Here is a 52936-nt window from a genome sequence, read left to right as displayed (position 1 = left end):
CCGTGGGGTGATGGTGCATGAGCGGATTGCGCGTCATACCGGCCTGGCGGCACGGACAGGAGCGGCTGTACGTCTGCCTCGCGGACGGCAGAAGCCTCGCGTGGTACGAGAGGGAGTCGTCCCGCGTGAACCTCCTCAGCGAGGAGCACAGGGAGGCCGTCCTGCGCGCCCTCGCCCCCTTCCTGACCGGCGGCTTCTCGGTCGGCCCGCCGCCCGTGCCCACCCCCGCCGAGCTGGCCCGCCTCGCCCTCCACCCGGATGACGACCTGGCCCCCAACCGCCCCGGCGAGGCCCTCCTGATCGCCCTCGACCGCGACCCGGCCCCCGCCCGCCGGTTACGCGCGGATCCGCGGCAGCGCGCGCTCGCCGCCGAGCAGGCCATCGGCGAGGTGCTGGACGGCCTTGAAGGCGGGGGCTGGCACACCCTGCACTCGGTGCCGCTGCCGGGCGGCGCCCGCATGCATCACCTGCTGATCGGCCCCGGCGGCCTGTTCGGCGTGCACACCGTGGCCGCCCGCAAGCAGCGGGTCCGCGTCGCCGACCCGATGATCGCGGTCGGCCGCGCGGACCCGCGTCCACTCCTGAGGCAGCTGCGCGCCGACGCCGACCGGGCGTCCTTCGCGCTGACGGCCGAGATCCGCCCGGTCCTCGCCCTCTCCGGGGCGGCGGGCCTGGACGTCACGGCGCCGCCGCGCGACGTGCGGATCGTGCGCGACGCCGAGGTGTCCGCCGTCGCGGCCACCGGCGGCGTACTGAAACCGGCCGATGTGGAGGCGCTGCACGCGATGGCCCGCGACCGGCATACGTGGCTGCGGATCTAGGCCCCTTCCGGCGGTTCTCTCAGCGCTCCGTCACAGGTTGTCGCCCCAGCCGCCCTGGATCATGGTCTGGAACGCCCAGGCGCCGCCCCGCTTCAGCAGGATGTCGGCGTAGCGCAGCTGCTGCGTCTCGCCGTTCGCGGTCATCACCGAGTCGGTGAAGACCACGGCCATGGCGGGGGAGAGGAAGACGGGCGTGCGCGTGGACTCGAAGGTGATGTCCTCGCTCCCGTCCCCCATCACGTGCGTCATGGTCGCGACGAACTGCTCCCGGTCCCACTGCGCGGAGCGCCCGTCGCCCGCGGAGTCGTCGCTGACCAGGTTGAGCGGGAAGACGGCCAGGTCGGCCATGCGCTCCACGTCGCGCCGCGCGCTGTGTGCGTCGTACTCGGCGAACCAGGCGGCCAGGCTCGCGCGGTCCTCGTCGGTCGGGACGTATCCGGTCTCGGGCAGAACGGTCATGCAGACTCCTGATCAAGTTTGACTACTGGGGTGCGCAGAGAAAGTTATGCTCGATCAGGGCCGTAGTCAAACTTGATTAGACGTGATGCCGGTCACGTCTGCGTCCCAGAGGCGCTTCCCGGCACCTCAGCGGAACCGCACGACCACCGCGGTCGCATGCCGGGTCGTGTTCTGCCGCACCTCCACCGTGACGGCCGGCTCGGTCGGCAGCGCGGTGTACGTGACCTCGCCGATCCCGGCGGCGATCGCGGTCCCTTCGCCCCTGGCCTCCGGCAGCGCCGCCCCGGCCGCCGTCCGCAGCGCCGGGCCGAGCGGCGACGACACCACGGGCGTGCCGTCCCCCGGCAGGACGAGCACGAGCGCCTGCGGGCGGGCCCTGCTCCCGGTGAACCCGACGACCACCGCGTCCCGCGTGTCGCTGTGCCGCAGCTTCAGCCATGCCCGGACGCCGCCGCGGTAACTCCCGTCGAGACGCTTGATCACCAGCCCCTCGATGCCGGTGGCGGGCAGGGTCTCGTACCAGGTCAGGGCCAGCGCGCGGTCGGTCGTCATCGGCACGGCCTGGAGCGGCGGGCCGAGCGGTTCGAGGAGGCGTACGAGGCGTGCGCGCCGCTCCTCGTAGGGCAGGGCGCGGCAGTCCTCGCCCCGGTCGGCGAGCAGATCGAAGGCGGCGTACGAGGCGGGCAGCGTGCGCGCGAGATGCGTGGCGTGCGCGCGTGTGCCGGCGGCGCGGCGCTGGACGGCGGCGAAGTCGATGCGGCCGCCGGCCCAGACGACCACCTCGCCGTCGAGCACGGTCCCCTCCGGCAGCTGTTGCGCGGCATCGGCGAGATCGGGGAACGCGGTGGTGACGAGCCGCCCGGAACGGGCCTGCAACCGCACACGACGGCCATCGGCGAAGACGATCAGACGGTGACCGTCGAACTTCGGCTCGTACGCCCAGCCATCGCCCTGCGGCAGCGCGGTGACGGACTCGGCGAGCGCGGCCCGCAGGGGCGGGGTGATCATGCGCCGGCCTCGCGGGGGAGCGGGCGGGCCCGGTCCGGATCGGTGAGCGGCTCCAGCAGATCCCCGTACTCCGCAAGACGGTCCGCGATGTCGCCCGCCAGGAAGACGAGATCGGCCGGGTCGCCGCAGGCCTCGACCTCCTCCCAGGTCACGGGGGTGGAGACGGTCGGTTCCTCGCGGGCGCGCAGGGTGTAGGGGGTGGCGGTCGTCTTCGACGCGGCGTTCTGGCTGAAGTCGACGAAGACCTTGCCGGGGCGCAGGCTGCGCGTCATCCGGTGGACGACCAGGGCGGGCAGCTCGGCCTCGGCCTCCCTGGCGAGCTCTTTCGCGTAGGCGGTGACCTGCTCGGAGGGTGTCGGCTCCAGGGGGCAGAGCAGATGCAGCCCTTTGGAGCCGGAGGTCTTCGCATGGACCTCCAGACCGTCCGCCTCCAGGCGCTCACGCAACCAGAGGCCCGCCCGGCAGCACTCGACGACGGTGGCGGGCGCGCCCGGATCGAGGTCCAGGACGAGCCGGTCGGCCATGGCGGGGGCATCCGCCTGCCACTGCGGGGTGTGGAACTCGGTCACGAGATTGGCCGCCCACATCAGGGAGGCCAGATCGTCCACGACGATCTGCCGCATGTCTCCCTCCGAACGCGGTACGTCGGCGGTGTGCACCCAGGTGGGGGTGCCCGGCGGCACGTTCTTGGCGAAGAACCGCTGGCCGCCCGGTCCGTCCGGGAAGCGCAGGAAGGAGACGGGCCGGTTGCGCAGATGGGTGAGGAGGGCCTCGGCGGTACTGGCGTAGTAGTGCAGCATCTCGCCCTTGGTGAAGCCGGACGCGCTGTAGAGGACCTTGTCGAGATTGCTGAGGGCCAGCCGCCGCCCCTCCACCTCGGTGATCGGCGTCATACGATGAGAATCCCACGAATACGGACGAATCACCGTAAATCTGAGCTCGGCTGCTGAGAGGTGCCTGACGTGCGATCCCTATGGAACGGTGCGATCTCCTTCGGCTTGGTCAGCATTCCGGTCAAGCTCATGAACGCCACCGAGAACCACGCGGTGTCCTTCCGGCAGATCCATGTGGAGGACGGGGGCCGGATCCGCTACCGGAAGGTGTGCGAGCTGGAGGAGCGGGAGGTGACGTCCGCCGAGATAGGCAAGGGGTACGAGGACGCGGACGGCTCGATCATCCCGATCACGGACGAGGATCTGGCGGCGCTGCCGATTCCGACGGCCAAGACCATCGAGATCGTCGCCTTCGTGCCTCATGACAGGATCGACCCGATGCAGATGGACACGGCGTACTACTTGTCGGCCAACGGAGTCCCCGCGACGAAGCCGTACACGCTGCTGCGGGAGGCGCTGAAACGGAGCGGCAAGGTGGCGGTCGCCAGGTTCGCGCTGCGGGGGCGGGAGCGCCTGGGGATGCTGCGGGTGGTGGACGACGTGATCGCGATGCACGGGCTGCTGTGGCCGGACGAGATCCGCACGTCGGAGGGCGTGGCCCCGGATTCCGGGGTGAGGGTGCGGGACGCGGAACTGGATCTGGCGGACGCCCTGATGGACACCCTGGGGGAGGTCGACCTGTCCTCCCTGCACGACGACTACCGCGCGGCGCTCGAGGAGCTTGTCACCGCCAAGGCAGAGGGCACGGGCCCCGCGGAACCGGCACCGGACGCGTCGGATGCGGACGGCGGCAAGGTGATCGACCTGATGGCCGCACTGGAGAACAGCGTCCGCGCGGCGAAGAAGGGCGGGACGGGCGAGAGCGGGTCGGGTGAGAGCAGGACGGGCGGAGGCGTGGCGAAGGTGACGCCGCTGGAGGGCAGGACGAAGAAGGCAGCGGCAAAGAAGTCGTCGGCAAAGAAGTCCCCGGCGAAGAAGACGACCGCGAAGAAGACGACGACCGCGAAGAAAACAACCGCCAAGAAGACGGCACCCGCCAAGAAGACGGCACCCGCGAAGAAGAGAACCTCCTCGGCCTAGCCCACGTGGGGTCCCGGGGCTCGCCGTACCCCCCGTGCCCGGCCACCCTGAAGGAATGACTCAGGACAAGGGCAAGAACGACACCTACCGCCCGGTGGTCTTCAGGGACCGCTCGGCGGGCTACGCCTTCCTCACCCGCTCCACCGCGGAGAGCAACGAAACCATCGAGTGGGACGACGGCGAGACATACCCCCTGGTGGACGTGGAGATCTCCTCCGAGAGCCACCCCTTCTACACGGGCAGGGCCCGCGTGGTGGACTCCGAAGGCCAGGTGGCCAAGTTCGAACGCCGCTTCGGCGACCAGACACCGCCCCCGCCTTCCCCCGGGTGACGAATCCCGCCGGGCCGCCGCCGGGCCACGCCGGGCCAGGCGACACCACGCCACGCCACACCGCGCCACGCCGCGCGGACGACAAGAGTGGCAGGAGTACCCCGGCGGCCCGACGATGTCCGTAGAACCTTGATCACGAGAAGGCGGCGCGCATGACGGACGGCATGACCGACGGCACGACCGATCTACGGGCGCTGGCGGCCGAGGCGTACATCTACGGCTACCCGTTGGTGCGCAACCTCGACGAAGTTGACCGCTTCTCCCGCAACGGCATGGGCTCGGTGCCTCCCGTGCCGTCCAACGAGTTCAGCCACGGGACGAAGCTCGCGGACCCCGGGGACTCCTCCGCGGACGCCGACCACGACACCGTCTACTCGATCGCGCACCTGGACCTGTCCGGCGGAGCCCTGCTCCTGACCGTGCCGGACACCGGCGGTCGCTACTACGTCCTTCAGTTCGTGGACGCGTGGACCAACAACTTCGCGTACGTGGGCCGCCGCGCGACCGGCACCGGCGAGGCCAGCTACCTGCTCACGCCGCCCGGCTGGGACGAGGAGGTCCCGCCGGGCGCCACCCGGATCTCCGCGCCGACCACGGTGGCGATGATCGTCGGGCGGTGGGCCTGCGCGGGACCGGACGACATGGCGGCGGTGCAAGCACTCCAGGAGGACACACACCTGGAGCCGTACTGGACGGCCTCCGAGGAGCCCCGGGGCCTGCCGACCCACACATACGTCTCCGACGGCGAGCCGGAGCTGCTCTTCTACGAGAAGCTGCGGGTCAGGATGGCGTCCTTCCCGCCGGCCCCGGCGGAGGCGGCGTACCAGCAACGCTTCGCCCCGCTGGGCCTGTTGGACGCGCAGAGCCCGTACGCACACCCCGAGCCGGAGCTCGCCGAAGCGCTGCGGGCGGGACTCGCCGAAGCCAGGGCGACGATCGAGCAGGCGTCGACCGACGCGGACCACGAACAGCGCAACGCCTGGAAACTCAGCTATCACGACTACGACTACAACGCGGACCACTTCGAGGTGGGCACCCTCAAAGACCCGCAATGGATCCGCAACGACCGCGACGCGGCCCGCCTGCTGCGCGCCACGACCGCCCACACCGCGCTCTGGGGCAAGCACGGCTACGAAGCGGCGTACGCGATGACCTGGACCGACGCGGAGGGCCGGCCCCTGGAGGGCGACAACGCCTACACCCTGCGCTTCGAGAAGCCCCCGCCGGTGGACGCGTTCTGGTCGCTGACGATGTACGACGCGCAGGACCGCCGCCTGGTCCCCAACGCCATCGACCGCTACTCCATCGGCGACCGCACCCCGGGCCTGACCTACGCCGACGACGGCTCCCTGACCCTCCACCTCCGCCGGCAACGCCCCGCGGACGACAAGACGGCCGCCAACTGGCTGCCCACTCCCAGCGGCCGCTTCCGCCCGCTGCTGCGGATGTACACGCCCGGGGCTGCGGTCTTCAACGGGACGTACGAGCTCCCGCGGATCCAGCGCGGCTAGACGCGGCTCCTCCGCGACTGGAGGGCCGCGCCGGTCCCGTCACCCCGCGATCAACGGGCCCGAGTAATCGCCTTCGAGTTTCCAGGTCCCGTGCACGATGCAACGCTGCTTGGGGATCTTCTTGATGGTGATCTTCGAGTCGCTGCGGTCGAGGACGAGCTGGAGCGCCATTCCCTGTTCGTCGTGCACGTCTATGCGAGGCGAGTCCGACGAGAACTCCTGGACACCGAGGTCCTTGACGGCGGCGACGAGCGACATCGGCACTTCGACCAGCTCATAGACGAGGGTGCCGGGAGCACTCCTGAGCTTGAACGTGCGCAGCATGATCCAGCGCTGGACCGCCGCCAGGAACTCGTCGAACAGCTTCATGGTGCCGTCGTACCGCATCCGTGCCGACCGGCAGTCCTGGATCCAGGCGCCTTCGCTGAGCTTCGAGGTGTGCAGCTCATGGAGCTTGATGTCCTTGGCACTCGTGCTCTTGGCCGAGACCTGCTTGCCGTCCACCCGGAGATCCCAGAAGCGGGTCGTCTTGCTCGGCGCAAGTTCGACGGCCATGCCTTCGACGCCGCATGAGGCCGCGAGCGCGTTCTCGAACGCCAGCCGGTCGAGCGGCGTGGTGTGGGTCCCGTGATGAGCCTGCAAGCGCGCCTTGAATTCGGCGGAGAACGCATGGGAGACGAGATCGCTCTGCGGATTGATGGACGAGTCGATCGGCCGGAGCATCGAGTCGACGATATTCCGGATCTGCCTGAGCTGGGCCTCGTCGCATTTGCCGAGGAGCGCATACGCGTCCGCGGCGTCGGCGGAATCCCGGACTTGTGCGACAACACCGTGCACGACATGCGCCTGGTGTTCGTCGAGCTGGGCTATGCCCGCCGCCAGCTCACTCCGTGCAGCACTATTCATTTCTGCCCTTCGAGGTCAGATCTGTCCTTCGGGGTCAGGCGGCGGCGAATTCCCGAACCTGCGGGGCGGGCGAATCAGCCGCATCGGTCTCCCGGATGTCATCGGGCCGCAGATGAGTCCCCGGCAGGATGAGATCGCTGACACTCGGTCGTTCCCCGGTCAGGATCCAGTGGCACACGGAGGCGAGCTGGTAGCTGACGAGGGGCGGGACGGCGTCACCGATGTGCCGGTACTTGTTGCTGAGGCTGGTGCCGTCGAACTTGTAGGTCCGCGGGAAGCCGTTGAGAATCCCGAGCTCCCGAACCGAGCAGAGGCGGTTCTCCGTGGGGTGGGAGTAGCGCCCGTTCCCCACGTGCGCGCACTCCCGCTTGATCGTGGGAGCGGGCCGGTCCCAGGCCATGCGGCCGTAGACGTCGGGGAAGCTGCCGAAGTCTCCCTTGTCCACGGACTTGACCATGGCGGGCGTCAGGAAGTCGTTCCCGCCCCGGACGTTCAGCAGGTCCCGCCAGGAACCCCCGTCGTGCGGGATCTTCTGGAGCCGCCCGAGCGTGGCCGGGGAATGGAAGCTGGGGGAGGCGTGCGCGTCGTCCGAGGGGTGCGCTTCACCGGCATTGATCGCGGGCACTCCGTCAAGAGCACGCCGTACGGTGGTGGCTTCCGGGGCCAGGGCCCGGCCGGCCCACGCGTCTTCGAGCGTCCGCAGGTCGTATCCGGGGGCGACGGCGATGACGAGCGCCCGCTCGCGCACCTGCGGAAGGCCGAACTTGTTCAGGACGTGATTCTGGGCATGGACCGTATAACCACGCGCCTCAAGATCTTTCTTGAGAACGTCGAAATGATGGGCCCAACGCCCCTGAAGAAGCTCCCGGGCATTCTCCATGACAAGAATCTTGGGCTGGAAAGCGTCGACGAAGACGATGGTGCGGCCGACGAGGCTGTTCCTCTTGTCGTCCTCGAGGTGATTCTTGGCATTGGTGCGGGAGAATCCGGTGCACGGGGGGCAGGCCGAAAGAATGTCGATGGGCGACGTCACGCCCATGGATTTCCGCAGTGCTTCGGGATCGACCGAGCCCAGATCCGTCTCGACCGGGGTGATCCCGATATTGGATTCATAGGTGGTGTTGCAGGCCAGCGAACCCTTGGGGCTGCTCGGCTTTCCCAGCTGGGCGTCGGCCGCTCCGATGACTTCGAAGTGCGGATGAGCATGGAATCCAAAGCTCATTCCGCCGCCCCCGGAGAAGAGGTCGACGACCTTGTAGGTCGTCGGTTCTGGGGTAGTTGGTACGGCATCGTCCTTGATGATGTCGGTTTGACTACCCACAGTGAGCCTCCTGATGATCAGGCGAAAACCCTAGCACCACCGACATCTCGGGAACCCGGCACGGAGAGACAGCAAAAAAGAGCGGGAGCCAGTGAAACTGGCTCCCGCTCTTCCTGTCGGCATCCGCCCTGCTCAGCGCATGATCTGTGCTGGCTTTCGGCGAGTGCCCCCGGCAGGATTCGAACCTGCGCACACGGCTCCGGAGGCCGTTGCTCTATCCCCTGAGCTACGGGGGCGTGTCAGCGCGGGTTGCGCGGCGACGGGTAGAACCCTACCAGCTCCGAACGGCTCCCCATGAACAGGTATTTCCGCACTCCATGGCCGTGGGCGCCGCCGCATCCGTACCCCCCGTCACAGAGGTCACCGACGGCTGGCCGCGCGCTCCGTCGTACGCGCCCCCGCACGGGGCGGAAGTGGGGAAAACCCGGACGCGGCGGTGGGCGCGGACCTACTCTCGAGTTGTGTCAGGCGTGTCCGGCCGCGTGCTTGTTGTGGACGACAACAAGGTCATCCGGCAACTGATCAGGGTCAACCTCGAGCTGGAGGGCTTCGAGGTCGTGACCGCGGCTGATGGTGCCGAATGCCTGGACGTGGTGAATCAGGTCAGACCCGATGTCGTCACCCTCGACGTGGTCATGCCCCGCCTCGACGGGCTGCGGGCCGCCGCGCGGCTGCGCTCCGATCCGCGGACCCGCCATCTGCCCATCGTCATCGTCAGCGCCTGCACTCAGTACGAGGTGGAGAGCGGCCTTGAGGTAGGGGTGGACGCGTTTTTGGCCAAGCCCTTCGAACCCAACGAACTGCTCTGGATCGTACGGCAGTTGATGGAGCGCGGTGACGACGGCGAGAACGGTCGTGGTTCTTTCGGCGGTGAACGCGGAGCCGCCGGCGAGGCCGAACGCGCGGGCCGCCCCGGCGGCTGACCCGACCCGGGCGACCAGAGCCCCCACCCGTCCACATCCCGGACCATCGGGAAACCGGGGCGCGTCCCCACCCCCCTCCTCCCATACGCTTGACCCGTGACCCCCGTCGAGCTCTCCCGTACCGTGCTGCGCGCCATGCGTGGTGCCGTTGCTGACGGGGAGCTCCGTGGCCTTGGTGACCTGGGGGAACCCGGTGGGGAAGGTGTCGCACGGAAGGTCGTCGTCGAGCGGTCCCGGCCCGGCGGGTGCGGGGATTACGCCACCAATGTCGCCCTGCAGATCGCCCGTGCCGCCGGGCGTTCGCCCCGCCAGGTGGCCGAAGTGCTGTCCCCGCGGCTCGCCGGGGAACCCGGCATCGCGGCCATCGACATCACCGGGCCCGGATTTCTCAACATCACCCTCGACCCGGGCCAGGGCGGGCGTGGTGAGGGTGGTGAAGGCGGGCAGGGGAGCAGCGCCGCCGCCGAACTCGTACACGACGTACTCACCCGCGGCGCCCGCTACGGACACGCCCGCCCCGGCTCCCGCGGCCCCCACCAGCTCCACTTCCCCCGCGAAGTCCGCGCCGCCGTCCTCGCCGACTCCCTCCGCCGCATCCTCGTCGCCCGGGGCGCCCTCGTGCGCAGCACCTGCGAGGAGGCCCCCGACGCCGCGTGGGCCGCCGGCCTCGGCGTGCGGGTCGACGCGCACGGGACGCCCCCCGTTCCGCTCAAGACCCTCCGGCCCGTCCCCGCCCCGGCGGACCCCGTCTTCCTCGGCCGTGACGCCGCCCGCTGGGCCCTCCTCAGCCCCGCCGCCCACGACCGGCCCCGCATCAGCGAAGAGCACCTGGTCCAGCGCGCGAGCAACCCCCTCTTCCGCGTGCGGTACGCCCATTCCCGCACCCGCGCCCTCACCCGCAACGCCGCCGCCCTCGGCTTCACCCGTACGGCCGGGGACATAGCCGGGGACACGACAGGGGCGGCGCGTGACCTTCTCGACGCCCTCGACGCCCACCCCCGCGTCCTGGCCGCCGCCGCCGAGCACCAAGCACCCGACCGCCTTGCCCGGCACCTCGTCCACACCGCCGATGCCCTCCTCGCCTTCCAGCCCGCGGTCCTGCCGCTCGGCGACGAGAAACCCTCGGCCGCCCACCGCGCCCGGCTCGCGCTCGCCGAAGCCGCCGGGACGGTGCTCGCAGGCGGCCTGTCCCTGCTCGGCATCAGCGCACCCGAGTACGTGTGACACGTGAAGTCAGACGTGAATGAAGTGAGAGAGACGAACGCGACATGAGCCGTTCCGCACACCCCGCCGGGCCCCGCCACGCCGACGTACTGCCCGAAGGGCACTACACGGCCCCGGCCGCCGACCTGAACTCCCTCGACCCGAAGGTCTGGTCGCAGACCGTCGGCCGCACCGCCGACGGTGTCGTCACCGTCGGCGGGATCGAGGTGACCCGGCTCGCCGAGGAGTTCGGCACCCCCGCCTACTTCCTCGACGAGGCCGACTTCCGCGCCCGCTGCCACGCCTGGCGCGGCGCCTTCGGCTCCGACGCCGACGTCTTCTACGCCGGCAAGGCCTTCCTCTCGCGCGCCGTCGTCCGGTGGCTGCACGAGGAAGGGCTCAACCTCGACGTGTGCAGCGGCGGCGAGCTCGCCACCGCCCTCGCCGCCGGGATGCCCGCCGACCGCATCGCCTTCCACGGCAACAACAAGACCGAGGACGAGATCGAGCGGGCCGTCGCCGCCGGCGTCGGGCGCATCGTCCTGGACTCCTTCCAGGAGATCGTGCGCGTCGCGCACGTCGCCGACCGGCTCGGCGTCCGCCAGCGCGTGCAGATCCGCGTGACCGTCGGCGTCGAGGCCCACACCCATGAGTTCATCGCCACCGCCCACGAGGACCAGAAGTTCGGCATCGCCCTCGCCGGCGGCCAGGCCGCCGAGGCCGTACGCAGGGCCCTCAAGCTCGACGGGCTCGAACTCATCGGCGTACACAGCCACATCGGGTCGCAGATCTTCGACATGGCCGGGTTCGAGGTCTCCGCGCGGCGCGTCGTGCAGCTGCTCGCCGAGATCCGTGACGAGCACGGCGTCGAGCTCCCCGAGATCGACCTCGGCGGCGGCCTCGGCATCGCCTACACCTCCGAGGACGACCCCCGCGAGCCGCACGAGATCGCCAAGGCGCTCGGCGAGATCGTGACGCGCGAGTGCGAGGCCGCCAATCTCCGCACCCCCCGCATCTCCGTCGAGCCCGGCCGCGCCATCGTCGGCCCCACCGCCTTCACCCTCTACGAGGTCGGCACCGTCAAGCCGCTCGAAGGCCTGCGCACGTACGTCTCCGTCGACGGCGGCATGTCCGACAACATCCGTACCGCGCTCTACGACGCCGAGTACAGCGTCGCGCTCGTCTCGCGCGAGTCGGACGCCGAGCCCATGCTCGTCCGCGTCGTCGGCAAGCACTGCGAGAGCGGCGACATCGTGGTGAAGGACGCGTTCCTTCCGGCCGACCTCGCGCCCGGTGATCTCATCGCCGTGCCCGCGACCGGCGCGTACTGCCGCTCCATGGCGAGCAACTACAACCACGCCCTGCGTCCGCCGGTCGTCGCCGTGCGGGACGGACAGGCGCGGGTCATCGTCCGGCGCGAGACGGAGGAGGATCTCCTTCGCCTTGATGTCGGCTGAAGAAACAACTGAGGAAATGACGGCCGGGCAACGGCGTCTGGCAGAGTATCGGCCAGTGAAATAGATGTCTCACGATCCGGACCGTGGACGGAATCCGCGATCCGGTGGGCGAGACTGGTCCCACTGTAGATGTATGAGAAGTGAGGTCGGATGATGCGTACGCGTCCGCTGAAGGTGGCGCTGCTGGGCTGTGGGGTCGTCGGCTCAGAGGTGGCGCGCATCATGACGACGCACGCCGACGACCTCACGGCCCGGATCGGTGCCCCGGTGGAGCTCGCCGGGGTGGCCGTCCGCCGTCCGTCGAAGGTGCGGGACGGAATCGATCCCTCACTCGTCACCACGGACGCGACCGCGCTGGTCAAACGCGGCGACATTGATGTCGTGGTCGAGGTCATCGGCGGCATCGAGCCCGCGAGGACCCTCATCACCACCGCCTTCGAGCACGGCGCATCCGTCGTCTCGGCGAACAAGGCGCTCATCGCCCAGGACGGCGCCGCACTGCACGCCGCCGCCGGGGAGCACGGCCGCGACCTCTATTACGAGGCCGCCGTCGCCGGCGCGATCCCGCTGATCCGGCCGCTGCGCGAGTCCCTCGTCGGCGACAAGGTCAACCGCGTCCTCGGCATCGTGAACGGCACGACCAACTTCATCCTCGACGCCATGGACACCACCGGTGCCGGCTATCAGGAAGCCCTCGACGAGGCCACCGCGCTCGGCTATGCCGAGGCCGACCCGACCGCCGACGTCGAAGGCTTCGACGCCGCCGCCAAGGCCGCGATCCTGGCCGGCATCGCCTTCCACACGCGCGTACGTCTCGACGACGTCTACCGCGAGGGCATGACCGAGGTGACCGGCGCCGACTTCGCGTCCGCGAAGCGCATGGGCTGCACCATCAAGCTGCTCGCCATCTGCGAGCGGGCCGCCGACGGCGGGTCCGTCACCGCGCGCGTGCACCCCGCGATGATTCCGCTCAGTCATCCGCTGGCATCGGTCCGCGAGGCGTACAACGCCGTCTTCGTCGAGGCCGAGGCCGCCGGACAGCTGATGTTCTACGGCCCCGGCGCGGGCGGTTCGCCCACCGCGTCGGCGGTTCTCGGCGACCTCGTCGCCGTCTGCCGCAACAAGCTCGCCGAGGCCACCGGGCCCGGCGAATCCGCGTACACCCAGCTGCCCGTGAGCTCCATGGGCGAGGTCGTCACGCGCTACCACATCAGCCTCGACGTGGCCGACAAGCCGGGTGTCCTCGCCCAGGTCGCGACGGTCTTCGCCGAGCACGGCGTATCGATCGATACGGTCCGTCAGACGGGCAAGGACGGCGAGGCCTCCCTCGTCGTCGTCACCCACCGCGCGCCCGACGCCGCCCTCAGCGGCACCGTCGAGGCACTGCGGAATCTCGACACCGTGCGTGGTGTCGCCAGCATCATGCGGGTTGAAGGAGAGTAACCAGCAATGACCCACCAGTGGCGCGGAATCATCGAGGAGTACCGGGACCGTCTCCCCGTCTCCGACACGACGCCGGTCGTGACGCTCCGCGAGGGCGGCACGCCGCTCGTGCCCGCGCAGGTGCTCTCCGAGCGCACGGGCTGCGAGGTGCATCTCAAGGTCGAGGGTGCCAACCCGACCGGGTCCTTCAAGGACCGCGGCATGACGATGGCGATCACGAAGGCCAAGGAGGAGGGCGCCAAGGCGGTCATCTGCGCCTCCACCGGCAACACGTCGGCCTCGGCCGCCGCCTATGCCGTACGGGCGGGAATGGTCTGCGCGGTCCTCGTGCCGCAGGGCAAGATCGCGCTCGGCAAGATGGGCCAGGCGCTCGTCTACGGCTCGAAGATCCTCCAGGTCGACGGCAACTTCGACGACTGCCTGAACCTCGCCCGCGCCCTCTCCGAGAACTACCCGGTGGCGCTGGTCAATTCGGTGAACCCGTTCCGCATCGAGGGCCAGAAGACGGCCTCGTTCGAGATCGTGGACGCGCTCGGCGACGCCCCCGACATCCACGTCCTGCCGGTGGGCAACGCGGGCAACATCACGGCCTATTGGAAGGGCTACAAGGAGTACGCCGCCGACTCGATCTCGTCGCGTACCCCCCGGATGTGGGGCTTCCAGGCTTCCGGTTCCGCGCCCATCGTGCGCGGTGAGATCGTCAAGGACCCGTCGACCATCGCCACCGCGATTCGCATCGGCAACCCCGCGTCGTGGCAGCACGCCCTCGACGCGCGCGACGAGTCGGACGGCTTCATCGACGAGGTGACGGACCGTGAGATCCTGCGCGCCTACAAGCTGTTGGCGTCCCAGGAGGGTGTCTTCGTCGAGCCGGCGTCGGCCGCTTCCGTCGCCGGTCTGCTGAAGGCCGCCGAGCAGGGCAAGGTCGACAAGGGCCAGCGCATCGTCTGCACGGTGACCGGCAACGGCCTCAAGGACCCGGACTGGGCCGTCGCGGGCGCACCGCAGCCGGTCACGGTCCCGGTCGACTCGGCCGCCGCGGCCGAGCGTCTCGGTCTGGCATAACCTCCCCGGCCGGGGATAACCGCTGTAGTACGACGGGCATGACCGCCGCGGTGCGGCGGGCATAACCGTCTGGAAAACCCGCAACTCCGTACAGGGGGTGCACAGGGGGCTTACGACACGCATCGTGCGCCTCCTGTGCGCCCTATGTCGCCACAGAACCTTCCTTCGATAGGCTGTACCGAACCCGCCCCGCCGCATATGCCGCGGTGCTGCCGCAGAGCGGCCTTCGGGTAGTGCCTCATCACGTGGCAAGTCCTCAAAAGATCGCAGCTCAAGGAGAGTCATCGAGCGATGGCCGGTCCCGCGTTCCGCGCCGCCGCCGTCCGGGTGCGCGTCCCCGCCACCAGCGCCAACCTCGGCCCGGGCTTCGACGCCCTCGGCCTGTCGCTGGGTCTGTACGACGACGTCGTCGTGCGGGTGGCCGACTCCGGACTGAACATCGACATCGCAGGTGAGGGCAGCGACACGCTCCCGCGCGACGAGTCGCATCTGCTGGTCCGTTCCCTGCGCACCGCCTTCGACCTGCTCGGCGGACAGCCGCGCGGGCTCGAAATCGTCTGCGCCAACCGCATTCCGCACGGCCGGGGCCTCGGCTCCTCGTCCGCCGCCATCTGCGCGGGCATCGTCGCCGCGCGCGCCGTGACGATAGGCGGCGACGCCCGTCTGGACGACAACGCCCTGCTCGAACTCGCCACCGAGATCGAGGGCCACCCCGACAACGTGGCCGCCTGTCTGCTCGGCGGCTTCACGCTCTCCTGGATGGACGGGGGAGCGGCCAGGGCGATCAGGATGGACCCCGCCGAATCCATCGTTCCGGTGGTCTTCGTGCCGGGGAAGCCCGTACTCACCGAGACGGCGCGCGGACTGCTCCCGCGCACCGTCCCGCACGTCGACGCCGCCACCAACGCGGGCCGTGCCGCGCTGCTCGTAGAGGCCCTGACCAGGCGCCCCGAGCTGCTGCTTCCCGCGACCGAGGACCGGCTCCACCAGGAGTACCGCGCGCCCGCCATGCCGGAGAGCGCCGCCCTGGTGGAACGCCTGCGCGCGGACGGTGTCCCGGCGATGATCTCCGGTGCGGGGCCCACGGTCCTCGCGCTGGCCGATGAGAGTGCGGCGGACAAGGTCGCACGCCTCGCGGGCGAGGGCTGGGCGGCCAACCGTCTGGCGCTCGACGCGACCGGTGCGAGCGTGCTGCCGCTTGCGCCTTGACACCTGATAGCCGGATTTGGAGAGGGGGAATGTTTGTTGGATCCGGTAGTGTTAACCTCAAGTCTGCACCCGACCCCACCATGGCGAGGTGCTTCGTGTCCCCGTCCGGGACATCCATCCTTCCGGGAGCCTCCCAAACTGCTCTGTGCCCCGCACTGAGCGGTGCCGAGCACGCTCCGGAACCGGCGTGACCGAGCCGAGTGACACCGCACATCAGTGGCACCTCACCGGGACTCGCCATCACCAGTGAATTCTTCCGCCGCGCGTTGGCGGACCACCGCCCCGGCACGGTCCACACACCAAAGGACCTCCGGACAGCACAACCGGTCGCCGAGCCAGACAGGCCGACGTCCGCTCCAGGGAAGGACCCTTCGTGAGCGACACCACCGATCTGATGGGCGTGACTGCCGACACGCCCGCCACGGACGCCTCTGCGGCGCCTGCCACCGGTGCTTCGGCCGGGTCCCGGCGGCGCCGCGGCACCGGCCTCGATGGCATGGTGCTGGCGGAACTGCAACAGGTCGCATCCGGCCTCGGTATCAAGGGCACCGCGCGGATGCGCAAGAGCCAGCTGATCGAGGTCATCAAGGAGGCGCAGGCCGGAGGGGGTGCCTCCGCCAAGAGCGCCGCGCCCGCCGCGTCGTCCGCCGAGACGGAGACGAAGCCCAAGCGCCGCGCCACCTCGAAGGCCCGGACGGGTGAAGACAACGCGGCCACCGCCGCGAGCACGGAGAAGGCCGCCAAGGCGAGCAAGGCCGACAAGGCCGAGCCGGCCGCCGGCGCCAAGGCCGAAGAGGCCGCCCAGCAGCAGATCGACATCCCGGGCCAGCCCGCGGGTGCCGACAAGGGCGAGCGCCGCGGCCGTCGCCGTGCCACCGCCGACGCTGGCAGCCCTGAGACGGTCACCGCCGAGGCGAAGAACGAGTCGAAGAACGACGGCAAGGGCGACGCCAAGAACGACGCCAGGACGGACGCGCCGTCCGAGGCCAAGGGCGACGGCTCCGGCGACAACAACGCCGAGGGCCGCCGTGACCGCGGCCAGGGCCGCGACCGCCAGGGCCGTGGCCGGGACCGCGACCGCCGCGGCAACAAGGGCGACGACCAGCAGGGCGGCAACCGCCAGCAGGGCGGCCGCCAGGACCGCGAAGGCCGGCAGGACCGCGGCGACCGCCAGCAGCGGGACAACGGACCGCAGGACGACTTCGACGACGAGCAGGGTGGCCGCCGCGGCCGCCGCGGCCGTTACCGCGACCGCCGTGGCCGTCGTGGCCGCGACGAGTTCGGCGGCGCCAACGAGCCGCAGGTCGCCGACGACGACGTACTGATCCCCGTCGCGGGCATCCTCGACATCCTCGACAACTACGCGTTCATCCGTACGTCGGGATACCTCCCCGGCCCGAACGACGTGTACGTGTCGCTCGCCCAGGTCCGCAAGAACGGCCTGCGCAAGGGTGACCACGTCACCGGCGCCGTCCGCCAGCCCAAGGACGGCGAGCGCCGCGAGAAGTTCAACGCGCTCGTCCGCCTCGACTCGGCGAACGGCATGGCGGCTGAATCCGGGCGCGGGCGACCGGAGTTCAACAAGCTGACGCCCCTTTACCCGCAGGACCGGCTCCGTCTGGAGACCGACCCGGGCGTGCTCACCACCCGCATCATCGACCTCGTGTCGCCGATCGGTAAGGGCCAGCGCGGTCTGATCGTGGCTCCGCCGAAGACCGGCAAGACCATGATCATGCAGGCGGTCGCGAACGCGATCACCACGAACAGCCCCGAGTGCCACCTGATGGTCGTCCTGGTCGACGAGCGTCCGGAAGAGGTCACCGACATGCAGCGGTCGGTGAAGGGCGAGGTCATCTCCTCGACCTTCGACCGCCCGGCCGAGGACCACACCACGGTCGCCGAGCTGGCCATCGAGCGCGCCAAGCGTCTCGTCGAGCTGGGTCACGACGTGGTCGTGCTTCTCGACTCCATCACCCGTCTGGGCCGTGCGTACAACCTGGCGGCCCCGGCCTCCGGCCGCATCCTGTCCGGTGGTGTCGACTCGACCGCGCTCTACCCGCCGAAGCGCTTCTTCGGTGCGGCGCGCAACATCGAGGACGGCGGCTCGCTGACCATCCTCGCGACCGCGCTCGTCGACACCGGTTCGCGCATGGACGAGGTGATCTTCGAGGAGTTCAAGGGCACCGGCAACATGGAGCTCAAGCTCGACCGGAAGCTCTCCGACAAGCGCATCTTCCCGGCGGTGGACGTCGACGCGTCCTCCACCCGCAAGGAAGAGATCCTGCTCAACAGCGAAGAGCTCGCGATCGTCTGGAAGCTGCGCCGGGTGCTGCACGCGCTCGACTCGCAGCAGGCCATCGAGCTGCTTCTCGACAAGATGAAGCAGACGAAGTCGAACGCCGAGTTCCTCATGCAGATCGCGAAGACGACCCCGACGCCGGGCAACGGCAACGACTAGTCCTCGCGTACCACCACGCACACGAAGGGCCGCCCCCGTCATCCGACGGGGGCGGCCCTTCGTGCTTGACCCCGCGTGACCGCCGCTGAATGACCTTGGCCACATGCCTAAGAAATTCCTACAGTCACGGGCAGTAGCCCGGCGGAGGTAAAAACCGCAGGTGAGAAGCCGGGAAAGCGGGGCAGGAGTGCACGAGGAGTCACGAGCGTGCTCAAAGGCGCTCACAAAGCGCTGTGCAACCCTTCTTTCGGTTTCCACGTCTGACTAGTGAGTCTGACAAGTGACGCCACACCACGCCTGACCCTGAAAGCAGGGGGTACCCGACCCGGACGAGGACTGAGGAGCACATGACCGACGAGAGCGCACCCGCGGCGGATACGGCACCCAAGCGCTCCCGGGGCGGGGGCGGCCGGCGTCGCAAGCCGCGCGAGAAGCGCAGCAAGGTCCTCGTCGTCACCGCGTGGACCGCGGCATCGGTGGTCGTCCTCGGCGGCACGGGCCTCGGCTTCGTGTGGTTCAAGCTCAACGGCAACATCAAGGGCGTCGACATCAACCAGGCGCTCGGCACCGACCGCCCCGAGAACATCGACAACGGCTCGCAGGACATCCTCGTCCTCGGCTCCGACTCCCGCTCAGGCGACAACGCCAAGTACGGCAAGGACGAGGGCGCCGCCCGTTCCGACACGGCGATGATCGTGCACGTGAACAAGGGCCACAAGACGGCCAGCGTCGTCTCGATACCCCGCGACACCCTCATATCCCGCCCCGAGTGCGAGACGGACGAGGGCGAGAGCGACCCAGGCGGTCAGCGGCAGATGTTCAACACGGCGTACGAGGTCGGCGGCCCCGCCTGTGCTGTCAAGACCGTGGAGAAGATGTCCGGCATCCGGATGGACCACTACCTGGAAGTGGACTTCACGGGCTTCAAGAAGCTCATCAACACCCTCGGCGGCGTCGAGATCACCACCAAGAAGGCGATCAACGACAAGGACAGCCACCTGAACCTCAAGGCCGGCACGCACCAGCTCACCGGCGAGCAGGCCCTGGGCCTGGTCCGCACCCGGCACGGCGTCGGCGACGGCAGCGACCTCGGCCGCATCCAGCTCCAGCAGGCCTTCATCAAGGCCCTGATCAACCAGGTCAAGGACGTCGGCGTCTTCAGCAACCCGAAGAAGCTCTACGACCTGGCGAACGACGCGACCAGCGCCATCACCACCGACTCCGACCTGAACGACGTCAAGAGCCTCGCGGGCTTCGCCGGCGGCCTCAAGGGCATCGGCGCGGGCGACATGAAGATGGTGACGCTGCCCATCCAGTACGACCCCGCGGACCCCAACCGCGTCCTTCCCCTGGAGAAGGCCGACCAGCAGGTCTGGGACGCGCTCAAGGCCGACAAGCCGATCCCCAAGTCCGCCACCGAGAAGTCGGCCGGCGACAAGGGCGACGCGAGCGATGTGGTGAGCAGCAAGTAGGCGCCCGGGGAGCCCGCCGGGAATAGAACAGAACCCACCCCGGTTTGGGCAGATGCGACCGGTCCTGGCAGACTGGTACGTCGGCCCCGGTTCACGTACGAGCAATCCGCACGTACGACCCGGCGCCCTCCCGAAACTAGGAGACACCTTGAAGCGCGAAATCCACCCCGAGTACGTCGAGACCCAGGTCAGCTGCACCTGTGGCGCGTCGTTCACCACCCGCAGCACGATCTCCAGCGGCACCGTCCGTGCCGAGGTCTGCTCCGAGTGCCACCCGTTCTACACGGGCAAGCAGAAGATCCTCGACACCGGTGGCCGTGTGGCCCGCTTCGAGGCCCGCTTCGGCAAGGCCGCCGGCTCCGCCAACAAGTAGCGAGCCACAGCGCCGGTCTTCGGCCGCCCCCGGGAGGGGGCGGTTGGGACCGGCGCTTTGCCGTCTGACGCAAGCGCAGTGCAGAACTACGTCGCGTAGAACCTTCGCGTAGAAAGCTCAGGAGCCCCCGATGTTCGAGGCGGTCGAGGAACTGATCGGCGAGCACGCCGATCTGGAGACAAAGCTCGCGGACCCTTCGGTCCACGCCGACCAGGCCAACGCGCGCAAGCTCAACAAGCGCTACGCCGAGCTCACCCCGATCGTCTCGACGTACCGCGCCTGGAAGCAGACCGGCGACGACATCGCGACGGCCCGTGAACTGGCCGCGGAGGACCCGGAGTTCGCCGCCGAGGTCAAGGACCTGGAGAAGCAGCGCGAGGAGACCACCGAGAAGCTGCGCCTCCTCCTGGTGCCCCGCGACCCCAGCGACGACAAGGACGTCATCCTCGAGGTCAAGGCGGGCGCGGGCGGCGACGAGTCGGCGCTCTTCGCCGGCGACCTCCTTCGCATGTACCTGCGGTACGCGGAGCGCGTCGGCTGGAAGACCGAGATCATCGACGCCACCGAGTCCGAGCTCGGCGGCTACAAGGACGTCCAGGTCGCCGTGAAGACCAAGGGCGGCCAGGGTGCGACCGAGCCCGGCCAGGGCGTCTGGGCGCGCCTGAAGTACGAGGGCGGCGTGCACCGCGTGCAGCGCGTGCCCTCGACCGAGTCGCAGGGCCGGATCCACACCTCCGCGGCCGGTGTCCTGGTGACGCCCGAGGCCGAGGAGGTCGACGTGGAGATCCACGCCAACGACCTGCGCATCGACGTCTACCGCTCCTCGGGCCCCGGCGGCCAGTCGGTCAACACCACCGACTCCGCGGTGCGCATCACGCACCTGCCCACCGGCGTCGTCGCCTCCTGCCAGAACGAGAAGAGCCAGCTCCAGAACAAGGAGCAGGCGATGCGTATCCTGCGCTCCAGGCTCCTTGCCGCGGCTCAGGAGGAAGCGGAGAAGGAGGCGGCGGACGCCCGTCGCAGCCAGGTCCGCACCGTCGACCGCTCCGAGAAGATCCGTACGTACAACTTCCCGGAAAACCGGATCTCGGACCACCGCGTCGGCTTCAAGGCGTACAACTTGGACCAGGTGCTCGACGGAGACCTCGACGCGGTCATCCAGGCCTGCGTCGACGCGGACTCCGCAGCCAAGCTCGCGGCAGCCTGAGCCACGACCGCACCCGCCCATCGCTCAGCACAGCCCCGGAGGACCAGCGTGAACCTGCTGCTCGCGGAAGTGGCCCAGGCCACCCAGCGGCTGGCCGACGCCGGCGTGCCCTCGCCGCGCAACGACGCGGAGGAGCTTGCCGCCTTCGTGCACGGCGTGAAGCGGGGCGAGCTGCACTCCGTCAAGGACTCGGACTTCGACGCCCGGTACTGGGAGACGATCGCGCGCCGCGAGGCACGCGAACCGCTCCAGCACATCACCGGGCGCGCGTTCTTCCGCTACCTCGAACTTCAGGTCGGGCCCGGCGTCTTCGTGCCGCGGCCCGAGACCGAGTCGGTCGTCGGGTGGGCCATAGACGCCGTGCGCGCGATGGACGTCGTCGAACCCCTCATCGTCGATCTCTGTACGGGTTCCGGGGCCATTGCCCTGGCCATGGCCCAGGAGGTCCCGCGCTCGCGTGTGCACGCCGTGGAGCTCTCCGACGACGCCTTGCAGTGGACCCGCAAGAACGTCGAGGGGTCCAGGGTCCAGCTGTCCAAGGGTGACGCGCGCGACGCCTTGCCGGAGCTCGACGGCCAGGTCGACCTCCTCATCTCGAACCCGCCGTACATCCCGCTCACCGAGTGGGAGTACGTGGCTCCCGAGGCCCGCGACTACGACCCGGAGCTCTCGCTCTTCTCCGGCGAGGACGGTCTCGACCTGATCCGCGGCATCGAGCGCACCGCACACCGCCTCCTGCGGCCCGGCGGTGTCGTCGTCATCGAGCACGCCGACACCCAGGGCGGCCAGGTGCCGTGGATCTTCACCGAGGAGCGGGGCTGGGCCGACGCGGCCGACCACCCCGACCTCAACAACAGGCCGAGGTTCGCGACCGCCCGCAAGGCGATGCCGTGAGCACACCCACTTCAAGCCAGCAGTACGTGTACGAGGAGGCCCGCTGATGGCACGGCGATACGACACCAACGACGCGACCGACCGGACGACCGGTCTGCGCGAGGCCGCGTCGGCCGTCCGCCGTGGCGAGCTGGTCGTGCTGCCCACCGACACCGTCTACGGCATCGGCGCCGACGCCTTCACACCGGAGGCGTGTGCCGATCTCCTCGACGCCAAGGGCCGCGGCCGCAACATGCCCACGCCCGTCCTCATCGGCTCCCCGAACACCCTGCACGGCCTGGTCACCGACTTCTCCGAGTCGGCCTGGGAGCTCGTCGACGCCTTCTGGCCCGGCGCGCTGACCCTGGTCGCCAAGCAGCAGCCCTCGCTCCAGTGGGACCTCGGGGACACCCGCGGGACCGTCGCGATCCGGATGCCGCTGCACCCCGTGGCCATCGAGCTGCTCACCGAGGTCGGCCCGATGGCCGTCTCGTCGGCGAACCTCACGGGACACCCGGCCCCGGAGGACTGCGACGCCGCGCAGGAGATGCTGGGCGACTCCGTCTCCGTGTACCTGGACGGCGGCAGGACGCCGGGCATCGTCCCCTCGTCGATCGTGGACGTCACCGGAAAGGTGCCGGTACTGCTGCGCGCGGGCGCCCTGGACGCCGAGGAGCTCCGCAAGGTGGTACCCGACCTCGAGGTGGCGAATTGACAGCCCCTGAGACGGGGCGTGGCATAGCGGCTTATCCCGATTCGTTCCGCATCCTCCACGTCAGCACCGGCAATGTGTGCCGCTCGCCGATCACCGAGCGGCTGACCAGGCATGCCCTGGCGGACCGCCTGGGTGATCCCTTCACCGGCGGCCTGATCGTGGAGAGCGCGGGCACCTGGGGGCACGAGGGCGCCCCCATGGAGACCAACGCGGAGGCCGTGCTCGCGGACTTCGGCGCGGACGCCTCCGGCTTCAAAGGACGCGAGCTTCTCGACGAGCACGTCATCCGCGCGGACCTCGTCCTGACGGCGACCAGGGACCACCGGGCGCAGGTCATCTCGATGGGCCACTCGGCGGGCCTGCGCACCTTCACGCTCAAGGAGTTCACGCGCCTTGTGCGGGCCATAGACCCGGCGACCCTGCCCGACCCCGACGGAGGCGTCGTCGAGCGGGCCAGGGCCCTGGTACGGGCCGCTGCGGCACTGCGTGGCTGGCTCCTGGCGCCCACCGCGGAGGCGGACGAGGTGTACGACCCCTACGGCGCCCCGCTGCCCTTCTTCCGCTCGGTGGGCGACGAGATCAGCGAGGCGCTCGATCCCGTGGTGACGGCGCTGACGGGCGTACCGGCCAAGGCGTAGAGCGGGGGCGGTCCCGACACCGCGCGGGCACGGTGTGGCGGGCCTACATTGGAGGGACCCTCACCCCTCGCGAGGCCCGGAGCCCAACATGCCGGTCGGCACCGCACCCACCGCCGCCTCGACGGCGCCCGCTGACTTCGCCGCGCTCCGCGGAGCGGACCCCCAGATGGCGGAGATCCTCCTCGCCGAGCAGGAACGCCAGGCCTCCTGCCTCCAGCTCATCGCCGCCGAGAACTTCTCCTCGCCCGCGGTGCTCGCGGCCCTGGGCTCCCCGCTCGCCAACAAGTACGCCGAGGGCTACCCCGGCGCCCGCCACCACGGGGGCTGCGAGCTCGTGGACGTCGCCGAGCGCATCGCCGTCGACCGCGCCAAGGCGCTCTTCGGCGCCGAGCACGCCAATGTGCAGCCGCACTCCGGCTCCTCCGCGGTCCTCGCCGCGTACGCCGCCCTGCTGCGCCCCGGCGACACCGTCCTGGCCATGGGCCTGCCGTACGGCGGCCACCTCACGCACGGCTCGCCGGCGAACTTCTCGGGGCGCTGGTTCGACTTCGTGGGCTACGGCGTGGACGCGGACAGCGGCCTCATCGACTACGACCAGGTCAGGACGCTCGCCCGTACGCACCGGCCCAAGGCGATCGTCTGCGGCTCCATCGCCTACCCCCGGCACATCGACTACGCGGCCTTCCGCGACATCGCCGACGACGTCGGCGCCTACCTCATCGCCGACGCGGCCCACCCGATCGGCCTGATCGCCGGGGGAGCGGCGCCCAGCCCCGTGCCGTACGCCGACGTGGTGTGCGCCACGACCCACAAGGTGCTCCGCGGCCCGCGCGGCGGTCTGATCCTGTGCGGGGACGGGCTGGCCTCCCGTATCGACCGTGCGGTGTTCCCCTTCACACAGGGCGGTGCGCAGATGCACACGATCGCGGCGAAGGCCGTCGCGTTCGGCGAGGCGGAGACCCCGGCCTTCACCGCGTACGCCCATCAGGTCGTCGCCAATGCCCGCATCCTGGCCCAGTCGCTCGCCGCGGCGGGCTGCGCGATCACCACCGGCGGCACCGACACCCACCTGATCCTCGCCGACCCGGCGCCGCTCGGCACCGACGCGCACACCGCCCGCGGCAGGCTCGCCGCCTGCGGACTCGTCCTGGACACCTGCGCCCTGCCGTACGCCGACGGCCGCGGCCTGCGCCTCGGCACGGCGGCCGTGACCACGCAGGGCATGGGGGAGGCGGAGATGGTGCGCGTCGCCGCGCTCTTCGCCGCTGCGGTGAGTGACCCATCCGATGGCGCGGCGGACTCGAAAGTAAGAGAAGAAGTGCGTGAACTCGTGGGCAGATTTCCGCCGTATCCGGCCTAGGCCGGGGTAGCTGCGTCGGAGGAAGGCGCGTACTCGTGCAACCATCGTCGCTACCCGGAAGTCCCCAACCGTATGCACGCAGAGCTAGGGTGTGGGGCTGAGATGGCCAGCGATACCTGTGGGGAAGCCCGTGCGTGAATACCTGCTGACGCTCTGCATCACGGCCGCGGTGACTTACTTGCTGACCGGCCCGGTGCGGAAGTTCGCGATCGTGGCCGGCGCAATGCCGGAGATCCGCGCGCGCGACGTGCACCGGGAGCCCACGCCCCGGCTCGGCGGGATCGCGATGTTCTTCGGGCTCTGCGCCGGTCTGCTCGTCGCCGACCACCTGCCCAATCTGAGTGATCTCTTCGAGCGCTCCAACGAGCCGCGCGCGCTGCTCTCCGGTGCCGCGCTGATCTGGCTGATCGGCGTCCTGGACGACAAGTTCGAGATCGACGCCCTGATCAAGCTGGGCGGCCAGATGATCGCGGCGGGCGTCATGGTCCTCCAGGGCCTGACGATCCTGTGGATCCCGGTGCCCGGCTACGGCATGGTCCTCCTGGACCAGGGCCAGGGCACGCTCCTGACGGTCGCGCTCGTCGTCATCACCATCAACGCGGTGAACTTCGTGGACGGCCTCGACGGCCTGGCCGCGGGCATGGTGTGCATCGCCGCTGCGGCGTTCTTCCTGTACGCCTACCGCCTCTGGTACGGCTACGGCATCGAGGCCGCGGCCCCCGCGACGCTCTTCGCCGCGATCCTGATCGGCATGTGCCTGGGCTTCCTGCCGCACAACATCCATCCCGCCCGGATCTTCATGGGGGACTCGGGCTCGATGCTGATCGGCCTGGTCCTCGCTGCGGGTGCGATCTCCGCCACGGGGCAGATCGACGGCGACGCCCTGAAGCTGAACTTCGGCGGCACCCGCGATGCCACGCACGCGATGCTCCCGGTCTTCATTCCGCTCCTGATGCCGCTGACGATCATCGCCATCCCGTTCGCCGACCTGGTCCTCGCGATCGTCCGGCGTACGTGGAACGGCAAGTCGCCGTTCGCCGCCGACCGGGGCCACCTCCACCACCGCCTCCTGGAGATCGGCCACTCCCACAGCCGCGCGGTGCTGATCATGTACTTCTGGTCGGCGCTCATCGGCTTCGGCACGGTCGCCTACTCGGTGCACTCGGCCAGCATGTGGATCCTGTTCGCGATCGTCGCGCTGAGCGCGGTGGGCCTGGTGCTGCTCCTGCTGCCGCGGTACACCCCGCACGTCCCGCACTGGGCCGAGTCCTTCGTCCCGCCGCGCTACCGGCGGCGCAGGGGCGCCTCCGCGGACGCCTCCGCGGCCGACGGGGCGGATGCGGCGGACGAGCCGGACGATGCGGGTGCCGCGACGGACGAACGTCCTCCGGTCGGCACAGACGTCAACGGAGCGACGGCCGTTGGCACCCGCTCGCGCTTCGAGGATCGGCGCAAGGCCGGTTCGTCGAGCTGACAGTGGGCGGCAAACTTGCCCATTACCAGACAAGTTGCCTCGCTGAGTGCACAGACGCGCGGATTAACTCTCATGTGTGACAGCGAGCACACCTACCAGGTAAAGACCTCATCAAATAGTTTGTGATACCGTTCACGAAACCAGGGGATAGAGCCGAAGGACCGTAGTGCGACGGTCTATTGGCCCGAGGGACACTCTCGACCCCGGACTACGCTCGTCCATGACGACACCCTGCCCCCATCAGTAAGCGGAGCGCCGCCATGCCGTCTCAAGACACCCGAACTCTCCTTCAGTCCGCCGTACCCACTGCTGCCGTCGGCGTGATCGCCGCTGTGGTCAGCGGTGTGGTCGCGGGCGGCAAGGGAGCACTCGGGGCGGTCGTCGGCACGTTGGTGGTCATCGCCTTCATGGGGCTCGGGATGTTCGCGCTGCAGCGAACGGCGAAGGCACTTCCGCATCTGTTCCAGATGATGGGATTGGTGCTCTACGTCGTTCAGCTTTTGCTGCTTCTCGTCTTCGTGGCCCTGTTCAAGGACACCACGCTGTTCAACCCCAAGGCTTTCGCCGTGGGCCTCGTAGTTGCGACCGTCGTATGGATGGCGTCGCAGGCGCGCGCGTTCATGAAGGCCAAGATTCTTTACGTTGACCCCGACTCCGAGCAGAGCGACAAGCCGGAGAAGTCGGGGTCCTCGACGTGAAGGGTAGGGGCGGGATAAATGGCCGTTCGAGATGCTGCTATCGTCCGGTGCCAACTGCGGCACTGCTGGCGCGGGCATCTGAGCTGACGCCTGCACGATCGCGAGGCTCAATGCCTGAACGCCGCGCCCACATCCGAAACACCAGTCTGGTGCCGAATCGCGGCTGCGCGCCGCGCCGACACGACAACGAGGTTGCCGTACCTATGCGTCACGCCGAAGGAGCCCGCGGTGAGTGCTGACCAAACTGAGCTCGCCTTTGAATGGAGCTGTCGGATCATGTCCGACGGATGCGGCTTCCCGGCTCCAGGCCTGCACTCGTTCCTCTTCAAGCCGATCGCGACGGTCGGCGGGTTCGAGTTCAACAAGGTCATGCTGCTCGCCCTGCTGACGACCCTCGTCGTGGTCAGTTTCTTCTATCTGGCGTTCGGCAAGGCCAAGGTCGTCCCGGGCAAGCTGCAGATGATCGGTGAGGCCGGCTACGACTTCGTACGCCGCGGCATCGTCTACGAGACGATGGGCAAGAAGGAGGGCGAGAAGTACGTCCCCCTGATGGTCTCGATGTTCTTCTTCATCTGGATCATGAACATCTGGTCCGTGATCCCGCTGACCCAGTTCCCGGTTTCTTCGGTCTTCGCGTACCCGGTTGTGCTCGCCGCGATCGTCTACTTCATCTGGGTGCCCCTGACCTTCAAGCGTCACGGGTTCGTCGGCGGCTGGAAGAACATCACCGGCTACGACAACTCGCTGGGCCCGATCAAGTGGCTCGTGGCGTTCATCGAGTTCTTCTCGAACCTGATCGTCCGGCCCTTCACGCACTCGGTGCGACTCTTCGCCAACATGTTCGCCGGTCACCTGATGCTGGTGATGTTCACCGTCGCCTCCTGGTACCTGCTGAACAGCTTCATGATCCCGGCGGCCGGTGTCTCCTTCGTGATGACGATCGCCATGATCCTCTTCGAGCTTTTCGTCCAGGCGGTCCAGGCGTACGTCTTCGTGCTCCTCTCCGCCACCTACATTCAGGGCGCCATCGCCGAGCACCACTGAGCAAGGCCCGGCTCTCAAGCCCCCAAGATCGCCCGGTGGCCAACCCCCACCGGTCCATGAAAGAGAAGGAAGTAACGGCATGTCCGCGACCCTCGAACTCGCCGCAGGCGTCTCCGGCTCCCTCGGTTCCATCGGCTACGGCCTCGCCGCGATCGGCCCCGGCATCGGCGTCGGCATCGTTTTCGGTAAGGGCACCGAGGCCCTGGCCCGTCAGCCCGAAGCTGCCGGCCTGATCCGTTCCAACCAGATCCTTGGTTTCGCCTTCTGTGAGGCGCTTGCCCTCATCGGCATCGTCATGCCGTTCGTGTTCGGTAAGTAATCACTGCTTACTGACACTTTTCGACGAAAGGCACTGATGTGATCGCCAACCTGGTTCAGCTGGCGGCCGAGGAAGAGCAGAACCCGCTCATCCCGCCGGGGCCTGAGCTGCTCGTCGGCGCACTGGCCTTCGCTGTCGTCTTCTTCTTCTTCTGGAAGAAGCTCCTCCCGAACATCAACAAGGTTCTGGACGAGCGTCGCGAGTCGATCGAAGGCGGCATCGAGAAGGCTGAGGCCGCTCAGACCGAGGCCCAGAGCGTGCTCGAGCAGTACAAGGCTCAGCTCGCCGAGGCCCGGCACGAGGCCGCGCGTCTGCGCCAGGAGGCGCAGGAGCAGGGCGCCCAGCTCATCGCCGAGATGCGCGCCGAAGGCCAGCGTCAGCGCGAGGAGATCGTGGCCGCAGGCCACGCTCAGCTCGCCGCCGACCGCAAGGCCGCCGCGCAGTCGCTGCGTCAGGACGTGGGCCAGCTGGCCACCGACCTGGCCGGCAAGCTCGTCGGCGAGTCCCTCGAGGACTCCGCCCGGCAGAGCCGCACCATCGACCGTTTCCTCGACGAGCTCGAGGAGAAGGCCGAGGCAACTCGATGACAGCGCACGGAGCCAGCCGCGAGGCCCTCGCGGCCGCGCGCGAGCGTCTCGACGCGCTGATCGACAACACCTCGGTGGACGTGCGGCGGCTCGCCGACGAGCTCGCCTCGGTCACCGCGCTGTTCAACCGCGAGGTCTCGCTGCGCCGGGTCCTGACCGACCCGTCGCAGTCCGGTGAGGCCAAGGCCGAGCTCGCCGGGCGGCTGCTCGGCGGGCAGGTGGGCGGCGAGAGTGCCGACCTGGTGGCCGGCCTGGTCCGCTCGCGCTGGTCGCAGTCGCGTGACCTGGTGGACGCCCTGGAGGAGCTCACCAACCTCGCCGACCTGTCCGGTGCGCAGAAGTCCGGCGCCCTGGACGACGTCGAGGACGAGCTGTTCCGGTTCGGCCGGATCGTCTCCTCGAACACCGGGCTCCGGTCCGCGCTGACCGACCGCGCCGCCTCGGGTGCGGCCAAGGGCGAGCTGCTGCGCAGCCTGCTCGGTGGCCGGGCCAATGAGGTCACGGAGCGGCTCGTCGAGCGCCTTGTGACCGCGCCCCGTGGACGTAGCCTGGAAGGTGGACTCGAGTCCCTTTCCAAGCTGGCCGCGGACCGCAGGGACCGCATGGTCGCCGTCGTCACTTCGGCTGTTCCCCTCACGGACCAGCAGAAGCAGCGCCTCGGCGCCGTCCTGGCGAAGGTCTACGGCCGCCAGATGCACCTGAACCTCGACGTGGACCCCGCGGTCCTCGGCGGGATCACGGTGCAGGTCGGTGACGAGATCATCAACGGCAGCATCGCGGACCGACTCGAGGACGCGCACCGCCGCATGGCGAGCTAGTACTCACGCAAAACGTTGTAATTACGGCCCTAGTTGGGCCGTGCAGAGGATTCACCTCTTACTTGGGGGGAGTCCCCAGACCCCCAAAGTGAAACTTCGGGCCCAACAAGGAGAGCAGGGAACCCAGATGGCGGAGCTCACGATCCGGCCGGAGGAGATCCGGGACGCACTGGAGAACTTTGTCCAGGCGTACAAGCCGGACGCGGCCTCGCGCGAGGAGGTCGGTTCGGTCAGCGTTGCCGGTGACGGCATCGCGAAGGTCGAGGGCCTCCCCTCGGCCATGGCCAACGAGCTGCTGAAGTTCGAGGACGGCACCCTCGGTCTCGCCCTCAACCTTGAGGAGCGCGAGATCGGCGCCGTCGTCCTCGGCGAGTTCAGCGGCATCGAAGAGGGCCAGCCGGTCACCCGTACCGGCGAGGTCCTTTCGGTCGCGGTCGGCGAGGGCTACCTCGGCCGCGTCGTCGACCCGCTCGGCGCCCCGATCGACGGCCTCGGCGAGATCGAGACGTCCGGACGCCGCGCCCTCGAGCTGCAGGCCCCCACGGTCATGGACCGCAAGTCGGTGCACGAGCCGATGGAGACCGGCTACAAGGCCGTCGACGCCATGACCCCGATCGGCCGTGGCCAGCGTCAGCTGATCATCGGCGACCGCCAGACGGGCAAGACCGCCCTGGCCGTCGACACGATCATCAACCAGCGCGACAACTGGCGCTCGGGCGACGTGAACAAGCAGGTGCGCTGCATCTACGTCGCCGTCGGTCAGAAGGGCTCCACCATCGCCTCCGTGCGCGGTGCCCTCGAAGAGGCCGGTGCGCTGGAGTACACGACCATCGTCGCCGCCCCGGCGTCCGACCCGGCGGGCTTCAAGTACCTGGCCCCCTACACCGGTTCGGCCATCGGCCAGCAGTGGATGTACGAGGGCAAGCACGTCCTCATCATCTTCGACGACCTCTCGAAGCAGGCCGACGCCTACCGCGCCGTGTCCCTGCTGCTCCGCCGCCCGCCGGGGCGCGAGGCCTACCCGGGTGACGTCTTCTACCTGCACTCGCGTCTGCTCGAGCGCTGCGCGAAGCTCTCGGACGAGATGGGCAAGGGCTCGATGACGGGTCTCCCGATCGTCGAGACCAAGGCGAACGACGTGTCGGCGTTCATTCCGACCAACGTCATCTCCATCACCGACGGCCAGTGCTTCCTGGAGTCCGACCTGTTCAACGCCGGTCAGCGTCCGGCCCTGAACGTCGGTATCTCGGTCTCCCGTGTCGGTGGCTCCGCCCAGCACAAGGCGATCCGCCAGGTCTCCGGCCGTCTGCGCGTGGACCTCGCCCAGTACCGCGAGCTTGAGGCGTTCGCCGCCTTCGGTTCCGACCTGGACGCCGCGTCGAAGGCCTCCCTCGAGCGCGGTCAGCGCATGGTCGAGCTGCTCAAGCAGGCTCAGTACCAGCCGATGGCCACCGAGGACCAGGTCATCTCCATCTGGGCCGGCACCACGGGCCGCATGGACGAGGTCCCGGTCGTCGACATCCGGCGCTTCGAGCGTGAGCTGCTCGAGTACCTGCACCGCAAGGAGCAGGGCCTGATGACCTCCATCAAGGAGGGCGGCAAGATGTCCGACGACACGATCACGGCCATCGCCGACGCCGTCGCCGAGTTCAAGAAGCAGTTCGAGACCTCGGACGGCAAGCTGCTCGGCGAGGACGCTCCGGCTGCCGTCGACGCGTCCAAGTGACGACGGAAGGGACCTGACTCATGGGAGCCCAGCTCCGGGTCTACAAGCGTCGCATCAAATCCGTCACCGCGACCAAGAAGATCACCAAGGCGATGGAGATGATCGCCGCCTCGCGTGTCGTCAAGGCACAGCGCAAGGTGACCGCCTCCACTCCGTACGCGACCGAGCTGACCCGCGCGGTCACCGCGGTGGCGGTGGGTGCGAACGACAAGCACCCGCTGACCACCGAGGCCGAGACTCCGACCCGGGCCGCTGTTCTGCTCCTTTCGAGCGACCGCGGTCTGGCCGGCGCCTTCAACTCCAACGCCATCAAGGGTGCGGAGAAGCTCACGGAGAAGTTGCGGGGCGAGGGCAAGGAGGTCGACACGTACATCGTCGGCCGCCGTGGCATCGCGCACTACAACTTCCGTGAGCGGAAGATCTCCGGGCAGTGGACGGGCTTCACCGATGCCCCTTCCTACGCGGACGCCAAGGAGATCGCCGCACCCCTGATCGAGGCCATCGAGAAGGACACGGCCGAGGGCGGCGTGGATGAACTCCACATCGTCTACACCGAGTTCATCTCGATGATGACGCAGGAAGCGACCGGTTCCCGGCTGCTCCCGCTGAGCCTCGACAAGGTCGCGGAGGAGGCGGGCCAGAGTGACGAGGCCCGTCCGCTGTACGACTTCGAGCCGTCGGCGGAGGACGTCCTCGACGCCCTGCTGCCGCGCTACGTCGAGAGCCGTATCTACAACGCGCTGCTCCAGTCGGCTGCTTCCAAGCACGCCGCCACGCGCCGCGCGATGAAGTCGGCGACCGACAACGCGGGTGACCTGATCAACGCTCTCACCCGTTCTGCCAACGCGGCCCGCCAGGCCGAAATCACCCAGGAAATCAGCGAGATCGTCGGTGGCTCCAGTGCCCTGGCCGACGCTTCCGCGGGGAGTGACAAGTAATGACGACCACTGTTGATACGGCCGTTGCCACGGGCCGCGTCGCCCGGGTGATCGGCCCGGTCGTCGACGTGGAGTTCCCCGTCGACGCGATGCCGGACATCTACAACGCGCTTCACGTCGAGGTGGCCGACCCGGCCAAGGACGGCGAGAAGAAGACGCTGACGCTCGAGGTTGCCCAGCACCTCGGCGACGGCATCATCCGCGCCATCTCGATGCAGCCCACCGACGGTCTGGTCCGCCAGGCCGCGGTGACCGACACGGGCACGGGCATCACCGTCCCCGTCGGTGACATCACCAAGGGCAAGGTGTTCAACACCCTCGGCGCCATCCTGAACGAGCCGGAGGCCGAGGCTCAGGTCACCGAGCGCTGGCCGATCCACCGCAAGGCCCCGGCCTTCGACCAGCTCGAGTCCAAGACCGAGATGTTCGAGACCGGCCTGAAGGTCGTCGACCTTCTCACCCCGTACGTCAAGGGTGGAAAGATCGGTCTGTTCGGTGGAGCGGGCGTCGGCAAGACCGTCCTCATCCAGGAAATGATCATGCGTGTGGCCAAGCTGCACGAGGGCGTTTCCGTGTTCGCCGGTGTCGGCGAGCGCACGCGTGAGGGCAACGACCTCATCGACGAGATGGAAGAGTCGGGCGTTCTGGACAAGACCGCCCTGGTCTTCGGCCAGATGGACGAGCCGCCGGGCACGCGTCTGCGTGTCGCCCTGGCCGGTCTGACCATGGCGGAGTACTTCCGCGATGTGCAGAAGCAGGACGTGCTGTTCTTCATCGACAACATCTTCCGCTTCACGCAGGCCGGTTCCGAGGTCTCGACCCTGCTCGGCCGTATGCCCTCCGCGGTGGGTTACCAGCCGAACCTGGCCGACGAGATGGGCCTCCTCCAGGAGCGCATCACCTCGACGCGTGGTCACTCGATCACCTCGATGCAGGCGATCTACGTCCCCGCGGACGACCTGACCGACCCGGCCCCGGCCACGACCTTCGCGCACCTCGACGCGACGACCGTGTTGTCGCGTCCGATCTCGGAGAAGGGCATCTACCCGGCGGTGGACCCGCTGGACTCGACGTCCCGCATCCTGGACCCGCGCTACATCGCGCAGGACCACTACGACGCCGCCATGCGCGTCAAGGGAATTCTGCAGAAGTACAAGGACCTCCAGGACATCATCGCGATTCTCGGCATCGACGAGCTCAGCGAGGAGGACAAGCTGGTCGTCCAGCGTGCCCGCCGCGTCGAGCGCTTCCTGTCGCAGAACACCCACGCGGCCAAGCAGTTCACCGGTCTCGACGGTTCGGACGTGCCGCTCGACGAGTCGATCGCCGCGTTCAACGCGATCATCGACGGCGAGTACGACCACTTCCCCGAGCAGGCGTTCTTCATGTGCGGTGGCATCGAGGACCTCAAGGCGAAGGCCAAGGAGCTCGGCGTCTCCTGAGTCCGTGACTCACGGGAGGGGTGGGCGAGTCCCACCCCTCCTGAAACGCCCACTAGAATTTGACCCAACACCCGGCGAAGTCGTCGGGTGGTGACCCGAGGAGCCACCCTTGGCTGCTGAGCTGCATGTCGAGCTGGTCGCCGCGGACCGCAGTGTCTGGTCCGGCGAGGCCACCCTGGTCGTCGCGCGCACCACGTCCGGCGACATCGGCGTCATGCCCGGTCACCAGCCGCTGCTCGGTGTGCTGGAATCGGGCCCGGTGACCATTCGTACGAGTGACGGCAACACTGTCGTCGCTGCCGTCCACGGAGGATTCATCTCCTTCGCGGACAACAAGCTCTCACTGCTTGCTGAGATCGTCGAGCTGTCGGACGAGATCGATGTACAGCGTGCGGAGCGGGCGCTCGAGCGCGCGAAGTCGGAGGCCGACGCCTCCGCCGAGCGTCGCGCGGACGTCCGACTGCGGGCGGTTTCGTCGCGCTGAAACCCTGCGCGACGGCGTTGACGTGACTCAGCCGCGGCCAGGTCCGGAGTAATCCGGACCGGGTCGCGGCTGAGGCAGTGCGGGTGCAATTCTGTTGGTCCGTTTCGAAGAGGCGAGGAGGTCGGTGCCGATGATCCTCACTCTGCTCGTGTGCGGACTCGTGTTGGTCGTTCTGGTGTTGGTGGGGCTCTTCGTCTTCGGACTGCGGCGCCGGCTCATCCAGCGGTCCGGCGGCACCTTCGATTGCAGCCTGCGCTGGAACGCCCCGGAGAAGGGCGAGACCTCCGGCAAGGGCTGGGGGTACGGAGTCGCCCGCTACAACGGCGACCGGATCGAGTGGTACCGCGTCTTCTCGTACGCTCCCCGCCCGCGCCGGGTCCTGGAGCGTTCGGCCATCGAGGTCGTCGACCGGCGCGCGCCGGACGGCGAGGAGGAACTCGCACTGCTCTCCGACGCGATCGTCCTCGGCTGCCTGCACCGCGGCGTCCGCCTGGAGCTCGCGATGGGCGAGGACGCGCTCACGGGGTTCTTGGCTTGGCTGGAGGCGGCGCCTCCGGGCCAGCGAGTCAACGTGGCCTGAGCCCCGTAAGGGGCGCGGGGAACTGCGCGACCAGCCACATACGGTCCGCAGGTACAAAACATGAAGAAGCCGGGGAGAACAGGGGGCGTACCTGTTCTCCCCGGCTTCGTATTGGGGCGAGCTACTTCAGACCGTCATTAATGGCAGACACGAGCTCACCGTTCGTGGTGTCCCCGCTGAACTCCCAGAAGAACGCGCCTCCCAGGCCCTGCTGCTTCGACCAGGCCATCTTGCTCTTGACCGTCGCCGGGGTGTCGTACGACCACCAGTTGTTGCCGCAGTGGGCGTAGGCCGTGCCGGCGATGGTGCCGTTGGCGGGGCAGGAGTTCTTCAGGACCTTGTAGTCCTCGATGCCCGCCTCGTACGTGCCCTGCGCCGCGCCGGTCGCCGTGCCGCCCGGCTCCTTCTGGGTGACGCCGGTCCAGCCGCGGCCGTAGAAGCCGATGCCGAGCAGGAGCTTGGCGGCGGGAACGCCCTTCGCCTTCAGCTTCGAGATCGCGTCGGCGGAGTTGAAGCCCTCCTGCGGGATGCCGGAGTAGGAGGTGAGCGGGGAGTGCGGGGCCGTCGGGCCCTTGGCCGCCCACGCGCCGAAGAAGTCGTACGTCATGACGTTGAACCAGTCGGCGTACTGCGAGGCGCCGCCGTAGTCGGCCGCGTCGATCTTGCCGCCGTTGGAGCCGTCCGCGGTGATCGCGGCGGTGACCAGGGCGTCCTTGCCGAACTCGGAGCGGAACGCCTGCATCATGTTCTTCATCGATGCCGGGCCGCTGGTGTCACAGGTCAGGCCGCAGGCGTTGGGGTACTCCCAGTCCAGGTCGATGCCGTCGAAGACGTCGGCCCAGCGCGGGTCCTCCACCAGGTCGTGGCAGGACTTGGCGAAGGCCGCCGGGTTCTTCATCGCGTCGGTGAAGCCGCCGGACCAGGTCCAGCCGCCGAAGGACCACAGGACCTTGAGGTTCGGGTGCTTGGCCTTGAGCTTGCGCAGCTGGTTGAAGTTGCCGCGCAGGGGCTGGTCCCACGTGTCGGCCTTGCCGTCGACCGACTGGTCGGCGGTGTAGGCCTTGTCGTAGTCGGCGTAGGCGTCGCCGATGGTGCACTTGCCGCCCTGGACGTTGCCGAAGGCGTAGTTGATGTGCGTGATCTTGGAGGCGGAGGCCGAGGTGTCGATGTTCTTCACGTGGTAGTTGCGGCCGTAGACGCCCCACTGGGTGAAGTAGCCGAGCTTGACCTTGTCACCGGGGCCGGGGCCCGGGTCGGTGCCGCCGCCGGTCGTGTGTACCTTGACGGCGCCGGAGGCCGGTCCCGTCTGGTCGGCGGTGTCGCGGGCCTGGACCGTGTAGGAGTAGTCGGTGCCCGCGGTCAGGCCGCTGTCGGCGTACGAGGTTCCGGTGACCGTGGCGACCTTGGAGCCGTCGCGAAGGACGTCGTAGTTCTTGACGCCCTTGTCGTCGGTGGCCGCCTTCCAGGACAGTTTCACCGAGGTGTCCGTGATGTCGGACGCGGTGGGGGTGCCGGGTGCCGAGGGCTTCTCGTCGCCGGGGACGCTGCCGCCGTCACAGCTGGCGCCGTTGAGCGTGCAGTTGGAGGGGGAGCCGGGGCCCGAGCCGTTGAACCCGAAGGAGACCGAGGCGCCGGGGGCGAGCGTCCCGTTCCAGCCGAGGTTCTTGGCGGTCCAGTGGTTGCCGGAGTTGGTGACGGTGGCGTCCCAGGCGGAGGTCACCTTCGTGCCGGAGGGGAAGTCCCACTCGACGTTCCAGGAGCTTATGGAGGTGGTTCCGGTGTTCTTGACGGTCCACTTGCCTTCGAAGCCGCTGCCCCAGTCCTGGGTCTTGGCGTACGTGGCGGTGGCCGCGGGGGCGGCTTCCGGTGCTGCTTCGGCGCTGCCGCCGAGTGCGACCAGGGTGGCGAGCGGGAGCAGCAGGGTGGTGAGGCCTGCCACTGCTCTGTGTCTGAAGCGCAAGGTGTGCTCCTCGGGTAAGTCCGGGGGGTCATAGGGGTGGAACCCTGCGCCGCCCGTGAGCACCAGGAACACGTGGGGGGAGTGCTCACCGCAGTGCGGTGAGAATAGAAAGGTCTGGACCAGCGGTCAAGAGGTCTGAACCATTGGCCGGATTGCGCCGGTCCGGAACACCGGATCAGGCGTCACACACCCAACTCCTGCGCGAGCACCGCCGCTTGCACCCGGCTGCGCAGCTCCAGCTTGCCGAGCAGTCGGCTGACGTGGGTCTTCACCGTCGCCTCCGCCATGGTCAACCGGACCGCGATCTCGGCGTTCGAGAGACCTTCGCCGAGGCACGCGAGCACCTCGCGCTCGCGGCGGGTGAGGGTGTCGAGGATGGCGGGATCGGGGCCGTTCTCGCGGCGGACGGGCCGCACGGACTTCGGGGCCGCGAACTCGGCGATCAGGCGCCGGGTGACCGCCGGAGCGATCAGGCCCTCGCCGCGCCCGACCGTACGGACCGCCTCCAGGAGGTCCTTGGCCTCGGTGTTCTTCAGGAGGAACCCGGAGGCGCCCGCGCGCAGCGCCCCGAAGACGTACTCGTCGAGGTCGAAGGTGGTCAGGACGAGCACGTCCGAGAGCCCGTCGGCGACGACCTGCCGGGTCGCGGAGACCCCGTCGAGGCGCGGCATCTGGATGTCCATGAGCACCAGGTCCGGGCGGAGTTCACGGGCCAGCGCCACCGCCTGCTCGCCGTCCGACGCCTCGCCGACCACCTCGATGTCCGGCGCGCTGCGCAGGATCAGGACGAGACCCGCCCGTACGGCGGACTGGTCCTCGGCGACGAGCACGCGGATCATTCGGTCACTCCTTCATCGGCGGGGTCGAGGTCTGAGGGGTCGACGGGCAGGGTCGCGCGCACGATCCAGACCTTCCCGTCGTCGGTGGCGGCGCTGCTCTCGGGCCCCGAATCGAAGGTGCCGCCGAGCAGTTCGGTGCGCTCGCGCATGCCGACGAGGCCGGCTCCGGAGCCCGGCGCGCGAGGGCCGGACGGGGAGCCGTACGGGCTGGTCACGCCGACTTCGAAGGCGCGCCGCCGCTGGGTGAGCGTCACCGTCACCCGGCCGGGCGACGCGTGCTTGAGGGCGTTGGTCAGGGACTCCTGGATGATGCGGTACGCCGCGAGTTCGACCGGGGCGGGGAGCTTGGAGCTGTCCGCGGACCGGGTGTCGTCGAGGGTGACGTCCAGACCATTGGTACGTGCGTTGCCGATCAGGGCGCCGAGGCCGTCCAGGGTGGGGGAGGCCGTCGGCTCCCCGTCGTCGCTCGGGTCGCGGAGGATGCCGATGAGGCGGCGCATCTCGGCCAGGCCCTCGACGCTGTTCTCGCGGATGACGGTGAGGGCGTCGCGGGTGGTCTTCGGGTCGTCGAGGGAGAGCGCGGCGGTGGAGTGGATGGCGATCGCCGAGAGGTGGTTGGCGACCATGTCGTGCAGCTCGCGGGCCATCCGGGCGCGCTCGGCCGTGATGGCCTGCACGCGGTCCATCTCGGCGAGCAGCGCGGTCTGTTCGGCCCGCAGGCGTGCGGTGCCCGCGGCCTCGCGGTGGGTGCGGACGAGGACGCCGGTGGAGGCCGGACCGAAGGAGACCAGACCGGTGACGACGCCGATGAGGATCGCCTCCGGCTCCTTCCACCAGGCCAGCAAGCCGATCGTCACCGCCACCGTGATCAGTCCCGTGGTGACCGGGATGCGCCGGGCTGCGGCCGGAGTCCCGTAGACCACGGCCGCGTACATGATGTCCGTGAACATGATGACCGACGCGAGATTGCCGGCCGTGAACTGATCGGCGACCAGCGCGATCGTGGCGATGACCAGGGCGATCTGCGGTCTGCTCCTGCGCAGCAGCTCCAGACCCGCGAGGACGAAGAGCGGGATCAGCGCCCAGGTGCCGCCGAGCACCCGGTCCGTCTGCATGTGGAGCCCGAGCGCCCACCATGCGAGCCCGGCGAGCACGCTGCCCACGGCGATCCGTACGTCGACGAGGTGCGGGCGGGGGAGGGACAAGGCCATGTGTCCATCCAACACGGCGCGCCGGGACAGCGCGTGATCCCGGGGGAGGAACCGCGCGCTACATCGAAGGATGCAGTGTCACTTCGTCACTGGCGACGATGATCCGCGGCCGGTCCGAAGGGAGCCTGGAAAGGTGACCGAGAGGAGCGAACCGTGATCGTCACACTGATCATCATCTGCGAGGTCGGCTTCTGGGTGCTGCTGGCCGGCGGCCTCGCCCTGCGGTACGCGGCGAAGATGCCGCGCGCGGGCGTCGCGGTGCTGCTGTGCGAGCCGCTCCTGGAGGCCGTCCTCCTGGTCGTCACCGCGATCGACCTGAAGAACGGCGCGGAACCGGACTGGAAGCACGGCCTGGCCGCCGTCTACATCGGCTACTCCGTCGCACTCGGCCACTACACGATCAAGTGGGTGGACGTCCGCGTCGCCCACCGTTTCGCGGGCGGCCCGCCGCCGTCGACCCCCAAGTACGGGATGCCCCGCGCCGTCCACGAGTGGAAGATCGCCGCCCGCTGGGTCCTGGCCGCGCTGATCGCCATGGCGCTGCTGCAGGGAGCGGTCTGGTACGTCGGGGGCGACGGGGACACCGAGTCGCTGCGGATGTGGCAGCAGCGGATGCTGTGGGTGATCGGCATCAACGTGATCATCGCCGGGTCGTACACGCTGTTCCCGAAGAAGGCACCGGTGGCGGACGATCCCCGAAGGGGCGCGGGGAACGGCGCGACCAGCCACGAAATCCCCGCGGAAGACCGACCGGCAACCCAGCGGAGCGCCTAGCGCTCGCCGCCGGGCACCCACAGCACGTCTCCGACCTCCTTGTTGGCCGAACGGGCCAGGATGAAAAGGAGGTCGGAGAGCCGGTTCAGATAGGTCGCCGTCAGCGGATTCATCACCTCTCCGTGCACCTCGAAGGCCGCCCACGTGGACCGCTCGGCCCGTCGCACGACGGTGCACGCCTGGTGCAGCAGCGCCGCGCCCGGCGTGCCGCCCGGCAGGATGAAGCTGCGCAGTTTCTCCAGCTCGCCGTTGAAGCGGTCGCAGTCCGCCTCCAGCTTGTCGATGTAGAACTGCTCGACGCGCAGCGGCGGGTACTCCGGGTTCTCGGCGACCGGCGTCGAAAGGTCGGCGCCCACGTCGAAGAGGTCGTTCTGGACCCGGACCAGGACCTTCACGACCGCCTCGTCGAGCTGCCCGAGCGCGATCGCGGTGCCGATCACGGCGTTGGCCTCGTTGGCGTCGGCGTACGCCGAGATCCGCAGATCGGTCTTGGCGGTGCGGCTCATGTCACCGAGGGCGGTCGTGCCCTGGTCGCCGGTCCTGGTGTAGATGCGCGTCAGATTGACCATGGGCCCAGCCTAGTTACGCGCCCGCCCTGCGGAAGACACGTGTGCCGACCGTCACGGACCCGACGGTGAGCGCCGCCGCCGTCAGGATCCCGTACAGCATCGCCGTACCCGCGTACTCGCCCACGTAGGCGGCCCGCACCGCGTCCACCAGATAGCGGAACGGCATGAAGTGCGAGAGCACGTCGAGCCAGCCCGGCGCGAGCGCCATCGGCAGCATCAGGCCGGAGAGCAGCATCGAGGGCATGCTGACCGCGTTGATGACGGGACCGAACTCGTGCGGCTTGGAGACGAGCAGCGCGAGGGCGTACGAGAGGGACGCGAGGACGACCGTCAGGACCCCCACGAACGCGAAGCCGATGAGGATCCCGGCGAGCGGCGCCCGCAGCCCCATCACGACGGCCGCGAGGACGAGCAGCACGGCCTGGAAGACGAAGAGCGCGGCATCCCGCAGCACCCGCCCGAGCAGGAGCGCGAGCCGGCTGACCGGCGTCACCCGCATCCGCTCCACCACGCCGAACTGCTTCTCGATGATGATCGCGAAACCGCTGTACGAGGCTCCGAACAGGCCGAGTTGGAGCAGCAGCCCCGGCACGAGCACCTGCCAGGAGTCACCGCGCGAGCCCAGCGGCAGATCGGTCAGGAGGGGGCCGAAGAAGAGGAGGTAGAGCAGCGGCATCAGGACGCCGAAGAGGATCTGGAACTTGGAGCGCAGGGTCTGGCGGGCGTACCGCCCGAAGATCAGCGCGGTGTCGGAGAGAAACGCAGACATAGGTAGGGTCCCGGGGATGTGAGGGCTTAGACGGCGACCGGCGCCGTGTCCTTGGGGGCGAGGTCGCGCCCGGTGACGGCGAGGAAGGTGTCCTGGAGCGAGGCGTCGATCGAGCCGCCGTACCGGAGCTTGAGCGCGCTCGGCGTGCCCTCGGCGACCACGACGCCCTTGTCGATGACGACCAGGCGGTCGCAGAGCGCGTCGGCCTCGTCGAGGTAGTGCGTGGTCAGGACGACGGTGGTGCCGTGGTCGTCGCGCAGCCGCCGCACGAGCGCCCACAGGTCGGCCCTGCTGCCCGGGTCGAGCCCGGTGGTCGGTTCGTCGAGGAAGAGCACCTCGGGCCGGTGCATCAGGCCCATGGCGATGTCGAGCCGCCGCCGCTGGCCGCCGGAGAGGGTCGCGCACTTGCGGTCGAGCAGGTCGGTGAGGTCCAGGTCGGCGGCCAGTTCCTGAGCCCTGGCTTCGGCCTGCGGCCTGGTCAGGCGGTAGAGGCGGCCCTGGGTCACCAGTTCCTCGCGTACGGAGATGTTCAGGTCGACGCCGCCGGACTGGGCCACGTAACCGATCTTGCGTCGTACGGAAGCCGGGTCGCGGGCCAGGTCGGCGCCCGCGACGGTGGCGGCGCCGCCGGTGGGCGGCAGGAGCGTGGTGAGCATGCGCAGCGTCGTCGTCTTGCCCGCGCCGTTCGGTCCGAGGAAGCCGAGGATCTCGCCGGGGGCGACGGTCAGGTCGATGCCGCGCACGGCCTCGACGGTGCCGCGCTTGGTCCGGAAGGTCCGGGTGAGGCCGGCCGTGCTGATGATTGCCATGGCGACCACAAAAACAGAGTCTCTCCAATTTTGCAATGACACCAAGTTTTCTGGTCACCCCAAGTTTTCAGTTGCCCAAGCCAGTGGTCGTAGGGTGAACCCATGGCTGAAGGACTCAGGGAGCGCAAGAAGCGGCAGACCAAGCAGCGGATCTCGGACATCGCGACGGGGCTCTTCCTGGAGCACGGCTTCGTCACGGTGACCGTCGCGGACGTCGCGGAAGCCGCGGACGTCTCCGTGAACACGGTCTACAACTACTTCCCGGTCAAGGAGGACCTCTTCCTCGACCGCGGCGAGGCCGTCGTCGACCGGCTCTCGGGCTATGTGCGCGGACGCCGTCCGGGGGAGTCCGCCGCCGGAGCCGTCCTGCGCGCACTGCGTGCGGACGTCGAGGGCGTCTCGCCGCACGTCGGGCTCTTCCCGGGCTGGGCCGACTTCATGAAGGTCATCACCGAGGCCCACGCCCTGCGCTCCCGGCTCTGGGAGATCCAGCAGCAGGCGCTGGGAAGCCTCACGAAGACCCTCGCCGAGGAGGCGGGGGCCGATGAGGGCGACCCCATGCCCGGACTGATCGCGGGTCAGCTCTCCTGGGTCCACAGCACGCTCATGGCGTGGATCGGCGACGAGATGACCAAGTGCCGCAAGCCTGCCGAAGTGTCCCGTGATGCCCTCGTCCTGCTGGACGAGATGGAGGACCTGCTCGGCGCGAAGGTCCTCAACTACGCGGTGCGCGCCGCCGAATGACCCGTACCAGTGTGATGTCCGTCATCTGAGACGTGACGCGCGTTACTTCACGGCCACAGGCGCGCTCACGACCGCTAACGTGCGCCGGAAGGGCAAACGTAAACAGCGTGTAAGCCAAGCGTGATAAGCGGTAGGGGAGTCGGAACAGTGGCACGGAAGCTCGCCGTCATCGGAGCCGGACTCATGGGGTCCGGCATCGCTCAGGTCTCCGCCCAGGCGGGCTGGGACGTCGTTCTGCGCGACGTCACCGATGAGGCTCTGACCCGTGGCACCGACGGGATCAAGGCGTCGTACGACAAGTTCGTGAGCAAGGGCAAGCTCGCCGCCGAGGACGCCGGGGCGGCGCTGGGACGCATCACGACGAGCACCGACATGGACGCCGTCGCCGACGCGGACATCGTCGTCGAGGCCGTCTTCGAGAAGCTCGAGGTCAAGCACGAGATCTTCCGTACGCTCGACAAGATCGTGCGTGAGGACGCCGTGCTCGCGTCGAACACCTCTGCCATCCCGATCACGAAGATCGCCGCCGTGACGGACCGTCCGGAGCGGGTCGTGGGCGCGCACTTCTTCTCGCCGGTGCCGATGATGCAGCTGTGCGAACTCGTGCGCGGTTACAAGACCAGCGACGAAACCCTCGCCCGTACGCGGGAGTTCGCCGAGTCCGTCGGCAAGACGTGCATCGTCGTGAACCGCGACGTCGCGGGTTTCGTGACGACCCGTCTGATCTCGGCGCTCGTCGTCGAGGCCGCGAAGCTCTACGAGTCGGGCGTCGCCACCGCCGAGGACATCGACATCGCCTGCAAGCTCGGCTTCGGGCACGCCATGGGACCGCTGGCGACCGCCGACCTGACGGGCGTCGACATCCTGCTGCACGCCACGAGCAACATCTACACGGAGTCCCAGGACGAGAAGTTCGCACCGCCCGAGCTGATGCGCCGGATGGTTGACGCCGGTGACATCGGCCGCAAGAGCGGGCAGGGCTTCTATAAGCACTGACGTCTCCGCCGCCTTTGCGGGGTCACCCCTCGGAGTGAATTCGGTATCGGTTCGCTTACAGACGGCAACTTCCTTGCCCATGCGGCAGTCAGTTGCAGTGACATACGCAGACGGCTTACGGAACACACGTCACAGGAAACTCAGCACTCTCGGGGAGCGCATATGCACATCAGGGGCGACCAGGCCCAGCTGGTCGTCGGGGGACGCCTCGACGTACGCAGCGCGGCGGACGCCCGAACGGTCCTGCACTCGGCCGTCGACGACGGAGCCGGTGACCTGGTGCTCGACCTGTCCGAACTCGACTCGTGGGACGCCACGGGACTCGGCGTCATCATGGGCGCACACCGGCGCGCGGGACGGTGCGGACGCCGGCTCGTGCTGCGCAGCGTGCCGCCCCAGATGCAGCGCCTGCTGGTCGCCACCCGACTGCACCGCATCCTGGCCATCGAGGGTGGCATCGGGGTGGAATCCCTGCCCCGCGTGTGATTCCGCGATGATCCCCGGCGATTCGGGGGTGATTCGGGAGTGAAACGCATCTCGCGCACAATCCTCACGAAGCTGTGACGTCTCGGACGGCGCGGTACCCCGCCCGTTCGGAGATACTGAGCGAAGGTCTAGGGTTCGGTCGCCCACCGTCATGACGAAGACAGACGCCCGAGCGGGGGCACCGGACCAGAAGCGACAGCGCAGTGTGCACAAGGCCGGAGGGGGCTGTGTACACGACGCATCTGGGGGGCTTTGACCATGGACCCGATGAACCGGGGACCGGAAGAGTACGGCCATGACGACATCAACGACGACGACTCCGCGCGTTCGGCGCGGCCACCGCGCGATCCGTTGACACCCGACTTCGGGCAGCCCGCACCCACGCTGGCCCGCACCGTCCAGCTCGTGTCGGGCGACTTCCTGCTCACCGTGAACCCCGTCGACGGCAGCGAGATCGAACCCTGCCCGCCGGGGGAGCGGCCCGCGCAGCCCGTCAAGCGCACCGCCGCCGAGCGCGCCGAGCTGCGCCGTGCGTCGGCGCCGCCCGTACCGCCGGGACCCGTCCTGCCCCGGATGCCGCTCCTGGAGCGGCAGGAGGAGCGCGAGCGGCTCGTGCGCCTGCTCGCACGCGGGCGCTCGGTGCGCCTCACCGGTCCCGCGGGCTCCGGGCGCACGGCGCTCCTGGGCGCCGTCGCCGAGGACTGCGCGGACCTCGCACCGGACGGCGTCATCCGGCTCTCCGGCTTCCACAAGACGCCCGGCGAGCTGCTCCAGGACCTCTTCAACGTGGTCTACAACGCCCCGCTGCACCGCCCCGACCGCGCCCTGCTGCTCGAACTGGTCCACGAGATCGGCGCCGTCGTCGTCCTGGACGACCTGGAATTCGGCGCGGCCGCCCTGGAGGAGCTGCTCGACGCCACCCCCGAGTGCGCCTTCCTCATCTCCGCCACCCCCGACGTCGCCGCGCCGTCACCCGACTCGCACCTCGAAGAGGTCTTCCTCGGCGGCATCGGCCGCAGCGGCAGCCTCGAACTCCTCGAGCGCGCCGTCGGCCGCGTCCTGACGGACGACGAGGCGAACTGGGCGGGCGACCTGTGGTTCGAGTCGGAGGGCCTGCCCCTGCGCTTCGTCCAGGCGGGCGCCCTGCTGCGCCAGCGCGACCAGCTGCGCGCCGACCCGAACGCCTTCGACGAATACGGCTACTACGCCGAAGCCCCGGTCGACGCGCCCTTCGGCGCCGAGGGCCACGACGTACCGCTGCCCTCGCTCGCCGACGGCGCGGCACCCGCGGCGCTGCTCGCGTCCCGGCTGAGCCCGTCGGCGCGCACCACGCTGCGGTTCGCCGTCGCGCTCGGCGGAGAGCTGCCGCACCAGGCGCATCTGCCCGCCCTCGTGGGCGACACCCACGCGGACGCGGCCCTCGCCGAGCTGGTCTCCACCGCGCTCGTCACGGCGGTCGGCTCGCACTACCGGCTCGCCGCCGGGGTGCGCACCCAGCTGGAGGCTTCCGGGTACGCGGACGACACCGCCGAGCGCGCCCAGAGCGCCGCCCAGCACTACGCCTGGTGGGCCGGGCACCCCTCGGTCGGCCCGGAGCGGGTCGTGGCCGAGGCGGACGCCGTGCTGGCCGCCCTCGGCGTCCTGGTCGCGGGGCAGGACAGCGCCGCCGTACTGCTTGCCCGTACGGTCGCTCCGGCCTTCGCGGGCGGGCTCGGCTGGGGCCCCTGGGAGCGTGCCCTGCGGTCGGGCCAGGAGGCGGCGCGGACCGCGGGCGAGGTCGCCGAAGAGGCGTACTTCCACCATGAGCTCGGCATCCTCGCGCTCTGCGGCGGACAGCTCGACCGGGCCCGCGCCGAACTGGAAGCCTCCATCGGCCTGCGCGGCGCGCTCGCCGACAAGCGGGGCATGATCGCGGGCCGCAGGGCGCTCGCCCTGGTCGCCGACCGCTCGGGCGGCGTGCTGTCCGGCGCGAGCCCGGCGGCGGGCGAAGAGCTGCCCGACGCGCGCCACGAGGAGTCGGCGTCGCCGCCCGGCGGAGTGCCGGCGGCGTTCGCGCTGCCCGTACCGCCCCCGGAGCCGGAGACCCTGGTCACCCGCAACGCCTCGCCGGCCGCGGGCGCGGGACCGGCACCCACCCGCCGCTCCATCGTCAACGGCACCCGGCGCAACCTCGTGGCGGCGGGCGCCGGAGCCCTCCTCGCCGCCGTGCTCGGCACGGTGGTGACCCTCGGCGCGACGTCCGACAACGACGACAACCCGCCCGACAAGGTCAAGACCGAGCAGTCGGCGAGCCAGGACCAGGACGACGACGGCCTGACCGCCGACAAGCCCGCGCAGGACTCGACGAGCCGCCCGGGCGACGACGGCGCGGACAACATCCCCGGCACGGCCGACGACGGAGCGCCGAGCGGAAGCGGCGAACCGTCCGACGAGCCGAGCGACAGCGGCAAGCCGTCCGACGACACCTCGGACAAGCCGTCCGACAAGCCGACGACGAAGCCGCCGACCACGAAGCCGCCCACGACGAAGCCGCCGACCACGAAGCCGCCGACGACCAAGCCGCCCACGACGAAGCCGCCGACGACCCCTCCGCCGACGACCACGGAGCCGACCCCGGACCCGCCGTCGTCCCCGGACACGTCGAACTCGGCGAGCGGCCCCGCGAGCAGCAGCGCGATGAGCAGCCCGGCGACGAGCGGCGGTTCTTCCGGTTCGGAGTCGACGATCTGACGGGCAGACGAATGGAGGGCCGGGTCCTGACGGACCCGGCCCCCCACACGTACGAGAACTCTCAGAACAGCCGCAGCTTGTCGTCCTCGATGCCGCGCATCGCGTTGTAGTCCAGGACGGTGCAGCCGATGCCGCGGTCGGTGGCGAGCACGCGGGCCTGCGGCTTGATCTCCTGGGCGGCGAAGATGCCCTTGACGGGGGCCAGGTGCGGGTCGCGGTTCAACAGCTCCAAGTAGCGGGTGAGTTGCTCGACGCCGTCGATCTCGCCGCGTCGCTTGATCTCCACGGCGACGGTCTGTCCCTCGGCGTCGCGGCAGAGGATGTCCACCGGGCCGATCGCCGTCATGTACTCGCGCCGGATCAGTGAATAGCCCTCGCCGAGCGTCTCGATCCGGTCGGCGAGCAGTTCCTGAAGGTGTGCTTCCACGCCGTCCTTGATGAGGCCCGGATCGACGCCCAGTTCGTGCGAGGAGTCGTGCAGGATCTCTTCCATCGTGATGATGAGTTTCTCGCCCGCCTTGTTCACGACGGTCCACACGCCCTCGTCGTCCCCCGTCCCCTCCTTCAAGGTGCAGGGCGGGGACATCCAGTTGAGGGGTTTGTAGGCGCGGTCGTCCGCGTGGATCGAGACACTGCCGTCGGCCTTCACGAGAATCAGACGGGGGGCCGACGGGAGATGGGCGGTGAGCCGGCCCGCGTAGTCCACGGAGCAGCGGGCAATGACAAGACGCATGGGGCGCAACGCTACTCGACCCCGGGGGCCCCGCGCGATTCCTCCATCGATGGACCTGTTCGATCCTGGCCGGTTATGTTCCCAATCTCCTGGTGCAGTGCGGGTCCGATGCTTAACGTATAAGCAGGAGGTCGTCGTGCGTGCACGCTGCGTGTACGGACTCCTTCCCTGTCCGTGAGCCCCCGCTCCCCGGGGGCGCGAGAGGAGAACCCATGTCGCTCGACGTCTCACCGGCGCTGTTGGAACAGGCCGAGCGAGGCGAGGTCGATGAAGCAGAATTCGTCGACTGCGTCCGGACCTCCCTGCCTTACGCATGGGAGATGATCAGCTCCCTGGTGGCACAGCTGAAGGTTGACGGCGGCGAGTTCGCCGACAACCAGACGCCGCCCCCGAATGAGCAGGCACGCGGCCAGCTTCTGCGGGCGCTCGCGAGTGACGCGATTCGCGGCGCTCTGCAGCGCCACTTCGGAGTGCGTCTCGCATTCCAGAACTGCCACCGTGTCGCCGTGTTCCCGCTGGACGCGTCCGTGGATGACCGGCTCGCCCGCTTCACCTCGATCCGCGGCCAGCTGCTCAACCAGTCACCCACGCTGCGGGACTGCTGACGCTCTGTGCTGCCGCTCCGTACGCGGGAGGTGTTCTAGTACCGGAGCGGCAGCTCCCCGCCCCAGCGGATCAACCGAGCTGGGGCAGCACCTCGGCACCCAGCCTCCGGACGTTCTCCTCCGTCGTGGCCAGGTCGCCCGAGCCCTCGACAAGCAGCGCGAAACGGGTGATCCCCGTGCGCTCCGAGGTCGCCGCGATACGGTCGGCGCACAGCTGCGGAGTGCCCACCGGGTGCAGTCCGCAGAGCAGTTCGGTGTACGCGAGCGGATCCCGCATCGTCCGCGCGCGGCCGTCGACCGTCACATGTGCGTCCAGGCCCTGCTTGAGCCACCCCGGCATCGCCTTCTGCAGTATCTCCGCCGCGTCCGTGCGCCGGTCGGCGATCTGTGCGACCCCGGCGGAGACGTGCGGAGCCAGATGGACTTCCTCCGGCGTGCGCCCCGCGGCGCGCGCGTGCCGCCGCCACAACGCCACCATTTCGGCCTTCTCCTCGTCGCCGACGTGCATGCCGAGCAGCATCGGAAGGCCGCGTTCCGCCGCGAGCCGCACGCTGGACGGCGAGGTGCAGGCGACGATCACCTCGGGCCCGCCGGCCGTCTCCCCGGCGTCCCCGGCCGAGCCGGTCAGCGCCTCCTGCGGCCGGGGCACCACGGCCACCTCGCGGAAGGGGAACCGGTCCGCGTCGCTCGCGACGCGGGGCTCGCGCAGCCACCGCAGCAGCAGATCGAGCGAATCCGGGAAGCCCTTCTCGTACGCGTCGAGGCCGGACCCGAAGACCTCCAGATCCACCCACGGGCCGCCGCGCCCCACACCCAGCGAGAAGCGCCCGCCGGAGGTCAGATGCAGCAGCGCCGCCTGCTCGCCCAGGGCGACCGGATGGACGGTCGGCAGGACACTCACGGCGGTGCCGACGCGGATGTGCCGCGTGCGTCCCAGCAGGAGCGCGGCGAGGGTCACGGCGGACGGACAGGTGCCGTACGGCACGAAGTGGTGCTCGGCGAGCCAGACCGAGTCAAGGCCCGCCTCCTCGGCCACTTCGGCGGACCGCACCGCACGGTGCAGCGCTTCTCCCTGCCCCTGTCCCGGGAACTGGGCGGCCAGCACAAAACTACCTACACGCATCGTTCTCCTGCCTCCTTGGCGCCGACGCAGGCACTCCCCCTACGGGCAACAACGCGTGACACGTGCCAAAGGCACGGCTTCGCATGAAGATTGACGGATTTTCTGCGAAATGCAGGGGGGATCTGTGAGGGTTCGTACCGGGCGCATACCCCCGCGGGTGCCGCGTAGGCTGGACGTACCCCTGACTCCCGTACATCCCGTGAGGTGTCTCGTGTCCCCGCGTCGCAACCGCCCGAAGAGCGCCGGAGAAGACGGCCCGCGCACGGACGCGGAAACCTCCGGCCGCTACGGCGGCTTCCAGTCCACCGAGAACTGGCAGGGCGAGCAGTGGAGCCTGCGCCATGTCGCGGGCGCCAGCGCGGCGGGCAAGACCTATCGCTGCCCCGGATGCGACCAGGAGATCCCCTCCGGCGTCGCCCATGTGGTGGCCTGGCCCGAGCACTCGGGCGTGGACGAGCGCAGGCACTGGCACAAGGCCTGCTGGAACGCGAAGGACCGCCGCACCACGCGGGTGCAGCGGTCCCGTAACGCGCCGAGGTACTGAACGGCTACACGTCGCGCTTCTCCAGGAGGGCGAAGGCGCCGGCGATCGCGGCCGCCGTCACGCCGACGAGCAGCAGCAGCTGCGAGGTGCCGGTGCCGTTCCCGTCCATCTCGAAGATCTTGGCCAGTGAGTTGATGGCGTTGTAGTCCATCATCTTCTCGCCCAGCGGGCGCGTGCCCTCGGAGATCATCAGGAACACGGGCAGGATCGCGGGCACCAGGACCACGCCGAGCATCGCGGTGATCGCGCCCGCCGAGTGGCGCAGCATCGATCCTGCGGCGAGCGCGAGGACGCCCAGGAGCGAGACGTAGAGCCCGCCCTTGAGGACCGTGCCCGACCAGTCGACGTCGCCCGCCTCGGGGCCGCTGTTCATCCCCGACGTCATCAGGCCCACCAGGAGGATGGAGCCCGCGGAGACGACGAAGGCGATCACGAAGAAGATCAGGATCTTGGCGGCGAGCACGCGGTAGCGCTGCGGCGACGCCGTGAACGTCGTGCGGATCATGCCCGTGCCGTACTCGGACGACGTCACCAGGACGCCGAGCGTGATCAGGCAGATCTGGCCGAGCACGAGACCGAAGAACGCCGGGATCGTGAACGGCACGTCCGCGTAGTCGCGGGGCGAGGTCTGTCCGGCCACCAGCAGGCCGATGCCGACGACCAGGAGGAAGAAGACGCCGAGGGTCCACATCGTCGAGCGGACCGACTTGATCTTCGTCCACTCGGACGCGAGGGCGTTGCCGAGGTGGGTCTTCTTGACCGGGATCGGCGAGGTGTAGGCGTTGTTCATCGCCTGCTGCCACGCGGAGGGCGGCGCGGGGGCGGCCGGCGGGGGAGCCATCGGGGCGCCGCCCGGCGGTACCGGACCGCCCTGCGGCATCGGGGCGCCCTGCGGGGGAGCGCCCTGCGGCACGGGAGCGCCCGCCTGTGCGTGTGCCTGCTGGAATGCCTGCTGGGGCTGCGCCTGCGGCTGCGGAGTCGGAGGCGTGGTCATCGGGGGTCCTCGCTGTCTCGCTTGGTCATGTCGGGAGCAGGGGCGGGAGCGGGCGCGGAGGCAGGTGCCTGCGGGGCGGCGGCCGCGTACGGGTTCGGAGTGCCCGGCGGGGGGCCCTGCGGCGGTCCCTGCGGTGCGCCAGGGGCGCCCGGGACTCCCTGGGGCGCGCCCTGCGGCATCGCGAACGGCTGGCCGCCCTGCTGGGGCGACGGCGGTGCGTACCACCCCGGCTGGCCCTGTCCCGGTACCGGCATCGGCTGCTGCGGCATCGCACCCGGCGGCAGCTGCTGCTGGAGACCGGCGCGCTGGTCGACCGTGGAGCGGTAGTCGACGGCGCCCTGCGTCATCCGCATGTACGCCTCTTCGAGCGAGGCCTGGTGCGGGGAGAGCTCCCACACGCGGACGTCCGCGCCGTGCGCGAGGTCGCTGATGCGGGGGAGCGGAAGGCCGGTCACGCGCAGCGCGCCGTCCTGTTCGGGCATGACCTGGCCGCCCGCCTCGGACAGCGCGGCCGACAGTTTCTCGCGCTGCTGCACGTCGCCTTCCGGCGTGCGCACCCGGGCGAAGTCGGCGGAGTTGTGCGAGATGAAGTCCTTGACGCTCATGTCCGCGAGCAGCTGCCCGCGGCCGATCACGATCAGGTGCTCCGCGGTGAGCGCCATCTCGCTCATGAGGTGCGAGGAGACGAAGACCGTACGGCCCTCGGCGGCGAGGGACTTCATCAGGTTCCTGACCCAGAGGATGCCCTCGGGGTCGAGGCCGTTGACCGGCTCGTCGAAGAGCAGCACCTGCGGGTCGCCGAGGAGTGCGGCGGCGATGCCCAGGCGCTGGCCCATGCCGAGGGAGAAGCCCTTGGAGCGCTTCTTGGCGACCTCCTGGAGGCCCACGACGCCGAGCACCTCGTCGACCCGGCGGGCCGGGATGCCGGAGAGCTGCGCGAGGCACAGGAGGTGGTTGCGGGCGTGCCGGCCGCCGTGCACCGCCTTGGCGTCGAGCAGCGCGCCGACCTGGCGGGGGGCGTTGGGGAGCTTGCGGTACGGGTAGCCGCCGATCGTCACCTGGCCCGTGGTGGGTTGGTCGAGCCCGAGGATCATGCGCATGGTCGTCGATTTGCCGGAGCCGTTCGGGCCCAGGAAGCCGGTGACCGTGCCGGGCCGCACCTGAAAGGAAAGGTTGTACACGGCTGTCTTGGCGCCGTAGCGCTTCGTCAGGCCGACTGCCTCGATCATTCTCCGCACCCATCGAATGGTTCAGGACGTCGGGGCACACGCCCCCGTAAGGGTTAGGAGGATAACGGGGAGCTGACGGTTCCAGCCAAAGGCAAGTAAAACTCTCGCCCTCAAGGGAAACCAGGCTGAGCCAGCACCCACCCCGCATCGGCGAAGGCACGCGTGCCGCGCTCCCGCAGCGTACGGTCGCCGGCGGCCTTGCGCACCCAGTCGCCGGGCCCCGGCCCGAGCAGCCCGCGCAGCTCGGGCGAACCCCCGATGAGCGAGTCGAGCAGCGCCGCCTGGTCACCGCCGCCGGGGCGCGGAAGTCCGGTCCCCGGGTCGATCAGGACACCGAACGAGCTGACGTAGAGATACGCGCCGTCGAGCGCCTCCCCGGACGGCAGGACAAGACCGGAGCCGTCGCCCGTGAGCAGCGCCCGCCGGTAGTTGGGGAACTCCGTCTCGTCGACCGCCCCGAACTGCTCGTCGTCGAGCCAGCTCACGACCAGGGAGGTCTCGGCCGCCGGATCGGCGCGGCAGGGCGCCGCCGCCACATATCCCGCCCGCCCGATGTGCGCCGAGCAGCCCACCGCGATGCCGCGCACCCGCACCGGAACCATCGGCACGGTGGCGGGGATGCCGCGCCGGAGCAGCTTGTACGCGACCTGAGCGGGGGACGCGTTCGACCCGACGGCGATGACCGGATGCCTGCGGCCGACGGGTGCCTGCCCCCGCTCGCCGAGCACGTCGTCGAGCGCCCGCCCCGCCACGGGCCACCGGCCGAGCGGCAGCGGACGCACACCGAGGGGGAGTAGCCCGTCGCCGGTCAGGAGGGCGGGCCAGGGGGCGGGATGTCCGGGATAGGCAAGGGGTTGGAGCGCGGGCACGACGTCGAGGCCGAGCGCGGCAAGGCTCAGGTCCCCCGGCATGGCGCCCCTCCGGCGGACGGCGTCGAGCAGCCCCGTAAGGGGCGCGGGGAACTGCGCGAAAAGCCCCCACCGGC

52 protein-coding genes and 1 tRNA gene are annotated in these 52936 nt (G+C 69.5%); 36 read left to right on the top strand and 17 right to left on the bottom strand.

The window, feature by feature from the left end; genetic code table 11:
* Positions 1-17: 17 nt before the first annotated feature.
* Complete coding sequence (locus ACQKIP_RS04045) at positions 18-821, top strand: nuclease-related domain-containing protein (protein ID WP_365860613.1); 804 nt, start codon at positions 18-20, stop codon at positions 819-821.
* 30 nt (positions 822-851) lie between these two features.
* On the opposite strand, the gene ACQKIP_RS04040 is transcribed toward ACQKIP_RS04045, so the two are convergent.
* From ACQKIP_RS04040 to ligD, 3 genes are all read right to left on the bottom strand, one after another.
* Positions 852-1280: a DUF4440 domain-containing protein gene (locus ACQKIP_RS04040; RefSeq protein ID WP_365860614.1), complete on the bottom strand. Its 429-nt coding sequence runs from the start codon at positions 1278-1280 to the stop codon at positions 852-854.
* Positions 1281-1406: 126 nt separating this feature from the next.
* Entirely contained in the window at positions 1407-2288 is an 882-nt protein-coding gene (locus tag ACQKIP_RS04035; protein ID WP_365860615.1) for an ATP-dependent DNA ligase, read from the bottom strand.
* Positions 2285-3181, bottom strand: coding sequence for a non-homologous end-joining DNA ligase (ligD, locus tag ACQKIP_RS04030; protein WP_365860616.1), 897 nt, complete (start codon positions 3179-3181; stop codon positions 2285-2287). The genes ACQKIP_RS04035 and ligD overlap by 4 nt, the downstream gene beginning before the upstream one ends.
* A gap of 69 nt (positions 3182-3250) precedes the next feature.
* Between ligD and ACQKIP_RS04025 the strand changes: the two genes are divergently transcribed.
* The 3 genes from ACQKIP_RS04025 (at position 3251) to ACQKIP_RS04015 (ending at position 6103) form a co-directional block, all read left to right on the top strand.
* Complete coding sequence (locus ACQKIP_RS04025) at positions 3251-4261, top strand: Ku protein (RefSeq protein WP_427742093.1); 1011 nt, start codon at positions 3251-3253, stop codon at positions 4259-4261.
* A 55-nt stretch (positions 4262-4316) separates the two neighbouring features.
* A complete protein-coding gene (locus tag ACQKIP_RS04020; protein ID WP_365860618.1) occupies positions 4317-4592 on the top strand; it encodes a type B 50S ribosomal protein L31 in 276 nt (91 codons plus the stop codon).
* A gap of 152 nt (positions 4593-4744) precedes the next feature.
* Positions 4745-6103 (top strand): DUF1254 domain-containing protein, encoded by a 1359-nt coding sequence (locus ACQKIP_RS04015; RefSeq protein WP_365860619.1) that lies wholly within the window; start codon positions 4745-4747, stop codon positions 6101-6103.
* Positions 6104-6142: 39 nt separating this feature from the next.
* Here the strand turns inward: ACQKIP_RS04015 and ACQKIP_RS04010 are convergent, their stop codons facing one another.
* From ACQKIP_RS04010 to ACQKIP_RS04000, 3 genes are all read right to left on the bottom strand, one after another.
* Complete coding sequence (locus tag ACQKIP_RS04010; RefSeq protein WP_365860620.1) at positions 6143-7009, bottom strand: hypothetical protein; 867 nt, start codon at positions 7007-7009, stop codon at positions 6143-6145.
* 34 nt (positions 7010-7043) lie between these two features.
* Positions 7044-8330: a DNA cytosine methyltransferase gene (locus ACQKIP_RS04005; protein ID WP_365860621.1), complete on the bottom strand. Its 1287-nt coding sequence runs from the start codon at positions 8328-8330 to the stop codon at positions 7044-7046.
* A gap of 164 nt (positions 8331-8494) precedes the next feature.
* A tRNA-Arg gene (locus tag ACQKIP_RS04000) sits at positions 8495-8566 on the bottom strand.
* 177 nt (positions 8567-8743) lie between these two features.
* Here ACQKIP_RS04000 and ACQKIP_RS03995 point away from each other — a divergent pair.
* The 25 genes from ACQKIP_RS03995 (at position 8744) to ACQKIP_RS03875 (ending at position 34836) form a co-directional block, all read left to right on the top strand.
* Positions 8744-9253 carry a response regulator gene (locus tag ACQKIP_RS03995; RefSeq protein WP_365860781.1) on the top strand — a complete coding sequence of 170 codons (510 nt, stop codon included), beginning with the start codon at positions 8744-8746 and terminating at the stop codon, positions 9251-9253.
* A gap of 96 nt (positions 9254-9349) precedes the next feature.
* Positions 9350-10477: an ArgS-related anticodon-binding protein NrtL gene (gene nrtL, locus ACQKIP_RS03990; RefSeq protein WP_365860622.1), complete on the top strand. Its 1128-nt coding sequence runs from the start codon at positions 9350-9352 to the stop codon at positions 10475-10477.
* Positions 10478-10521: 44 nt separating this feature from the next.
* Positions 10522-11913, top strand: coding sequence for a diaminopimelate decarboxylase (gene lysA / locus ACQKIP_RS03985; protein WP_365860623.1), 1392 nt, complete (start codon positions 10522-10524; stop codon positions 11911-11913).
* A 153-nt stretch (positions 11914-12066) separates the two neighbouring features.
* Positions 12067-13356, top strand: coding sequence for a homoserine dehydrogenase (locus tag ACQKIP_RS03980; RefSeq protein WP_365860783.1), 1290 nt, complete (start codon positions 12067-12069; stop codon positions 13354-13356).
* Between the two features lie 6 nt (positions 13357-13362).
* Entirely contained in the window at positions 13363-14421 is a 1059-nt protein-coding gene (thrC, locus tag ACQKIP_RS03975) for a threonine synthase (RefSeq protein WP_361181444.1), read from the top strand.
* A gap of 291 nt (positions 14422-14712) precedes the next feature.
* Positions 14713-15630 (top strand): homoserine kinase, encoded by a 918-nt coding sequence (gene thrB, locus ACQKIP_RS03970; protein ID WP_365860624.1) that lies wholly within the window; start codon positions 14713-14715, stop codon positions 15628-15630.
* 373 nt (positions 15631-16003) lie between these two features.
* Entirely contained in the window at positions 16004-18088 is a 2085-nt protein-coding gene (rho, locus tag ACQKIP_RS03965; RefSeq protein ID WP_365860625.1) for a transcription termination factor Rho, read from the top strand.
* A 347-nt stretch (positions 18089-18435) separates the two neighbouring features.
* The gene (locus ACQKIP_RS03960; RefSeq protein WP_365860627.1) at positions 18436-19560 is read left to right on the top strand and encodes an LCP family protein; all 1125 of its coding nucleotides are present in this window, start codon (positions 18436-18438) and stop codon (positions 19558-19560) included.
* A gap of 148 nt (positions 19561-19708) precedes the next feature.
* Positions 19709-19933 carry a 50S ribosomal protein L31 gene (gene rpmE / locus ACQKIP_RS03955; protein ID WP_190081944.1) on the top strand — a complete coding sequence of 75 codons (225 nt, stop codon included), beginning with the start codon at positions 19709-19711 and terminating at the stop codon, positions 19931-19933.
* A 130-nt stretch (positions 19934-20063) separates the two neighbouring features.
* Positions 20064-21140, top strand: coding sequence for a peptide chain release factor 1 (prfA, locus tag ACQKIP_RS03950; RefSeq protein WP_365860628.1), 1077 nt, complete (start codon positions 20064-20066; stop codon positions 21138-21140).
* 48 nt (positions 21141-21188) lie between these two features.
* Positions 21189-22034 (top strand): peptide chain release factor N(5)-glutamine methyltransferase, encoded by an 846-nt coding sequence (gene prmC, locus ACQKIP_RS03945; protein WP_365860629.1) that lies wholly within the window; start codon positions 21189-21191, stop codon positions 22032-22034.
* Between the two features lie 46 nt (positions 22035-22080).
* A complete protein-coding gene (locus ACQKIP_RS03940) occupies positions 22081-22728 on the top strand; it encodes an L-threonylcarbamoyladenylate synthase (RefSeq protein ID WP_361181432.1) in 648 nt (215 codons plus the stop codon).
* Entirely contained in the window at positions 22725-23366 is a 642-nt protein-coding gene (locus ACQKIP_RS03935) for a protein-tyrosine-phosphatase (protein ID WP_365860630.1), read from the top strand. Before ACQKIP_RS03940 ends, ACQKIP_RS03935 begins: the two co-directional genes overlap by 4 nt.
* 88 nt (positions 23367-23454) lie before the next feature.
* A complete protein-coding gene (gene glyA / locus ACQKIP_RS03930; RefSeq protein ID WP_365860631.1) occupies positions 23455-24726 on the top strand; it encodes a serine hydroxymethyltransferase in 1272 nt (423 codons plus the stop codon).
* A gap of 130 nt (positions 24727-24856) precedes the next feature.
* Positions 24857-26200, top strand: coding sequence for an MraY family glycosyltransferase (locus ACQKIP_RS03925; RefSeq protein ID WP_365860632.1), 1344 nt, complete (start codon positions 24857-24859; stop codon positions 26198-26200).
* A gap of 260 nt (positions 26201-26460) precedes the next feature.
* Positions 26461-26898 carry a hypothetical protein gene (locus tag ACQKIP_RS03920; RefSeq protein ID WP_365860633.1) on the top strand — a complete coding sequence of 146 codons (438 nt, stop codon included), beginning with the start codon at positions 26461-26463 and terminating at the stop codon, positions 26896-26898.
* 276 nt (positions 26899-27174) lie between these two features.
* Positions 27175-27942: a F0F1 ATP synthase subunit A gene (atpB, locus tag ACQKIP_RS03915; protein ID WP_365860634.1), complete on the top strand. Its 768-nt coding sequence runs from the start codon at positions 27175-27177 to the stop codon at positions 27940-27942.
* A 79-nt stretch (positions 27943-28021) separates the two neighbouring features.
* Positions 28022-28261, top strand: a complete 240-nt coding sequence (gene atpE / locus ACQKIP_RS03910; RefSeq protein WP_360767137.1) for an ATP synthase F0 subunit C — start codon at positions 28022-28024, stop codon at positions 28259-28261.
* Between the two features lie 38 nt (positions 28262-28299).
* On the top strand, positions 28300-28848 hold the full coding sequence (locus ACQKIP_RS03905; RefSeq protein ID WP_365860635.1) for a F0F1 ATP synthase subunit B: 549 nt from the start codon (positions 28300-28302) through the stop codon (positions 28846-28848).
* Positions 28845-29666, top strand: coding sequence for a F0F1 ATP synthase subunit delta (locus ACQKIP_RS03900; RefSeq protein ID WP_365860636.1), 822 nt, complete (start codon positions 28845-28847; stop codon positions 29664-29666). Before ACQKIP_RS03905 ends, ACQKIP_RS03900 begins: the two co-directional genes overlap by 4 nt.
* 127 nt (positions 29667-29793) lie before the next feature.
* Positions 29794-31392, top strand: coding sequence for a F0F1 ATP synthase subunit alpha (gene atpA, locus ACQKIP_RS03895; RefSeq protein ID WP_365860637.1), 1599 nt, complete (start codon positions 29794-29796; stop codon positions 31390-31392).
* Between the two features lie 20 nt (positions 31393-31412).
* Complete coding sequence (locus ACQKIP_RS03890) at positions 31413-32330, top strand: F0F1 ATP synthase subunit gamma (RefSeq protein ID WP_365860639.1); 918 nt, start codon at positions 31413-31415, stop codon at positions 32328-32330.
* A complete protein-coding gene (atpD, locus tag ACQKIP_RS03885; protein WP_365860641.1) occupies positions 32330-33772 on the top strand; it encodes a F0F1 ATP synthase subunit beta in 1443 nt (480 codons plus the stop codon). The genes ACQKIP_RS03890 and atpD overlap by 1 nt, the downstream gene beginning before the upstream one ends.
* Positions 33773-33881: 109 nt before the next feature.
* Positions 33882-34256 (top strand): F0F1 ATP synthase subunit epsilon, encoded by a 375-nt coding sequence (locus tag ACQKIP_RS03880; RefSeq protein WP_160507238.1) that lies wholly within the window; start codon positions 33882-33884, stop codon positions 34254-34256.
* Between the two features lie 130 nt (positions 34257-34386).
* Complete coding sequence (locus ACQKIP_RS03875; protein ID WP_361181409.1) at positions 34387-34836, top strand: DUF2550 domain-containing protein; 450 nt, start codon at positions 34387-34389, stop codon at positions 34834-34836.
* Positions 34837-34957: 121 nt separating this feature from the next.
* On the opposite strand, the gene ACQKIP_RS03870 is transcribed toward ACQKIP_RS03875, so the two are convergent.
* The 3 genes from ACQKIP_RS03870 to ACQKIP_RS03860 all read right to left on the bottom strand — a co-directional run bounded on the left by ACQKIP_RS03870 (position 34958) and on the right by ACQKIP_RS03860 (position 38846).
* Complete coding sequence (locus ACQKIP_RS03870; protein WP_365860643.1) at positions 34958-36796, bottom strand: glycoside hydrolase family 18 chitinase; 1839 nt, start codon at positions 36794-36796, stop codon at positions 34958-34960.
* A gap of 182 nt (positions 36797-36978) precedes the next feature.
* The gene (locus ACQKIP_RS03865) at positions 36979-37635 is read right to left on the bottom strand and encodes a response regulator transcription factor (protein ID WP_365860644.1); all 657 of its coding nucleotides are present in this window, start codon (positions 37633-37635) and stop codon (positions 36979-36981) included.
* On the bottom strand, positions 37632-38846 hold the full coding sequence (locus tag ACQKIP_RS03860; protein WP_427742082.1) for a sensor histidine kinase: 1215 nt from the start codon (positions 38844-38846) through the stop codon (positions 37632-37634). The genes ACQKIP_RS03865 and ACQKIP_RS03860 overlap by 4 nt, the downstream gene beginning before the upstream one ends.
* Before the next feature lie 153 nt (positions 38847-38999).
* Here ACQKIP_RS03860 and ACQKIP_RS03855 point away from each other — a divergent pair, with 153 nt between their 5' ends.
* Complete coding sequence (locus ACQKIP_RS03855) at positions 39000-39620, top strand: hypothetical protein (RefSeq protein ID WP_365860646.1); 621 nt, start codon at positions 39000-39002, stop codon at positions 39618-39620.
* Here the strand turns inward: ACQKIP_RS03855 and ACQKIP_RS03850 are convergent.
* From ACQKIP_RS03850 to ACQKIP_RS03840, 3 genes are read right to left on the bottom strand one after another with little or no spacing between them, the layout of a single operon-like run.
* Positions 39617-40189 carry a cob(I)yrinic acid a,c-diamide adenosyltransferase gene (locus ACQKIP_RS03850; RefSeq protein WP_365860647.1) on the bottom strand — a complete coding sequence of 191 codons (573 nt, stop codon included), beginning with the start codon at positions 40187-40189 and terminating at the stop codon, positions 39617-39619. The two genes, ACQKIP_RS03855 and ACQKIP_RS03850, sit on opposite strands and share 4 nt — an antisense overlap.
* A 13-nt stretch (positions 40190-40202) precedes the next feature.
* On the bottom strand, positions 40203-40958 hold the full coding sequence (locus ACQKIP_RS03845) for an ABC transporter permease (RefSeq protein WP_365860648.1): 756 nt from the start codon (positions 40956-40958) through the stop codon (positions 40203-40205).
* Between the two features lie 26 nt (positions 40959-40984).
* Positions 40985-41767, bottom strand: a complete 783-nt coding sequence (locus tag ACQKIP_RS03840) for an ABC transporter ATP-binding protein (RefSeq protein ID WP_365860650.1) — start codon at positions 41765-41767, stop codon at positions 40985-40987.
* Positions 41768-41869: 102 nt separating this feature from the next.
* Between ACQKIP_RS03840 and ACQKIP_RS03835 the strand changes: the two genes are divergently transcribed.
* The 4 genes from ACQKIP_RS03835 to ACQKIP_RS03820 all read left to right on the top strand — a co-directional run bounded on the left by ACQKIP_RS03835 (position 41870) and on the right by ACQKIP_RS03820 (position 46723).
* Positions 41870-42511 carry a TetR/AcrR family transcriptional regulator gene (locus tag ACQKIP_RS03835; RefSeq protein WP_365860652.1) on the top strand — a complete coding sequence of 214 codons (642 nt, stop codon included), beginning with the start codon at positions 41870-41872 and terminating at the stop codon, positions 42509-42511.
* 147 nt (positions 42512-42658) lie between these two features.
* Positions 42659-43507, top strand: coding sequence for a 3-hydroxyacyl-CoA dehydrogenase family protein (locus ACQKIP_RS03830; protein WP_365860653.1), 849 nt, complete (start codon positions 42659-42661; stop codon positions 43505-43507).
* Between the two features lie 162 nt (positions 43508-43669).
* On the top strand, positions 43670-43993 hold the full coding sequence (locus tag ACQKIP_RS03825) for an STAS domain-containing protein (RefSeq protein WP_160507247.1): 324 nt from the start codon (positions 43670-43672) through the stop codon (positions 43991-43993).
* 258 nt (positions 43994-44251) lie between these two features.
* Positions 44252-46723, top strand: a complete 2472-nt coding sequence (locus ACQKIP_RS03820) for an ATP-binding protein (RefSeq protein WP_365860655.1) — start codon at positions 44252-44254, stop codon at positions 46721-46723.
* A gap of 61 nt (positions 46724-46784) precedes the next feature.
* Here the strand turns inward: ACQKIP_RS03820 and nucS are convergent, their stop codons facing one another.
* Positions 46785-47456, bottom strand: a complete 672-nt coding sequence (gene nucS, locus ACQKIP_RS03815; protein WP_361181386.1) for an endonuclease NucS — start codon at positions 47454-47456, stop codon at positions 46785-46787.
* A gap of 212 nt (positions 47457-47668) precedes the next feature.
* Between nucS and ACQKIP_RS03810 the strand changes: the two genes are divergently transcribed.
* Positions 47669-48061: an SCO5389 family protein gene (locus tag ACQKIP_RS03810; protein ID WP_361181384.1), complete on the top strand. Its 393-nt coding sequence runs from the start codon at positions 47669-47671 to the stop codon at positions 48059-48061.
* Between the two features lie 70 nt (positions 48062-48131).
* Here the strand turns inward: ACQKIP_RS03810 and ACQKIP_RS03805 are convergent, their stop codons facing one another.
* Positions 48132-49184: an LLM class flavin-dependent oxidoreductase gene (locus ACQKIP_RS03805; protein WP_365860657.1), complete on the bottom strand. Its 1053-nt coding sequence runs from the start codon at positions 49182-49184 to the stop codon at positions 48132-48134.
* A gap of 211 nt (positions 49185-49395) precedes the next feature.
* Between ACQKIP_RS03805 and ACQKIP_RS03800 the strand changes: the two genes are divergently transcribed.
* Positions 49396-49728 carry an ATP/GTP-binding protein gene (locus tag ACQKIP_RS03800; protein WP_365860659.1) on the top strand — a complete coding sequence of 111 codons (333 nt, stop codon included), beginning with the start codon at positions 49396-49398 and terminating at the stop codon, positions 49726-49728.
* A 4-nt stretch (positions 49729-49732) separates the two neighbouring features.
* Here the strand turns inward: ACQKIP_RS03800 and ACQKIP_RS03795 are convergent, their stop codons facing one another.
* From ACQKIP_RS03795 to ACQKIP_RS03785, 3 genes are all read right to left on the bottom strand, one after another.
* Positions 49733-50569 (bottom strand): ABC transporter permease, encoded by an 837-nt coding sequence (locus tag ACQKIP_RS03795; protein WP_427742098.1) that lies wholly within the window; start codon positions 50567-50569, stop codon positions 49733-49735.
* 149 nt (positions 50570-50718) lie between these two features.
* On the bottom strand, positions 50719-51951 hold the full coding sequence (locus tag ACQKIP_RS03790) for an ABC transporter ATP-binding protein (protein ID WP_365860660.1): 1233 nt from the start codon (positions 51949-51951) through the stop codon (positions 50719-50721).
* A gap of 110 nt (positions 51952-52061) precedes the next feature.
* On the bottom strand, positions 52062-52936 hold an 875-nt coding region (locus tag ACQKIP_RS03785; RefSeq protein WP_427742076.1), incomplete at its 5' end, for a hypothetical protein.

It is taken from the genome of Streptomyces sp. NPDC059900 (genome assembly GCF_050270335.1).
Lineage (GTDB): Bacteria > Actinomycetota > Actinomycetes > Streptomycetales > Streptomycetaceae > Streptomyces.
This window is presented reverse-complemented; position numbering and strand designations above follow the sequence as displayed.

Coding starts and splice junctions, on each gene's coding strand:
- ACQKIP_RS04045 (WP_365860613.1), top strand. CDS start 18: ATGAGCGGATTGCGCGTCATACCGGCCTGGCGGCACGGACAGGAGCGG.
- ACQKIP_RS04040 (WP_365860614.1), bottom strand. CDS start 1,280: ATGACCGTTCTGCCCGAGACCGGATACGTCCCGACCGACGAGGACCGC.
- ACQKIP_RS04035 (WP_365860615.1), bottom strand. CDS start 2,288: ATGATCACCCCGCCCCTGCGGGCCGCGCTCGCCGAGTCCGTCACCGCG.
- ligD (WP_365860616.1), bottom strand. CDS start 3,181: ATGACGCCGATCACCGAGGTGGAGGGGCGGCGGCTGGCCCTCAGCAAT.
- ACQKIP_RS04020 (WP_365860618.1), top strand. CDS start 4,317: ATGACTCAGGACAAGGGCAAGAACGACACCTACCGCCCGGTGGTCTTC.
- ACQKIP_RS04015 (WP_365860619.1), top strand. CDS start 4,745: ATGACGGACGGCATGACCGACGGCACGACCGATCTACGGGCGCTGGCG.
- ACQKIP_RS04010 (WP_365860620.1), bottom strand. CDS start 7,009: ATGAATAGTGCTGCACGGAGTGAGCTGGCGGCGGGCATAGCCCAGCTC.
- lysA (WP_365860623.1), top strand. CDS start 10,522: ATGAGCCGTTCCGCACACCCCGCCGGGCCCCGCCACGCCGACGTACTG.
- ACQKIP_RS03980 (WP_365860783.1), top strand. CDS start 12,067: ATGCGTACGCGTCCGCTGAAGGTGGCGCTGCTGGGCTGTGGGGTCGTC.
- thrC (WP_361181444.1), top strand. CDS start 13,363: ATGACCCACCAGTGGCGCGGAATCATCGAGGAGTACCGGGACCGTCTC.
- thrB (WP_365860624.1), top strand. CDS start 14,713: ATGGCCGGTCCCGCGTTCCGCGCCGCCGCCGTCCGGGTGCGCGTCCCC.
- ACQKIP_RS03960 (WP_365860627.1), top strand. CDS start 18,436: ATGACCGACGAGAGCGCACCCGCGGCGGATACGGCACCCAAGCGCTCC.
- prfA (WP_365860628.1), top strand. CDS start 20,064: ATGTTCGAGGCGGTCGAGGAACTGATCGGCGAGCACGCCGATCTGGAG.
- ACQKIP_RS03940 (WP_361181432.1), top strand. CDS start 22,081: ATGGCACGGCGATACGACACCAACGACGCGACCGACCGGACGACCGGT.
- glyA (WP_365860631.1), top strand. CDS start 23,455: ATGCCGGTCGGCACCGCACCCACCGCCGCCTCGACGGCGCCCGCTGAC.
- ACQKIP_RS03920 (WP_365860633.1), top strand. CDS start 26,461: ATGCCGTCTCAAGACACCCGAACTCTCCTTCAGTCCGCCGTACCCACT.
- atpB (WP_365860634.1), top strand. CDS start 27,175: ATGTCCGACGGATGCGGCTTCCCGGCTCCAGGCCTGCACTCGTTCCTC.
- atpE (WP_360767137.1), top strand. CDS start 28,022: ATGTCCGCGACCCTCGAACTCGCCGCAGGCGTCTCCGGCTCCCTCGGT.
- ACQKIP_RS03900 (WP_365860636.1), top strand. CDS start 28,845: ATGACAGCGCACGGAGCCAGCCGCGAGGCCCTCGCGGCCGCGCGCGAG.
- atpA (WP_365860637.1), top strand. CDS start 29,794: ATGGCGGAGCTCACGATCCGGCCGGAGGAGATCCGGGACGCACTGGAG.
- ACQKIP_RS03890 (WP_365860639.1), top strand. CDS start 31,413: ATGGGAGCCCAGCTCCGGGTCTACAAGCGTCGCATCAAATCCGTCACC.
- atpD (WP_365860641.1), top strand. CDS start 32,330: ATGACGACCACTGTTGATACGGCCGTTGCCACGGGCCGCGTCGCCCGG.
- ACQKIP_RS03875 (WP_361181409.1), top strand. CDS start 34,387: ATGATCCTCACTCTGCTCGTGTGCGGACTCGTGTTGGTCGTTCTGGTG.
- ACQKIP_RS03865 (WP_365860644.1), bottom strand. CDS start 37,635: ATGATCCGCGTGCTCGTCGCCGAGGACCAGTCCGCCGTACGGGCGGGT.
- ACQKIP_RS03860 (WP_427742082.1), bottom strand. CDS start 38,846: ATGGCCTTGTCCCTCCCCCGCCCGCACCTCGTCGACGTACGGATCGCC.
- ACQKIP_RS03850 (WP_365860647.1), bottom strand. CDS start 40,189: ATGGTCAATCTGACGCGCATCTACACCAGGACCGGCGACCAGGGCACG.
- ACQKIP_RS03845 (WP_365860648.1), bottom strand. CDS start 40,958: ATGTCTGCGTTTCTCTCCGACACCGCGCTGATCTTCGGGCGGTACGCC.
- ACQKIP_RS03840 (WP_365860650.1), bottom strand. CDS start 41,767: ATGGCAATCATCAGCACGGCCGGCCTCACCCGGACCTTCCGGACCAAG.
- ACQKIP_RS03835 (WP_365860652.1), top strand. CDS start 41,870: ATGGCTGAAGGACTCAGGGAGCGCAAGAAGCGGCAGACCAAGCAGCGG.
- ACQKIP_RS03825 (WP_160507247.1), top strand. CDS start 43,670: ATGCACATCAGGGGCGACCAGGCCCAGCTGGTCGTCGGGGGACGCCTC.
- ACQKIP_RS03820 (WP_365860655.1), top strand. CDS start 44,252: ATGGACCCGATGAACCGGGGACCGGAAGAGTACGGCCATGACGACATC.
- nucS (WP_361181386.1), bottom strand. CDS start 47,456: ATGCGTCTTGTCATTGCCCGCTGCTCCGTGGACTACGCGGGCCGGCTC.
- ACQKIP_RS03810 (WP_361181384.1), top strand. CDS start 47,669: ATGTCGCTCGACGTCTCACCGGCGCTGTTGGAACAGGCCGAGCGAGGC.
- ACQKIP_RS03805 (WP_365860657.1), bottom strand. CDS start 49,184: ATGCGTGTAGGTAGTTTTGTGCTGGCCGCCCAGTTCCCGGGACAGGGG.
- ACQKIP_RS03795 (WP_427742098.1), bottom strand. CDS start 50,569: ATGGCTCCCCCGCCGGCCGCCCCCGCGCCGCCCTCCGCGTGGCAGCAG.
- ACQKIP_RS03790 (WP_365860660.1), bottom strand. CDS start 51,951: ATGATCGAGGCAGTCGGCCTGACGAAGCGCTACGGCGCCAAGACAGCC.